The following is a 57,671-nucleotide window of genomic DNA, read 5'->3' as shown; positions in this document are numbered from 1 at the left end:
CCAGAAGGGTGTCGTTGCCGTCCAGCGAAGTCGACGACTTGCCGGCCAGGTCTGCCACCTGATCGAGGTGGTTGGTAACGAACGAATGCAGCGTCTTGTCATCGATGGTCGACACGTTGACGTGCAAGGTATCCGCCGCGAACGCCTTCAGCGCCGTAATGCCGCCCTGGTTGTTGAAGGTGATCAGATCACCGAACAGGATGTCATTGCCGTCGCCACCGTTGAGGGTGTCGCTGCCCGGTGCGATTGCTTTCTGGTCGCCCAGTACCGCTTTCGCCAGGTCGTCCGCGTTGACGTTGGTCTGCGCGTGGCCGTCGCTGTCGTAGTGATTCAGCGTGCTCGTCTTGACCGCCGAGTTCAGGCCGATCGCTTCGATGGTTGGCGACTGCTTCAGCAACAGCGCGTAACCGGTGTCCGCTTCAGCCAGCACGACGCTGCTGCCGTTGGTTTCAGGTGAATTGAGGCTGTATTCCTGACCGCCCTTGCCGTCGGCGTGGAGGGCGAGGGTGCCTACCGACTTGCCGGTCGTGCTATTGGCGTAACTGTAAACATGACCCTCGGCGTCGATGGCGACCTTGCCATTCACCGAGTACGTGCTGCCCAGATGCCAGCTATCAAGCGCAGTCGCGAGCAGGATCGCCGTACCGTTCACCGTCCCTAGCACCGTGCTGGTGTTCTGGTAAACGTTCGGCTCGCCGTCGGTGATGAAGTAGGTGCGGTTCTCGCCCGTCGGGTTGGTGCTGTTCAAACCGGCAAACCAGTTCGCTGTGGTTTTGAAGGCATCTTCGTAGTTGGTGGTACCGCCCGATGTCATGGTCGCCAGAGCAGCGGCCAATGTTTTCAGCGCAGCGGCCTTGTCAGACATGTCCACCGACACGGTCGAGCGCACGTTGGTGTCGAAATCCACCAGCAGCACGTTGATCTTGCCGGCGTTGGCCGTCTGAGCACCGTTCGCCAGTTTCTCGAAGACCGACTGCAGCTGCGTCTTCGCCGTGTCGAGGGTTTTGCCCATGCTGCCCGAGCTGTCGACGATGAAGGCGATGTTGTAGCTCTTGCCCTGCACGATGGTCGTGCCGCTGACGTCGCCAACGATAATGTCGCCACCAAGGGTGCCATTGACTGGCGTCGGGTCAGTGCCAGGCAGACCTTCGATTGAGGTATAAGTCTGAGCCTCGACGTTGACGGCGATCACCTTCGCATCGGTGGCGCTCTTGACTGAGGTATTCACGCCCTCCACGTCCGCTTCGGTTGCCGTGGCGGTGATGGTCAGGTTGAACTTGCCGCTGAAGCCAGGCGTGGTGATGCTCAGCGTCGACAAGTCGAATTTGCTGACATCGACCCCTTCGCTCACGTTCGTCACAGTTGCCGTATGGCCGGCAGCGTCGGTCAGGATCGAGCCCGCCGGCGCGCCGGTGGCCTTGATTACGTGCGTCTCGGAGCCGTCGAGGCTGTCACCGAACATCACTTTGACCGAGCTGAGCTTGATCGCGTTGCCTTCAGTGCCGTGGTTCAGCTCGTAGGCTGAGTAGTAACCCTCACCACTGCCGGCCGCGGTTTCTTGCAGCGACGAAATGTTCGGGTTGGCAGCCTTCAGGTCATCGACCGATGCGTAAAGTTTCGTGTTGGCGCTATCCAAAGCGACAGCGACAGCGCCTGATTTGGAGGAGTCGACCAGCGTGATGTTGTAATTGCCCGGCCCGGCCTGGTTGTAGTGGTAAACGTCCAGGGTGTAGTAGCCCGACGTCGTGGGTGTGAAGCCCGCCCCCGAAATCTTGCCGCCCGCGCCCCATGTCGCGCTTGCCGCCGTCTGGCCGCCCACGGTGATCAACAGACTGTCGTCCGCATTACCGGCGAATGTATAGGTGTGACCGGCTTCCATGAAGATCAGGCCGGACAGCTTGGTGCCGGTGCCAGCGGCAATCGACGAATCCTGGGCACTTGTAGCGACGCTGTGAGTGGTCGGCGCGACAGCAGTGCTGAAACCGGCCTTGAGGGCCGCCTCGCCCGCGCCTTGACCGTCGGTGCCCAAGTCCAGGGTACGAACATACACATCTTTCGTCATGCCGTGCTTCACGACTGCATCTTCGCCCAGCGTGACCAGCGGTTGGTCGGCGACAGGCGCCACGCTGATGGTGCCAGTGGCCTTGACCGAACTCGCCAGACCCTGATCATCCACTGCCTTATAGGTAAATGAGGTGCTGCCCGCCCAATCGGCGGCTGGCTTGAAGTACACCGTTGCAGCGTTGCCGACGGCGACGATGTTGCTCAGGCTGGTCAACGCGACCTTGCCCGCCGCATCGGCGTAGAACGTGCCGTGTGCAGCCATGTCGACCAGGTTGAAGTGGTCGATTTTGCTGTCCACGTCGGTCGCGCTCAGCGTCACGGCGATGGCCGGGCTGTCTTCGTTACCGCTGCCGGTCGTGGCATTGGCCACCGGAACATCGTTGACCGTCGTGATGTGAATCGTCGAGGTGGTGTTGATGTTGTTGGTGGCGCTGCCGTCGTTGACGCTGATGTTGATGATGCGGTCGTCTTTGACAGGGTCGTGAGACGTGCTGTCGAAGGTAATCGACGAAATCGCCGTTTGATACTGAGCCGCCGTGCCCGCACCGAACGTGATGACCTTGCCAGTCACAACGTTGTTGATGACGATGTCCGTCGTGGTGTAGCTCAGCCCCGCAGCGTTACCAACTGCCAGCAGGTCACCCGCTTTGAAGTTGGTCAGCGTGACGGTAGCGCTTTGCAGCGTCGGGCTGTCGGCGTCGCTGACGGTGAAGTCGCGAGCGATCAGGCCCGGGCCTTTGCCCGGAGCGGTGACATCGCCGCCGACCAGGGTTTCGTTCCAGGTATTGCCGAATTCCTTGCCATCACCGGCGTGGCCGATGACCGGCGCGTCGTTCACGGCGGTGACGGTGATCTTGCTGCCGGCAACCAGCGAATCCTGCGTACCGGTGCCGTCGCCTTTCGCGCCGGAGTCGGTCACTTGAACCGTCACGGCACGGTCACCCGCCTGAGGGTTATCGCCCGGGCTGTTGAAGGTGATCGACTGGATCAGCGCCTTGTACTGGTCAACGGTCGCGATGCCAGTGATCTTGAAGCCGTTCACCAGGCCTGCATCGTTGTGGGTTTCCACCACGCTGACGCCTTTCGGCGCAGTGCCGGTGAAGGTCAGCACGTCGCCGGCTTTCACATCGACCGAAACCACGGCCTTGCTCAGGGTGGTGTTGTCGACGTCGGCCAGGTTCAGGTTCTTGACGATCGAGACCGCTGCGTCGTTTTCGGTGAAGCCAACCGACGCAGTGCTCACGGTCGGTACATCGTTGACCGTGGTGATGTGGATCGTCGAGGTCGTGGACGCGATGTTGTTGACCGCGCTGCCGTCGTCGACGCTGATGTTGATGATACGGTTGTCTTTCGACGGGTCGTGGGACGTGCTGTCGAAGGTGATCGACTGAATCGCCGTCTGGTACTGGGCTGCTGTGCCTGGGCCGAAGGTGATGGTCTTGCCGGTCACTGCGCCGGAAGCGTCTTTCACATCACTGAGGGTGTAGGTCAGGGCGCCCGGTTTGCCGACATTCAGGACGTCGCCGTCCTTGAAGTTGGTCAGCGTGACGGTCGCGCTTTTCAGTGTGGTGCTGTCAGCGTCGTTCAGGGTGAAATCGCGAGCGATCTGCCCCGGGCCTTTGCCCGGCGCGGTGACATCGCCACCCACGGCGGTTTCGTTCCAGGTGTTGCCGAACTCTTTGCCCGTCCCGGTATGGCCGATGACCGGCGCGTCGTTGACCGCGATCACGTTGATCTGGCTGTTGTGGACGACAGTCAGGTTGTCGGTGCCGTTGGCATCCACGTCGGTGACAGCGATGGTCACGCCACGTGGCGCGGTGCTCGGGTTGTTGCTGTTGTCGGCGTAGGTGATCGACTTGATCAGGGTTTCGTAGCTGGCGATCGAAGCCTTGCCGGTCAGGTCGATGACGATGTTGCCGTTGGCGTCGTTGCTGAGCTTGTAGCTGATACCCAGATCGGTTGTGCCGATGGTGCCGTCGGTGCCGGCTTTGTAGTACTGGGAAGCGATCAGGTCTTCGCCTTTGATGCCGGTCAGCGTGATTTTCGCGCTGCTCAGCTCAGTGCTGTCGACATCGGTGATGCTGAAGTCTTTAACGAGGGCAATCGGTGCGCCATTCTCGGTGTAGGTAATGCTGCCGAAGTCGACCACAGGCGCGTCGTTGACTGCCGTGACCGTAATGGTGCCGGTGGCAGGGGTAGTGGACGTCAGGCCCTGGTTGTCGACGGCTGTGTAGGTGAACGGCGTGCTGCCATTCCAGTTCGCGTCCGGCTTGAAGTAGATCGTTGCGCCGTTGTTGGTGGCGGTGATGTTGGTCAAGTTGGTCAGCGGCTGAGTACCCGCGGCGTCGGAGTAGAACGTGCCATTGGCAGGCGTGTTGACCAGGTTGAAGTGGTCAATGGTGCCGTCGACGTCAGAGCCGGTCAGCTTGACGGCAATGGTGGTGTCTTCGTTGCCCTTGCCTGTGGTCGTGTCGACAACTGGTGCATCGTTGACTGACGAGACGTTGACGGTCAGCGACTTAATCGAGGTGGCCGAGTCGTTGTTGGCGCTTTCGGTTGACGTCGAGCTCACTTGCAGGTTGAACGAGCCGTTGAAGTCTTTCGGCGGCGTGATAGTCAGGGTGCTCAGGTTCCAGCCGGTGAGGTAAGCCTCGCCATCGCCGCCTTCAGAAACAGGGAGGGAGGTGTAGCTGTTGCCGTTGCCATCGCTCAACACCGCGCCCACTGGAATGCCGCCCACAATGACGGGGCCGAGGGACTCGGAACCGTCGGTGTCCACCAGGGCAGCGCTCAGGTCCAGCTTGATGGCGCTGTCTTCAGCGCCCTGAGCGTTGGTGACGGTAACGCTTGGTGCATCAGCCACGGGCGTGACGTTGATCGTGCCAGTTGCCGTGTTACCGGCTGGCAGGTTCTGGTTATCGACAGCTGTGTAGGTGAAGGTGGTGTCACCGGCCCAGTTGGCGTCCGGCTTGAAGTAGATCGTCGCGCCGTTGTTGCTGGCGGTGATGTTGGTCAAGTTGGTCAGCGGCTGGGTGCCGGCGGCGTCCGAGTAGAACGTGCCATGTGCAGGCGCACTGACCAGGTTGAAGTGGCCAATGGTGCCGTCGACGTCAGAGCCAGTCAGCTTGACGGCGATGGTGGTGTCTTCGTTGCCCTTGCCTGTGGCGTTGTCGACGATAGGCGCGTCGTTCACGGCGATGACGTTGACCTTACTGTCGTGAACAACGGTCTGGTTGTTGGTGCCGTTGGCATCCACGTCGGTCACGGTGATGGTCACGCCGCGTGGCGTGGTGCTCGGATTGCTACTGTCATCGGCGTAGGTGATCGACTTGATCAGGGTCTCGTAGTTGGCCACCGAAGCCTTACCGGTCAAATCGATAACGATGTTGCCGTTGGCGTCGTTGCTCAGCGTGTACTTGATGCCCAGACCGGTTTCGGCGCTGTTGCTGTCTTTGTAGTACGAGGAAACGATCAGGTCTTCAGCCTGAATACCGGTCAGCGTGATTTTCGCGCTGCTCAGCTGGGTGCTGTCGACGTCAGTGATGCTGAAGTTGTTGACCAGCGCAACCGCGGCGCCTTTTTCGGTGTAAGTGGTGCTGTCGAAATTCACCACCGGGGCGTCGTTGACAGGCGTAACCGTGAGGGTGCCGGCTGCCGGAGTCGACGCCAGGCCCTGATTGTCGACGGCGGTGTAGGTGAACGGCGTGCTGCCGTTCCAGTTCGCGTCCGGCTTGAAGTAGATCGTCGCGCCGTTGTTGGTGGCGGTGATGTTGGTCAAGTTGGTCAGCGGCTGAGTGCCCGCGGCGTCGGAGTAGAACGTGCCATTGGCAGGCGTGTTGACCAGGTTGAAGTGGTCAATGGTGCCGTCGACATCAGAGCCAGTCAGCTTGACGGCAATGGTGGTGTCTTCGTTGCCCTTGCCTGTGGTCGTGTCGACAACAGGCGCATCGTTGACTGGCGTGACGTTGACGGTCAGCAACTTGACCGTGGTGGCCGAGTCGTTGTTGGCGCTTTCGGTCGACGTCGAGCTCACTTGCAGGTTGATCAAGCCGTTGAAGTCTTTCGGCGGCGTGATAGTCAGGGTGCTCAGGTTCCAGCCGGTGAGGTAAGCCTCGCCATCGCCGCCTTCAGAAACAGGGATGGAGGTGTAGCTGTGGCCGTTGCCATCGCTGAGCACCGCGCCCACCGGAATGCCGCCCACAATGACCGGTCCGAGGGACTCGGAACCGTCGGTGTCCACCAGGGCAGCGCTCAGGTCCAGCTTGATGGCGCTGTCTTCAGCGCCCTGGGCGTTGGTGACGGTAACGGTTGGTGCATCGGCCACCGGCGTGACATTGATGATGCCGTTGGCCGGTGCGCCCGCTGCCAGATTCTGATTGTCGACAGCGGTGTAGGTGAAGCTGGTGTCACCGGCCCAGTTGGCGTCCGGCTTGAAGTAGATCGTCGCGCTGTTGTTGCTGGCGGCGATGTTGCTGAGGTTGGTCAGCTCCTGGGTCCCGGCGGCATCGGCGTAGAACTTGCCGTGCTCGGCCATGGTGATCAGGTTGAAGTGATCAATCTTGCCGTCGACGTCAGCGCCGGTCAGCTTGACCGCGATCGCCGTGTCTTCGTTACCCTGGCCCTGAGCCGCGCTCACGGTCGGCGCATCATTGACCGGCGTGACGTTAATGACACCGGTGGCGCTGCCCGACAAGTTGTTGGTGCCGTTGGCATCCACGTCGGTGACAGCGATGGTCACGCCGCGCGGTGTGGTGCTCGGGTTATCACTGCTGTTGGCGTAGGTGATCGAGTTGATCACCGTGGTGTAGTCGGCGACCGACGCGTTGCCGGTCAGATCAATCACGATGTTGCCGTTGGCGTCGTTGCTCAGCGTGTACTTGATGCCAAAGGCGGCATCGCCGCTGTTGGCGTCCTTGTAGTACTGGGAAACGATCAAGTCTTCAGCCTGAATACCGGTCAGCGTGATTTTTGCGCTGCTCAGCTGGGTGCTGTCGATGTCGCCGATCTGCAGGTTGCCGACCAATGGCTGAGGTGCGCCGTTCTCGACGTAGTCAGGGTTGGTAAAGGTGACGGTAGGCGCGTCGTTAACCGGCCCGACGGTCACGGTCAGAGACTGCGTCGTGGTGGCCGAATCCTTGTTGGCGCCCTCGGTCGACGTCGAGCTCACTTTCAGGATGATCTCGCCGTTGAAGTCTTTCGGCGGAGTGATCGTCAGGTTGTTCAGGTCCCAACCGTCGATGTAGACGGCGCCGTCACCGGTCGGAATCGAGGTGTAGCTGTGGCCATTGCCGTCACTCAGCACGGCGTTGACCGGAATGCCCGACACAACAAGCGGGCCCAGGGATTCGGAACCGTCGGTATCGACCAGCGCCGTGCTCAGGGTCAGCTTGATCGCGGTGTCTTCGGCGCCTTGGGCGTTGGCAACGGTGACAATCGGTGCATCGGCGACCGGCGTGACGTTGATGATGCCGTTGGCTGGCGCGCCGGCTGGCTGGCCCTGATTATCGACAGCGGTATAGGTGAAGCTGGTGTCGCCCGCCCAGTTGGCGTTCGGCTTGAAGTAGATCGTCGCGCCGTTGGCGGTAGCCGCGATGTTGCTGAGACTGGTCAGCGCCTGGGTGCCGGCAGCATCAGCGTAGAAGGTGCCGTTGGCTGCCAGGCTGACCAGGTTGAAGTGATCGATGGTGCCGTCGACGTCAGCGCCGGTCAGCTTGACCGCGATGGTGGTGTCTTCGTCGCCGTTGCCCGATGCGTCGATGACGGTAGGGGCGTCGTTGACCGGGGTGATGGCGACTTCGCCGGTGGCGCTGCCCGTCAGGTTGTTAGTGCCGTGGGTGTCCACGTCAGTCACTTCGATCGTCACGCCGCGCGGGGTGGTGATCGGAGCGTCACTGCTGTTGGCGTACGTGATCGAGTTGATCAGCGTGGTGTAGTCGGCGATCGACGCGTTGCCGCTCAACTGAATGACAACGTTCCCGTTGGCGTCGTTGCCCAGCGTGTAGCTGATGCCCGAAGCCGTAGTGCCGCTGTTGCCGCCCTGGAAGGACGGCGAAGCGATCAGGTCTTCGGCCTGAACGCCGGTCACGGTGATCTTCGCGCCGCTCAACTGGCCGCCGTCGACGTCACCGATCTGCAGGTTGCTGACCAGTGCCTGAGGCGCGCCGTTTTCGACGTAGTCGGTGCCAGTGAACGAGACGGTAGGGGCGTCATTGACGGCGACGACGTGCACGATGCTGGTCGCCGGTGCGGAATCATTCTGGCCGTCGTTGACGGTCACCGTGATGGTGCGGTCCGCGACACTCGGGTCTTCGCTGCTGTTCTGGAAGGTGATCGACTTGATCACGGCTTCGTACTCGGCAGCAGTGGCGGCGCCGGTCAGGGTCAGGACAATCTGGCCGTTGACGGTGGCGGTGCTGACCGCGATGTTCGCATTCGGGCTGCCCACCACCAGTGTGTCAGTGTCCTGAGGGTTGGTCAGGATGACGCGCGCGCTTTGCAGGTTCGGGCTGTCGGCATCGGTGATGGTCAACTGGCCGGCGATCGATACGCCAGCCTGGCCTTCGGTAAAGGTGGTTTCGCTGTTGGTGCCGTTACCGGCGCCGTTTGGATCGACAACCGGCAGCGCGTCGTTGTCGATGATGGTGGTGGTGACGCTGCCATTGGTCGGGCTGACAGCGACGTTCTCGAAGTTGCCGCCGCTGATGGCGCCAATCGCGACGGTGACGTTTTCAACGCCTTCCGGGATCGTGTCATTCAGTGTGTTCAGGTCGAAGGTGACGCTGCTGCTGTTGGCAGGGATCTTCACGCTGACCACTTGCGTGTAGTCGGTGCCGTCGGTCGCGGTGCCGCTGTAGGTCAGGTTGATCGTGACTTCGGTCTGCGCCGGATTGCTCAACGTAATGGTATACGTGGCGGCCTGGCCTTCAACAACCGACTGGGTGCCGGTGATGCTGGCAAAGGTGGTGTCGATGGTGTCGGTGATGGTTGTCACCGCCGGAGTCGGGTCGGTCGTCACGACCAGGCCGCCACCGCCGGTGGTGCCAGTGATGGTGGTGCTAATGACGGACGGGTCGATGTACGGCGTGTTGTTGTCAGCTACTTGAACAGTGGTGGAGCCCGAAGTGTCGCCGCCACGAATGACAATGGTGGACCCGTTGGACAGGGCGATCGTCAGGTCCGACGTCGGGGCCTGAGTGACGTTTGCCGTGTAAACCAGCGCGCCGCCGGCTTCGGTCAGCGTCTGGGTGGCGGTCAGTGTCAGGGTGCCCGTCGGCGTCGGCGCGACAGGGGTCCCGTTGCCATTACCGTTGTCGATGGCCAGGCCATTAACCAGCGTAGGTGGAGGCGTGGCAGTGGTGCCCAGACCGTTGGTCGGGAAGCCGATGGTCGGATTCACCACGCCTGCGGTCTCGGTGAGCATCACGACGCTGTGGCCGCCGCCCGCGTTGCCGCCATCACCTGGCGCGGCCTGCGGACCTGCCGCAGTGGCTTCGAGGTCTTTGGTCGGGTCGGCGCCGGCCGCGATGGCCTGCTGCAGTTCCGCAACCGAAGGTGCCGCTTGCGCGGTGGCTTCAGCAAGGTTGGTGGTGGAGGCCGGTGCGTCGGCGCTCCATTGGCTGTCACGACCGATGTCCAGTTGACGGCCATCAGCAAGCTGCAGCGTGACTGCGCCTCCCGGGCCTGTCAGAACCTGCTCGCCGGTGAACAGCCGGTCACCCTCGATCAGCACACGACGAATCCCTTCCGGGGAAACTGCGACTACCTGGCCAACAATGCTTTTGACGATGGCAACAACACTGCTCATGGGGGTGACTCTCCGAAATTACCGTTCAGTGGGTATCCATCATGCCGACCGGCTTAACAGAGCCGCTTCATATTGGAATACGTAAAGATTCGCGTTTGATTCGATGACAGATAACAACTTAGGGAACTAATTAAGTTGCACGTTATCTGGCGTCAATTTATTTACAGCAGGTCGGCACCGGAATTAACTTTCTGCCAAAGTATTGACCTATTCGGCGACATCCTAAACAATCGCATCCGTAATGTCACATTGATATTTGATGAGATCGCGTATTTCTGCAGTGTGATCGCAAGCGCCCTTCAGAACACTCTCGAAACGATCACTTCAATGGCCATTTTTACGATGCGGCAGTGTGTATTGCTGCATTTTGAACAAGTACGTTCTCGGGAAACCACCAAAATGCGTAAGCACCTTTTCACTGCTGTACCCCTTATCCTTTGTGCCGGCTTCGTTCAGGCCCAAACGCTACAGTCCGCCATGCAGAAAGCCATGGACGAGCATCCCGAGGTGCAGGCCGGCATTAATGCCCGTATCGCGCAGGACTACGCGCTTCGTGCTGCAAAAGGCGGCTACCTGCCGCGTGTCGACGTCACGGCGGGCTACGGCCGGGCCGGTTCCGATACGCCAAGCACCCGTGCCTCGACCGGCCGTCATGACTACCAGACGCTGGACCGCGGTGAAGCGCAAATCCGCCTTCAGCAGATGCTGTTCGATGGCTTCGCAACAAGTAACGAAGTTGCGCGTCAACAAGCCACCGCCAATTCCCGGGGCTATTCGCTGTTGAATACCACCGAACGTACGGCGTTGACTGTTGCACAGGTCTATTTGGATGTACTGACTCAACGTGAAATGGTTCGGCTGGCAGAAGAGAACCTGAAGAGTCACGAACGTATTTACGATCAAATCAAACTTCGCACTTCCCGCGGTGTCGGGCGTATGGCGGATATGGACCAGGCCGATGCCCGTCTGGCACAGGCTCGTAACAACCTGATCACCGAACAGACCAACTTGGCCGACGCTCAGACCAACTACCTGAGTGCCGTTGGTCTGGAAGCTGACCAGCTGGAAGCGCCGTCGCCGTTTGCCATGATGCCCGCCGATCTGAACGAAGCCCGCCGCCAGATGCTCGAGAACAGCCCGGTGCTGCGCTCGGCCGAAGCCGACATCGTTGCCGCTGAAAAGCAGTACAGCTCGGCGCAGTCCAATTATTACCCGCGTTTCGATGCAGAACTGGGCCGCAATGCCGATAACAACATTGGCGGCGACGAAGGCCACAACAATGGCTGGGAAGCCATGGTGCGCATGCGCTTCAACTTGTACGCCGGTGGCAGCAACAAGGCTGACCTGCAGTCCAAGTCGTACCTGTCGAGCCAGGCCCTGGACATCCGCAACAACGCGCTGCGTCAGTTGAACGAAGAACTGGGCCTGGCCTGGAACGCCTACAACAACGCCAACGCCCAGGTGCCGATTGCTCAGCAGTACGTCGAGCGTGCCAACAGCGTTCGTACCTCTTACCAGCAGCAATTCAGTCTGGGAGAGCGTACCCTGCTCGACCTTCTCGACAGCGAGAACGAGTTGTTCACCGCGCAACAGCGTCTGGTGCAACTGAAGAACCTGCAGACGTACACCCAATACCGCATCAAGGCGGACATGGGCACGCTGCTGAAAAGCCAGGGCGTTGTGGCGCCAATGGCATCGGTTGTGCAGAACGACGTCAAACCGACCGTTCAGCTGCCGGGCATGAACTGATTCTTGACGGAGTCAGCTTCTTTTAACCGTTAAGAAAGAGAGTGTCAGCGTGGACTTGGAATTACCTTCGGCTCAATTAGGTCATGATCCACGCAGCCAGCACGACGATCCGCTACTCGACGGGCTGCTGACACTCTGTGCCCTGCATCACAAACCCGCGAGCCGGGCCATGCTGACCACCGGTCTGCCATTGCCCGACCAGCGTTTGAGCCCGGATCTGCTGCCTCGCGCCGCTGCCCGGGCCGGTTTGCAAGGGCGTTTGCTGCAACGCAAGCTCACCCAGATTCCCGAGATCGCATTGCCCGCCTTGCTGCTGCTGAAAGAAGGGCGCTCTGCCGTTCTGCTCGGTTGGGAGGGCGAATCGGCCCGCCTGCTGATCAGCGAAAGCAACGGCGGCGAAGTGCTGATCGAAACCGAAGCGCTGGCGCAGGATTACAGCGGTCGGGTGTTTTTCGCACAACCCCAACATAAATTTGACGTAACCCAGGGCTCGCTCATCCCGCGCGCTCGTTCCTGGTTCAAGGACACCCTCAAGCTGTCTCGCTGGCTTTACGTCGACGCGATCGCTGCCAGCTTTGTGATCAACCTGATCGCTCTGGCTACCCCTCTTTTCGTGATGAACGTCTACGACCGAGTCGTGCCCAACCAGGCCACCGCAACCTTGTGGGTGCTGGCGACCGGTATCTGTGGTGCGTTCCTGTTTGACCTGTTGCTCAAGGGCCTGCGCAGTCTGTGTCTGGACTTGGCCGGCAAGAAAACCGACCTGATCATTTCCGCCACGCTGTTCGAGCGAATCGTCGGCATGGCGATGAAGTTTCGTCCGGCGCGGGTGGGCAGTTACGCCCAGAACATCCATGAGTTTCAGGGCATGCGTGACTTCCTCACGTCGCTGACCCTGACCAGCCTCATTGATCTGCCGTTCACGCTGATCATCCTGCTGGTGATTGCGCTGCTGGGCGGGCATCTGGTGTGGATTCCGATCATCGCCTTCCCGCTGGCGCTGGGCATCGGCCACTTCCTGCAAAAGCCGCTGACGTCCACCCTTGAGCGCACCATGGCATTGGGTGCCGAGCGTCAGTCGAGCCTGATCGAAACCCTCGCCGGCCTCGACGCTGTGAAGGTCAATAACGCCGAAAGCGAGCGTCAGTACCAGTGGGAACACACCATCGGTACCCTCAGCCGCCTGGAATTGCGCGTTAAAGTCCTTTCCGGCCTCGCCATGAACATCACCCTGCTGATTCAGCAACTGGCGGGCGTGGCGATGATCTGCTTCGGCGTTTACATGATCATGGACGGCGTTCTCAGCATGGGCGGCCTCGTGGCCTGCTACATGCTCAGCGGTCGCGCCCTCGGCCCGTTGGCGCAATTGTCCGGCCTGCTGACCCGTTATCAGCAAGCCAAAGTGACCATGGTGTCGGTTGATCAGATGATGGAGCTGCCTCAGGAGCGCAATTTCGACGAGCGTCCGCTCAGCCGTCAGGTCCTGCAAGGCGCCATGGAATTCCGCAACCTTGAGTTCACTTACCCGAACCAGCAGAACCTGGCGCTGCGCAACATCAATCTGGTGATCCGCCCGGGCGAGAAGGTAGGCATCATCGGCCGCAGCGGTTCGGGCAAAAGCTCCCTCGCCAAACTGCTGGTCGGTTTGTATCAGCCGGACGAAGGCTCGCTGCTGGTGGATGGCGTCGACATTCGCCAGATCGACGTCAGCGAAGTGCGCCACAACATCGGCTACGTCGCTCAGGACATTCAGCTGTTGTCGGGCACGCTGCGCGACAACCTGATTTCCGGTGCGCGCTACGTGGATGATGAGATGGTGCTGCAGGCCGCCGAACTGGCCGGCGTGCATGAATTCGCCAGTCTGCATCCCCAGGGCTACGAGCTGCAGGTGGGTGAGCGCGGGCAGAACCTGTCCGGTGGTCAGCGGCAGAACGTCGCCCTGGCGCGGGCCTTGTTGCTCGATCCGCCGATTCTGTTGCTCGACGAACCCACCAGCGCCATGGACAACACCGGCGAAGAACGTTTGAAGCAGCGCCTGCATGGCGTTATCGAGAAAAAGACCGTGATTCTTGTGACACACCGAGCTTCGTTGCTCAGCCTGGTTGATCGCCTGATAGTCATCGACCGCGGCCAGATCGTGGCCGACGGCCCGAAAGCCGCCGTTATGGAAGCGTTGAAGAAGGGGCAGATCAGTGTTGCTTAAGTCAGGTCAAAACTCCGGTGGCGGCATCTTCGGCTACTTCAAAGGCTCGCCGTCGCTGGAAGGCCAGGCACTCCCGGAAGTCAAAAAGGCACTGGTCGACGATGCTCCGCGCATTGTGCGGCTGACCATCTGGGCGGTGATCCTGTTCTTCGTCTTCTTGCTGGTCTGGGCCAACTACGCCGTGATCGATGAAGTGACGAAGGGCGAGGGCAAGGCCATTCCGTCGACCAAGATCCAGAAGATCCAGAACCTGGAAGGCGGCATCGTCGCGCAGATCTACGCCCACGACGGCCAGATCGTCGACGCCGGCGCCCCGCTGATTCGTCTCGATGACACGCGCTTTGCGTCCAACGTCGGCGAGACCGAAGCGGATCGTCTGGCGATGCAACTGCGCGTTGAGCGTCTGAGCGCCGAGGTCGATGACCGTCCCCTGAATATCAGCGCCGAAGCGCGCAAGCTGGTGCCGAATCAGGCGTCCAACGAAGAGTCGCTGTACAAGAGCCGTCGTCAGCAACTGGTCGACGAGATCGGTGGCTTGCAGCAGCAGTTGATTCAGCGTCAGCAGGAATTGCGTGAGTTCGCCTCCAAGCAGGAGCAGTACCGCAGCAGCCTGGGCCTGTTGCGCCAGGAGATCGGCATGTCCGAGCCGTTGGTGTCCCAGGGCGCGGTGTCGCCGGTGGACATCCTGCGGCTGAAGCGTTCCGAGGTGGAAACACGCGGGCAGCTGGACGGCACCACGCTGGCGATTCCTCGGGCACAAGCGGCGATTGCCGAAGTGCAGCGCAAGATCGACGAAACCCGTGGCAAATTCCGCAGCGATGCGCTGACCCAACTGAATGAAGCGCGCACCAACCTTTCCAAAGCGCAGTCGACAGCCAAGGGTCTTGAAGACCGCGTCAACCGTACGATGGTGACGTCGCCGGTGCGCGGCGTGGTCAAGCAGATGCTGGTCAATACCGTGGGCGGTGTTATTCAGCCGGGCAGCGACATTGCCGAAGTTGTGCCGCTGGATGACACTCTGTTGGTAGAAGCGCGCATTCGTCCGCAAGACATCGCCTTCCTGCACCCGGGTCAGGAAGCGATGATCAAATTCACGGCCTACGACTACACGATCTATGGCGGGCTGAAAGGCAAGCTGGAACAGATCGGCGCCGACACCATTCAGGACGAAGAGAAGAAGAACACCTTTTACGTGATCAAACTGCGCACCGACCGCAGCCACCTCGGCACCGATGAGCACCCACTGCTCATCATCCCCGGCATGGTCGCCTCGGTGGACATCATCACCGGCAAGAAAACCATCCTGAGCTACCTGCTCAAACCCGTGCTGAAAGCCCGCGCCGAGGCACTGCACGAGCGTTGATGGCTGATGGTTGATGGCCGGTAGACTGGCCTCTTTCTTTGTAGGACCGGCTTCAGCCGGGAAGGCGTCGGGTGTGGCACCGCAAATGTAGGGTGTCCACGCGGGCCTCTTCCCGGCTAAAGCCGGTCCCACAGACTGACCGCGTGCTTTTTGTGGGACCGGCTTTAGCCGGGAAAGCGTCAGGGCAGGCGCCATCACCTCCCGCGTTTGCTATCGATCCTCACCAAGCGCCCACCTTCGAACCTCAAATACTGGTACATCCCGTTGCTCGGGCCGTAGACCCATTCCTGGACCTGCACCTGATCCACCTGGCGGTAGTGATTGACGGTTTCCTTGTAGCCGATGATGTCCTGGCTGACCGGCTGGCCGCACTTCTGCTGCACTTCAAACATTCGGTCGCCCACGCTGATCAACTGGCTGCCACAGCGCAATGTATCCGCCTGAACAACGCCAACCAGCGCGGTCACACCGAGCACCAACGCCATCCTCGTTATTGCATTCTTCAAAATCATTACTCGCTGTCGAGGTGCAGGGGGCTGATAACGCGGCCGTCTTTTTCTGGCTGGCCAAGGGTGGTGTCGACGAAATACACCCGCTCGTCTGCCAGTTGGCCCTTGTCGACCAGATAGTCCTTGATGCTTCCGGCCCGCGCCTGGCCGAGCTGACGCAGCAGCAGCGCGCTCGAACTCCAGGATTTGAGCACCGCTTCGCGCAGCTTGTTCTGACGCTCTTCCTTGCCCAGATTCACCCACTCGGCTGGCGGCTGTTGCTTCAGACGTGTGCGATAAATGCCCTCGAGCATCGGCGCTTTCTCATCAGCAGGCACGGCCAGATCGCTCGGCTGCGCAGGCACTTTGTCACCGCGGCGCTGGAGAATCTTGTAGTACGTGCTCTGGTATTCGCGCTCCAGTCGTTGCTGGGCAATCAATGGACCGTCGCTGGCCTCAGCGCTGGTGCCTTCAATCTCCAGACGCAATGCCGGCCGCGCTTTCAATCCTGCCGCCAGCTTGTCCAGCGAAGCCATTGCCTCAGGGCTCAACTCATCAGCCCCCGGCGCGAAGGCCACCGTGCCCAAATCCTCCGACCCGCCACCGCCGCTGATCAACCCGCCGATGAATTTGAACGGCGCCGCCGCGGCCTTCACCACCAGATTGCGCAGGGTCTGCCAGACAATCGGCATCACGCTGAACTGCGGATTGTTGAGGTCGCCCGTTACGGGCAACTCGATGGAAATCTTGCCATCGGTATCCTTCAGCAGGGCAATCGCCAGTTTCAACGGAAGATTCACCGCATCCGGGCTGTCGACCTTTTCACCCAGTTGCAGCTGCTCGACGACCACTTTGTTCTCGGCCTTGAGCTGGCCCTTGGTGATCAGGTAGTGCAGATCCAGATTCAAGCGCCCCTTGCGAATACGGTAACCGGCGAACTTGCCGGAGTAGGGCGTCAACGTGGTCAGCTCCACGCGCTTGAAGCTGGTGGCGATGTCCAGGCTCGCCATCGGGTTGAACGGATTCAGCGCGCCCTTGATGGTCACCGGCGCATACCGATCAACCTTGCCATTGATGTTCACCGTTGCCGGTTTGTCCTGGCGGTTGTCCAGCGTGCCGATCTTGCCGTTGAGCTGCTGGACGGCGGTGGCGAAGTTGGGCGTCAGGCTGAAGTCGGCGAAATTGGCCGAGCCATTGGTGATGTTGACCTCGCCAATGCGAATGCCCATGGGCTTTTCGCTGCTGGCGGCAGCCTTGGCTTTCGGCGCGGCAGGCGCCTGATCAGCGGGCTGTGGAATCAGAAGGTCGTCGATATTGGTCGAGCGATCATCGGCGATCATGAAGCGCGCATACGGCTGATCAATGTTGACCGAGGCAATAGTCAGGCTGTCGCCCAACTGGAAATTCAGCCCCTCGACATTCAGCCGCTGCCACTTCACGAAGTCCCGCGACTTAAGCGTGTCGAGGGTGTGCAACTGGTCAACCTGCGCCTTGCCGGTAATGCCCAGCGCCAAGGGCTCGGTGCTTTTCAGGTCCACCGCCAGATCGCTGTTGAGCATGCCGCTGCGCACTTCCAGGCGAATGAAAGGTGTGACGTAGGACTGCGCGACACGCAAGTCGATATCGCGGGTGGTGACATTAAGATTGGCGCGAACCGGCGCCAGATTCACCTCGCCGTCTGCGGTCAGCTTGCCTTGCTTGCCCACGCCGGTGTCGAGCTTGAGTTTGAAGGGCGACTTGTTGAGGCTGTCGAAGCCGGTCAGGTCCAGATTCAACGGGCCGACGTCAATGGCGACAGGCTCTTTCGGCACTTTGTCGGCGAGATGAATGCGGTAGTCGCGCAGCTGCGTATCGCCCAGCAACACCTGCCAGGGTTTGCTCGGCGCCGCCGGCTTGGCGCTGGCGGTGGTTTCCGTACTGGTAGCAGTGGCGGGCTGCTGTTTTTCAGCCTCAACCTTTTTCGCCTGCGATTTAGAAGGCTGACTGGCAAACAACTTCTGCCAGTCCAGCTCACCGTCCGACTCCCTTGTCGCCCAGGTTTCGAGGCCTTCACTGCGAATTTTGCCGACGCTCACCAACTGCTTGGCCAGATCGATCGACGTCTCGCTCACGCTCAGTTTTTTCAGGCGGGCCAGCGGTCTGCCGTCCGGGGCATCAATGGCGAAGGGCGCGACACTCAGGGACGTCTTGTCCAGCAACAGCTCGGTTTCCTTGGCCAGACTGAGTTTGTAATGGGTATCGAAATTCAGCACGCCGTCTTTGAGCACCAGCGGCAGCGCGTCGCGCACGTAGGGCCACCAGACTTCCATCTTGCCGTCGGTGATTTTTAGCGTGCCTTCGGACGAGATGGGCACAAGGCTGATGCGCCCGACCCAATCGATCTGACCGCCGTTAGGTCCGGCGGCAACTAGGGTCATGTCGGCGTTGTCTTCCGGCAGCGTGCTGAGGTTTTTGAGTTCGAAATTCAGCGCGTCGTAGAGAAACTCGATGGGCTCGCTGGGGCGCATGTCCTGGAAATGCACGTAGCCGTCGGCCAGCTTGATCTCGCCGATGCGCAGCGGAAACGGTTTGCTTGGAGGCTCGTCGGGTTTTGCAGGTTCGCCGGCGGGCAGCTTGAACAGGCCGGCCAGGTTGAGCGTGCCGTCCTTGGCGAACAGCAGCTCGGTCTTGGGTTTATCGAGTTCGACGGCCTTGAGGTGCAGGGCCTTGGTCCACAGGCTGTCGATTTGCAGATTGGCGTAAAGCCGTGCGAAACCGATTTGCTCCTTGCCCGGCACTCCGATGTTCAGGCCCCAAAGGGTGACTTCCAGGCTGTAGGGATTGAGTTCGAGGCGGTCGAGCCTGGCCGGCACTGTGCTGTAATTGGCCAGCTGTTGATTGATGATTCGCACTGCGACGCCTGGCAGGATCAGAAACCCCAGCACGCTGTAGATGGCGAAGACGGCCAGCAGGGCGCCGATGGCGCGTTTCAATCCTTTGGGCATGTAAGTCGCCGACTCTCTCGATGGGAGGTCCTTGGAGTATGGCACGCCAATCTGGTTCCGAATCCAGTCGCTTCAATCCTTGTGGGAAATTTCCTTAGGCCCGTTTGAGCATCACAGCTGCAAGATCAATGTCTTGAGCGGGGGCTGTTGATCCTGTGACGGAAAGTCGGCGTCCGGGGTCAGCACCTGGCAGTCGCGCACGGGTCGGCCAATCTTGCTCGCGCAACGCAGCACTTGCTCGCGCCAATCGTCCAGGCTGACCTTCGCCAGGTTGTTGCAGCAGATCAGCACGCCATCTTCAGCGGTGGTCAGCAGCGCGGGTTTCAGCAGGCTTTGGTAATCGCGCAGCAGGTCAACCGTGCCGAAGGCGCTCTTGGCCCAGGCCGGCGGATCCAGCAGGACCAGATCATACTGGCGTTGCTCAAGGCGGACGTAGCTCGGCAGTTTGTGGCCGCGACGGGAAGCGATCGGCAGCCCGGCCAGTTGGCGAATGGCCGGGAAATAATCGGACTGGACGAACTGCATGGTCGGCAGCTGCGGATTGAGCAGGCCGTTCTCGCGCCCGACGGCCAGGTTGCCCTCGGCGAAATCCAGGTTGCACACCTCGCGCGCGCCACCCGCCGCCGCGCTCAGGCCGACGCCGCAGGTATAGGCGAACAGGTTGAGCACGCTCTTGCCGGCGGCATGTTGCTTGACCCAGCCCCGGGCGTTGCGCAGGTCGAGAAACAGCAGCGGATCCTGCCCGGCATGACGACCGCGCACTCGGTAATTCAGGCCCCATTCGTGGCCGACCAGATCGGCGAGCGCTGCGTCGTCGGCTTTGTAGATCGGGTCAGTTCGGTCGACGCGCGAGTTGCCCTGGGAGCGGTCGTTGTAGACCAGCAGCAGTTCCAGACCCAGCCGTGCATTGACGGCAGTATGCAGCGCCAGCAGCGAATCAAGGTCCAGGCTGTTGTGGAAACTCTGCACCAGCAGCTGCGGGCCATAGCGGTCGACCGTCAACCCGCTCGCGCCTTCCTGGCTGCCGTGGAACAGGCGATAACAGTCGGTGCCTTGGGCGTGCAGTTCCGCGAGCAGGGGTTGACGATTATCGAGGGCGACGCTGAGCGCCTGATTCAACGAAGACATGCTCGGCCTTGGGGCAGGAATGAGGGCGTGCGAGTTTATCAGCAAGGCATTGCCGGGTGTGACTGACGCTGCGGACACCTGCAGGGCGGGCTTGCCGGTGATGACGCTGCTACTCAACTGTAGGAGTGAGCTTGCTCGCGATTGCGGCGTTTCAGACGACATCTTCTTCGCGGACACATCGCAATCGCGAGCAAGCTCACTCCTACAAGGGGCGTCATCCCCCGGTTCCTGAACCTTCCCTGAAGACATCCGCAATAACCCTGACACCCCCCGTACTGGCGATTTACTCTCATAAAACCCGGGCGTATTCTTCGCCCGTTTTCAACCAATGCGGAGACCCACAGTGGGTACTTGTTCGAGTGACAGACGTCAGCCGGTGATAACGACCGGCCAATCCTCGGCCCGATAACGCGCAGTCTTTTCACTGCCGCTATCTCGCCGACAACGTGAGAAGCGGCAGTGCCAGCGGATTCTGATCAGAGCCCGCTTTCCTGTCCTTTCCCTGACGCCCAATCCTGCGTGATGACCGACGCGTCCGTCGTTCGTCTGCGCATCGGACGCGCGTGGCATTTTTGCTGCGCGGGCCAGCCTGCGGTGCCTGCTCATCAATGAGCGCGGCGCCTGAGGCTTGCCGTACCCGCTCCAGGTTCCTGTGCTTTCAGCTCCAGCAGCCTTCAGTCCAGGGGACATAACCATGAAGTACACCCTCCTGAAAGAATTCCTCGCCGACTTCGTCCGCACTCGCAAACTCGGCCGGCACTTTCGTCGGCTGGCGACGCTCGACAGCGTGACCGACGCCACCGTCAGCCGCGAAGTGCCGCCCACCCTGGCGCAAACCCTGACCCGGGGCGCCAGCAGTGATGTGCCTGAATTGCTCGCGCGCCTGCGCAGCGACGCCGACGGTCTCACCGAAACCGAAGCGCACGAGCTGCGCGAGCAACACGGCCTTAACGAAGTCGAGCACGAACAGCCGCTGCCATGGTGGGTGCACCTGTGGCACTGCTACAAAAACCCGTTCAACCTGCTGCTGACCCTGCTGGCGTTCATCTCGTGGCTGACCGAAGACATGAAAGCCGCCACGGTGATTTTCTCCATGGTCGTGCTCTCCACACTGCTGCGTTTCTGGCAGGAGGCGCGCTCCAATCAGGCTGCCGACGCGCTGAAGGCGATGGTCAGCAACACCGCGACCGTCATGCGCCGCGCCGACAGCACGTTCGACATTGCCGATAACGCAAAGCAAAAACGCGTTGAGCTGCCGATCAAGCAACTGGTACCGGGCGACCTGATTGTGCTGTCTGCCGGCGACATGATCCCTGCGGACTGCCGCGTGCTTATCGCGAAGGACCTGTTCGTCAGCCAGGCCGCGATGACCGGCGAATCCATGCCGGTGGAGAAATTCGCGCGGCGTCAGGACGCCGACACGGGCAACCCTCTGGACTTGGAAAACATTCTGTTCATGGGCACCAACGTAGTATCCGGCGCGGCGACGGGCGTCATTCTGGCCACCGGCAACAACACCTATTTTGGGGCGCTGGCGCAGCGGGTCAGTGCCACCGACCGCGCGCCGACCTCGTTTCAGGCCGGGGTCAATAAAGTGAGCTGGCTGCTGATCCGCTTCATGTTCGTGATGGCGCCGCTGGTGCTGTTTATCAACGGCTTCACCAAGGGCGACTGGATGGAAGCGCTGCTGTTCGCGCTGTCCATCGCTGTCGGCCTGACCCCGGAAATGCTGCCGATGATCGTCACTTCGACGCTGGCCAAGGGCGCGGTGTTTCTGTCGCGCAAGAAAGTCATCGTCAAGCGCCTCGACGCCATCCAGAACTTCGGCGCCATGGACGTGCTGTGCACCGACAAGACCGGCACGCTGACTCAGGACAAGATTTTTCTCGCACGCCATGTCGACGTCTGGGGCGACGAGTCCGACGACGTTCTGGAAATGGCCTACCTCAACAGCTACTACCAGACCGGCCTGAAAAATCTGCTGGACGTCGCGGTGCTGGAGCACGTCGAGATTCACCGCGAGCTGCAAGTCGGCACCGCGTTCAGCAAGGTCGATGAGGTCCCGTTCGACTTCAATCGCCGGCGCATGTCGGTGGTGGTGCAACAGCAGCGCGAGCCGCATCTGCTGATCTGCAAAGGCGCGCTGGAAGAAGTGCTGAGCGTGTGCAACCGCGTGCGTCATGGCGATGCCGAAGAAGCGCTGACGCCTGAACTGCTCGAGCGCATTCTGAACGTCACCGCTGCGTTCAACGAAGAAGGCCTGCGCGTTGTGGCGGTGGCGGCGCGCGCCATGGAAGCCGGTCGTGACACCTACGGCCTGGCTGACGAAAGCGACCTGACCCTGATCGGTTATGTGGCGTTTCTCGATCCACCGAAGGAAAGCACGGCGCCTGCACTCAAGGCACTGGCCGAGCATGGCGTGGCGGTGAAAGTGCTCACCGGCGACAACGAGCGCGTCACCGCGAAAATCTGTCGCGAAGTCGGTCTGGAACGTCAGGGCCTGCTACTGGGCGGTGATATCGAACGCATGAGCGACGCTGAACTGGCGGTCGCTGTAGAGACCACCAACGTGTTTGCCAAACTGACGCCTTCCCACAAGGAGCGCATCGTTCGGCTGCTCAAGGCCAACGGGCACGTGGTGGGTTTCATGGGCGACGGCATCAACGACGCGCCTGCACTGCGCACCGCCGACATCGGTATTTCCGTGGACACCGCGGTGGACATCGCCAAGGAAGCCGCCGACATCATTCTGCTGGAGAAGAGCCTGATGGTGCTGGAGGAGGGCGTGCTGGAAGGGCGCCGGACCTTCGCCAACATGCTCAAGTACATCAAGATGACGGCCAGTTCCAATTTCGGCAACGTGTTCTCGGTGCTGGTCGCCAGTGCGTTCATCCCGTTTCTGCCGATGCTGCCGATGCACCTGCTGGTGCAGAACCTGCTGTACGACATTTCTCAGATCGCCATTCCCTTCGATAACGTCGATGAGGAGTTGCTGAAAAAGCCTCAGCGCTGGCAGCCCGCGGACGTAGGACGCTTCATGCTGTTCTTCGGGCCGATCAGCTCGATCTTCGACATCACCACGTTCGCGGTCATGTGGTACGTGTTCGGCGCGAACACGCCGGAGCATCAAACCCTGTTTCAGTCGGGATGGTTTGTCGTCGGCCTGCTGACGCAGGCGCTGATCGTACACATGATCCGCACGCCGAAAATCCCCTTCTTGCAAAGCCGCGCGGCGATGCCGTTGATGGTGATGACCGGAGTGATCATGGCCGTCGGCATCTTCCTGCCGATGGGCCCGCTGGCGCACTACTTCAAGCTCCAGGCGCTGCCCCCGCTGTACTTCGCCATCCTGCCGCTGATCCTGATCGCCTACGTGGCGCTGACCCAGGCGGTGAAGGGCTTCTATGTGGGCAAGTTTGGGTGGCAGTGATTGCATGTGACGCAGGTCCCACTGACTGACCACGTGCTTTTAGTGGGACTGGTCCTACACCTGCGTCTCGGTCAGGCTCTTATGACCGGGCCAACGCCAGCGCTACGCCTTGTCCGCCACCAATGCACAGCGTCGCCAATCCTTTCTTCGCGTCGCGTTTGATCATTTCGTGGAGCAGGGTCACCAGCACGCGGCAGCCCGACGCGCCGATCGGGTGGCCGATGGCGATAGCGCCGCCGTTCACGTTGACCTTGTTCATGTCCCAGCCCAGCTCTTTGCCAACCGACAAGGACTGCGCGGCGAAGGCTTCGTTGGCTTCGATCAGATCCAGCGCCTCCAGCGACCAACCCGCCTTGTCCAGGCAGCGGCGGGTGGCGCTCACCGGGCCGATGCCCATGATTGCCGGGTCTACGCCGGCATTCGCGTAAGCGGCAATCCGCGCCAGCACTGGCAAGCCCAGTTCTTCTGCTTTCCGGGCACTCATCAGAATGACCGCGGCCGCACCGTCGTTCAGCGATGACGCATTACCTGCCGTGACCGAGCCGTCCTTTTTGAACGCTGGCTTGAGCTTGCCCAGGGATTCAGCGGTGGTGCCCGCACGCGGCTGCTCGTCGGTGGCGAAAGACAGCGGGTCGCCCTTGCGCTGGGGAATCAGGATCGGGGTGATTTCATCCACGAAGCGCCCGGCCTCGATGGCAGCAGCGGCTTTCTGTTGCGACGCCGCCGCAAATGCATCCTGTGCCTCACGGCTGATGGCGTATTTATCGGCCAGGTTCTCAGCCGTGATGCCCATGTGGTAATCGTTGAACGCGTCCCACAGGCCATCGCTGATCATCGTGTCGACCATCGTCGCATGGCCCATGCGCAAGCCGGTTCGCGCGCCCGGCATCACATAGTTGGACAGGCTCATGCTTTCCTGGCCGCCAGCAATGATCACCTCAGCATCGCCGCAACGAATCGCCTGCGTGCCCAGATGGAGCGCCTTGAGGCCCGAGCCGCAGACCTTGTTCAGCGTCATGGCCGGCACTGTGAACGGCAAACCCGCCTTGATCGCCGCCTGGCGTGCAGGGTTCTGGCCTGCGCCTGCGGTGAGCACCTGACCCATGATCACCTCATCGACCAGCGCACCGTCCAGACGCGTCTGTGCCAGCAGTTGACGGATGACGGCAGCGCCGAGATCCACTGCAGGAATATTCGCCAAAGAACCCTGGAAACTGCCCACCGCTGTGCGGGTAGCGGCAACGATTACAACGTCTTGCATGGTGCGAATCCTCAGTGGTGTAGGACATGGCGCCGGACCGGATGTAAAGAGGCTAAACAGAGAGGGCAGGCCGCCGCATCAAGGGAAGCATGGTTGCATGAATGACGATGATAATTTAAGCCCTTTGTCGCCTAAACCCCATCATAACGGTGCGCAGGCCACCGTCATCCCGCGACCGACTGCGGATCCTTCCTACAGAAACATATGACAGGGTGTGTCTCTAGTTCCCACGCAAATCCGGGAAGGGGCTGATTTTCGTTGAAGGTGAAGGCAGTGACAATCGCCGGCCATTTCAGCGTCCACGTCCCAGGAGACCCTCTTTTGCCTAACAACAATCATGGCGATCAAAGCGGCGACAACAGCCTGAACGTAGGCGTCGGCGATTTCCGTGGCGCCAACGTAAACATCAGTCACAACGAGCGTTCCACGTTCACCCCTGAGCAATTGCACATTAAGCGCCATTCGGCATTTGGCGGCCGCAGCGTTGACAGCAGCAACGTCTCTGTCTTTGGGGGCATCACGGGTGTCGCCAGTCTGATCGGGCTGTACTTCACTCTGTTCCAGCCGCCATTGGGCGGACAAAGCTCGTGGTCAACGTTCTTCATGTTTTCATTCATCGTTGCCGTCATGGCCGTTGCCATGTCAGCCGTGCTGCGTCGACGCAAATTCGAGCATTTCTTCGGCTCGCGGCACTATATCGAAATCAGCCAGGCTGGACGGCTGCGGGTGAATCGCCTCACCGCGCAATGTCCTTGGTGTGGCTCATTGATGCATCTGCGTCGCGTCGGCCCCAAGGAAGGGGCACGTGACGATCAATTCATCTGCGTGCGCAATCCGGCACAGCACACCATTCAGCTTGATCCGACGGTGCTTCCCGACATAGAAGACTGAGCAGCCTGAACGCACGAAACCCGCTGCCTCGTGGGAGAGGGCAGCGGGTTTCGCGTGTGTTACAGGAAGGCAGATCAGCCGCGGTGACGACCGCGGAAATAGTTGATCAGGCCCTGGGTCGAAGCGTCTTCAGCAATCGTTTCGTCGGTGCCGACGAGGCGGCTGTAAACGCCTTTGCCCAGTTCTTTACCCAGCTCAACACCCCATTGGTCGAAGGCGTTCGTGCCCCAGACCACGCTTTGCACGAACACCTTGTGCTCGTACATCGCGACCAGTGCGCCCAGGCGGCGAGGGCTGATGCGCTCCACGACAATGGTGTTGCTCGGACGATTGCCCGGAATGACCTTGTGCGGCGCGACACGCTGCACTTCCTCTTCCGGTACGCCCTTGGCCCGCAGTTCGGCTTCCGCTTCGGGGCGGGTTTTACCCTGCATCAACGCCTGGCTCTGGGACAGGCAGTTGGCGTACAGCCACTGGTGGTGGTCGGACACCGGGTTGAAGCTGACGATCGGCACGATGAAGTCGGCCGGGATCATTTGCGTGCCTTGGTGCAGCAACTGGTGGTAAGCATGCTGACCGTTCGCGCCAACGCCACCCCAGATGACCGGGCCCGTGTCGGTTTTGACTGGCACGCCGTCCTGGCGAACGCTCTTGCCGTTGGATTCCATGTCCAGCTGCTGCAAGTGCTTGGTGATGTTGCGCAGGTAGTGGTCGTACGGCAGGATCGCGTGGCTTTGCGCGCCCCAGAAGTTGCCATACCAGATACCCAGCAAGCCCAGCAGCACCGGCATGTTCTCTTCGAACTCGGCGTTCTGGAAGTGCTGATCCATGGTGTAGGCGCCGGACAACAGCTCCTTGAAGTTCGACATGCCGATCGCCAGCGCAATCGGCAGGCCGATGGCCGACCACAGCGAATAGCGGCCACCGACCCAGTCCCACATCGGGAAGATGTTTTCTTCACGAATCCCGAAAGCAACCGCTGCGGCGTTGTTGCTCGACACAGCGATGAAGTGGCGATACAGCTCGGCTTCGGACCCGCCCTGGGCGAGGTACCAGGCGCGGGCAGCAGTGGCGTTCTTCAGGGTTTCAAGAGTGGTGAACGTCTTCGACGAAACGATGAACAACGTGGTTTCGGCGCGCAGCTTCTGAGTCAGCTCGTGTAGCTCGGTGCCGTCGATGTTCGCCAGGTAATGGCAACGAACGCCTTTCTGTGCGTAGGACAGCAGCGCCTCGGACACCAGCTCAGGACCGAGGAACGAGCCGCCGATCCCGATATTGACCACGTCAGTGATCGGCTTTTCGGTGTAGCCACGCCACAGACCGTCGTGGATGCGACCGACCAGATCAGTGATCTGGTTCAGCACCTTGTGCACTTCCGGCATCACGTTGACGCCGTTGACCAACAGCTTGTCGCCCACCGGACGACGCAGTGCGGTGTGCAGCGCAGGGCGCCCTTCCGAAGCGTTGACCAGTTCGCCGTCGTACTGCGCCTTGATGGCTTCTTTCAAACCGACTTCATTGGCCAGGTTGACCAGCAACTGACGGGTCTCGGCGGTAATGAGGTTCTTCGAGTAGTCGAGAAACAGACCGGCACTGCTGAGCGTGAATTCGTCGAAACGCTTCGGGTCTGCGTTGAACGCGTCGCGCATGCTGAAATTCTGCATCGCTTCGCGGTGATCGTTGAGCGCCTGCCAGGCGGGCAGGGTAGTGACGTCATGAGGAGTGCGGTAGTACGCCATCGCTGCGGGTTTCCTTGTACTTGAACTGCCTTTTGGACACTGAAAAGCAGGATTGGACATGAATTCGTGGGCGGATCAGAGACTAGTCCCCGGCAACGCCGATGTCTGCGCCCTGCTTTACCTTTGCTCGGTACTTTTTCTCACAGAGTAGAGCTGCCGGTCTGACACGAACTGTATCGGTATGGCATTGCGGGTGTGGCTAAGTTCATCGCCAGCACCCTGCGAAGGCCAAGGCCTGCGCTGCACAATCGGTTTCGCGCCCTGAGCATAGGCGCAGATGGTCATCCGATCACGTGACTTTTGCTTTACACGAGCCCCGGCGCATCCATCAGCCGGGTGGGCAGGTTATTCCTTGACCAGATGCAGGTTGTCGATCAGGCGCGTCTTGCCCATGAACGCCGCGCCCAGCACCACCAGATCACGATCATCCGGGGTCGCAGGGCGCAGGCTCACTGCATGGCGAATTTCCAGGTAATCAGGCCGGAAGCCCGCTGCTTCGAGGTCTTTCACGCCATCGCTGATCAGCTGCTGATGATCCTGCTCGCCATTCTGCAATGCCGTGCCGATCTGTTTGATCACGCGGTACAACGCAGGTGCTGCCGTGCGCTGGTCTTCAGTCAGGTAGCCATTGCGCGACGACAGGGCCAGGCCATCGGCGGCACGCACGGTGGGTTCGCCGATGATTTGAATGGGCATGTTCAGGTCACGCACCAGTGCGTTGACGACGGCCAGTTGCTGGAAATCCTTCTGACCAAAAATCGCGATGTCCGGCTGCACCATGTTGAACAGTTTGCTGATCACCGTCGATACGCCGTCGAAATGGCCAGGACGGCTGCCGCCACACAGACCTTCGGACACCACCGGGACGCGCACGATGGTCTGGTCAGCCATGCCATGGGGATACATTTCTTCGACCGTCGGCGTAAACAGCAAATGGCAACCGGCCTGAAGCAATTGCTCCTGATCGGCAGCCAGAGTACGGGGGTACGACGCCAGGTCTTCGTTGGGACCAAACTGCAGCGGGTTGACGAAGATGCTGGCGATTACAAAATCAGCGCGTTGAACGGCTTTGGTCACCAAAGCGATATGGCCGCTGTGCAGGTTGCCCATGGTGGGTACCAGAGCGATGCGTTTGCCTTCGCTGCGAGCGCGAGCGACGACGGCCCGCAGTTCGCGAACGGTTTTAACTGTGTTCATGCCGAGAATCCGTGTTCTGGGGCGGGGAAGCTGACGTCCTTGACCGCGCTGACGTAGGCGGCGATCGCCGACTGAATGTCCGGCTGACCGGCCATGAAGTTCTTCACGAACTTGGGCACGCGGCCGGTAATCGATAGCCCGAGCATGTCATGAAGCACCAGCACCTGACCGTCGGTGGCGCTGCCGGCGCCGATCCCGATCACCGGAATCTTTACCGCGTGGGTGATTTCCTGGGCCAGCTCGCTCGGCACGCACTCCAGCAGGATCATCGCGGCGCCGGCCTGCTCAAGGGTAATCGCGTCGGCCCGCATCTGCCGCGCCTGCGACTCCTGACGACCCTGCACTTTATAGCCGCCCAATACGTTGACCGCCTGAGGCGTCAAACCCATGTGTGCACAGACGGGCACGCCGCGTTCGGCGAGCAGCCGGATCGAGTCGGCGAGCCACGCTGCGCCTTCGATCTTGACCATGTGTGCGCCTGCCTGCATCAGCGTGGCGCTGTTGGCGAAGGTCTGCTCGGGCGTGGCATAGGACATGAACGGCAAATCCACCAGAATCAGCGCGCCCTGGTTACCGCGTTTGACGCCGGCCACGTGGTACGCCATTTCAGCGGTGGTGACAGGCAGCGTGCTGTCGTGGCCTTGAAGGACCATGCCCAGCGAGTCGCCGACCAGCAGCACTTCCACACCGGCCTGGCTGGCGGTGTGGGCAAAAGTAGCATCGTAGCAGGTCAGCATGGTGATTTTTTCACCTTTCTGCTTCAGGGCCAGCAGGGACGTAACGGTGATATCGGGCATGGAAAGTCCTCATTCAGGCGCTGTGAATACTGCGGCGAGCAACGCGTGATTCATCTTGGGAGGCAGGCACATCGTCGTTTCGCGATGTTTGCAACGGCCTGATCCGCGCCTTGTGGCCGGTCGTCCGGCTTTGGGACGCTTATCTTCGTGAGGAGGGGGCGGGAAGTCAATTCCGGGTGTTGCCGGTTTCAACGTGCCCGCAGAACGGCGTCAGTTCGGCAATCGCTCCAGGCCTTCGAACGGGCACTGGGCAAGCAAATCATTCAGCGCGCGGCCATCGGCGAAGGTGATGCCCGGCGCCAGCTCGGCCAGTGGATACAGCACAAACGCGCGCACCTGCATCTGGTAGTGCGGCACCTTCAGGCGCGGCTCATCGATGAGGCGATCGCCGAACAGCAAGATATCGAGGTCCAGCGTGCGCGGCCCCCAGCGTTCAAGGCGCTCGCGGCCCTGATCGTTTTCGATGCCTTGCAAGGCGTCGAGCAGTGCCATCGGGGGGAGCGAGGTATCGATCGCAGCGACTGCATTGGTGTAACGCGGCTGACCCGGCAACAGCGAGTCGCTGACATAAAAAGCGGAAACGCCTGACAGGCTGCTCTGCGGCAACAGGCACATAGCCTTGATCGCTTCGCGCAACTGTTCGGCGGGGTCGGCCAGGTTACTACCCAGGCCGACGTAAACGCGCTCGATCATCGGCTGTTATTCCGCCCCGTCGACGCCGGCGCGTTTGCGCTTGCCGCTGCTGCTGCGACGACGTTTGCGCGGGCCCTGGCCCGTGGCGTCGGGCTTGCTGCCCAGGTCACGAATCATGTCACGGCGTCCGGAATCGTTGGCGTCCTGATAGTCCGTCCACCATTCACCCAGCCCGTCGGTTTCTTCGCCAGCCAATTCGCGCAGCAGCAGGAAGTCGTAGCCGGCACGGAAGCGCGGGTTTTCCAGCAGCAGGTCCGCACGCTTGCCCGAGCGGCGCGGCAGACGTTCCTGCATGTCCCAGATTTCGCGGATCGGCATGGTGAAGCGTTTCGGGATTGCGATCCGCTGGCACTGTTCGGTGATCAGTTCGTGAGCCGCTTCCTGCATGGCCGGAATCGGCGGCATGCCGCGCTCTTGCAGACGCAGCACACGGGCGGGCAGGGCAGGCCACAACAATGCGGCAAACAGGAACGCTGGCGTGACCGGTTTGTTCTGCTTGATGCGCAGATCGGTGTTGGCCAACGCCTCGCTGATCAGCGTGTGGGTGTAGGTCGGGTTGTATTCCAGTGCTTTGGAACTGGCCGGGAACAGCGGCTCGAACAGTTCGAGATCGACGAGCATTTCGAACGTCGCCTCGGCGTAACCCGAGAGGAACAGCTTCAGCACTTCTTCAAACAGGCGCGCCGACGGGATGTCGCGCAGCATCGGCGCTAAAGGGCGAATTGGCGTGGCGCTGTGCTTCTCGATACCGAAATCCAGCTTGGCGGCGAAACGCACGGCCCGCAGCATGCGCACCGGGTCTTCCTTGTAACGCTGCTGTGGATCACCGATCAGACGAATCAGGCGATTGCGGATGTCGTGTACGCCGTTGGCATAATCGAGAACGCGCTCGGTGACCGGATCGTAATACAGAGCATTGATTGTGAAGTCGCGACGCTGTGCATCGTCTTCAAGGGTGCCGTAAACGTTGTCACGCAGAATGCGCCCGCTCTCGTTGCGCGAAGACTGGTTGCTGTCTTCGTCTTCGTCGTCGATCGGGTGATTGGCGCGGAAGGTCGCGACTTCAATGATTTCACGGCCGAAATGGATGTGAACCAGCTTGAAGCGGCGGCCGATGATACGGGCGTTGCGAAACTCGGCGCGGATCTGCTCGGGCGTGGCGCTGGTGGCGACGTCGAAATCCTTTGGCGTGATGCCGAGCATCATGTCTCGGACGCAACCGCCGACCAGATAAGCTTGGTAGCCAGCGGTCTGCAGGCGCTCGACGATGTTCACCGCATAGCGGCTGAATTGATTGCGTTGCAACGAGTGCTGGCTGCTACTGAGCACCTCAGGCGTTGTGCGCACGTGTTGCTGCGGCTTGCGCAGTGGGGAACGGAATGACTGGAACAGCTTCTTCAGCATGGGAGGCACTGTTTGAAGGAATATTCGGCCAATTTCGAAGAGTGACCGCACGATGGGCGGGGATTCTAGCATTTAGTCGGGGGATGGTGTAGGAGGCAGCGCGATGGGTGCGTGGGGGTACTGAATGCGCGGCGTGGCGCGGGGTGTCGAGCAGGAGAGGGGTTTAGTGCGGATGCTACTGGGGGAGCCGAAGCTCCCCCAAAGTGCGTGCTCTTATTTTTATTGTCTGATGGGCTTTTTATTTTTGTTGACCGCCCAATTCACGGCTTTCGCCTGTGAAACCTCCCAATCGGGAGTCAAGAGCAAACGGATTGCTTTGGTCGCTGTGCGGCAGTGATCTGTCGATCCAACCAGTTCAGGCTCTACCTAAGGGTAGTTTTTGTTGTTCTCGGCCTGGTTGCGGGACAAGTCCCAAATGCAACGCCTCTCCAAAAGAATCAGTTAGCTGCGCCTCCGCCGTGTTGTTCTTGTTATGCGTGAGTCGATTCGTCTTGTTTTTATTATGTTGGTGTTTCGGGTGACTGATTTTTGTTGTTCTTGTACGAATACCTATAGCAGTACCTGTGCCAACTTTTGCAAAAATCGCTACAGGCCACTGAATCCAAGGGTGTGGCAAATTGACGCTATTCAGTGCGGACGAAAAAAACCGGGGGTTCGTTACCGTACGCCCCGGTTTTGTTACGTCACCTTTCAGGAGGTAACAGTTGTTTCACATTGCCCGTAACCCGCGTGCCAGAGCCTGCGCGACGGCTTGCTCAGGTTTCGCTTGCCACTCCGGTCTTGCGTCGGGGGATGCCGAGGCGCTGCCGACGCTCCCACAGGCACTTGCGGCTGACGCCGAGCTTGCGAGCGAGTTCTGTCTCGGTCATGTGGTCCTGATGCTCCAGAACGAAATGCTGGAAATAGTCTTCCAGCGACAAGTCTTCCGTCGGCTCGCCAGCCGTGGAACTCGACGAGCTTGACGTCTGTGGCGCAAGGCCGATGAACTCGTTGACGTCGAGGTCGCTCAACTCGATATCGATGCCTAGCAGCTCTGCGGAGATGTCCGGGCTTTCGCACAGGATTACCGCGCGCTCGACCGCGTTCTCCAGTTCCCTCACGTTGCCTGGCCACGAATAGTGTCGGATCGCGTGCTCCGCATCTGGCGCAAACCGCAGGTCGTTACGCCCGGCCTTGAGGCTTTGCCGCGCCAGAAACGCATTGGCGATTTCGTTAACGTCCGCGCCGCGTTCACGCAATGCGGGCAGCTTCAACGCGATCACGTGAAGGCGGTAGTACAAGTCCTCGCGGAATTGGCCGACTTTGGCCAGGCTCTTGAGGTCGCGGTGAGTCGCTGCAATCAGGCGCACGTCGACTTTCTGCGATTGCACCGAGCCCACGCGGCGAATTTCGCCTTCTTGCAAGACGCGCAGAAGCCTCGCCTGAGCTTCCAAGGGTAGCTCGCCGATCTCGTCGAGGAAGAGGGTGCCACCGTCCGCTGCCTCAACCAGACCGGCACGCCCCGCGCTGGCGCCAGTGAACGCGCCCTTTTCGTGGCCGAACAGCTCGGACTCGATGAGGGATTCCGGGATCGCTGCGCAGTTGACCGAAATCATCGGCGCCTTGGCGCGACGGGACAGATTGTGCAGCGCGCGCGCCACCAATTCCTTGCCCGTACCGGACTCGCCCTGAATCAGCACGTTGGAGTCAGTCGGCGCGACTTTGCGGATCTTGCTGTACATGTCCTGCATTGGCGGGCAGGAGCCGATGATGCCGATCTCGCCGTTACTGTTGTCCGGACCAGATTTGTCACCGGTCACGGTTTTTGCGGTAGCGGCGCGTTCGGCCTGCATGCTTTGCAGCGTCTGGCGATCACGCAGGATACGCGAGACGGCCTGAAGCATTTCGTCGTGGTCGAAGGGTTTGGCGATGTAATCCACCGCGCCCATTTTCATCGAATCCACGGCCGAGCGCAGGCTGGCGTAACTGGTCATGATCAGCACCGGCTTGCCCTGGCCGAGCTTGATCAGCTCTGTGCCAGGCGCGCCGGGCAGGCGTAAGTCGCTGACGATCAGGTCAAACGAGGGGATGCTGAAACGTTCCTGAGCTTCCTGCACGGACCCGGCTTCGCTGACTTGGTACTGATTGCGTTCCAGCAGTCGACGCAGGGCGGAGCGGATGATGGTTTCGTCTTCCACGATCAAAATGTGAGGCATTGATTCGGTTCTCTCGACGGTCTCAGTTCACGGCGGACGTCGCTTCGACATGTCGCGGTAAGGTCACCCGAATCCGGGTTCCGCGTTGGTGCTCGGGGTCAGCCGGGCTGTCGATGGTGATTTGTCCATAATGCTCTTCAACGATGGAATAGACCAGCGCGAGGCCCAGCCCTGTCCCTTCGCCCGGATCTTTGGTGGTGAAGAAAGGTTCGAACAAGCGGTCCATGATGGCTTTCGGAATGCCGCTGCCTTCGTCTTCGACGATCAGGTCGACCGTGTGTTCGGAGGCCTCGCTTTTCACCCGTACTGCACTGCCGGCGGGCGATGCGTCGCGGGCGTTGGACAGCAGATTGATCAACACCTGCGCCAGCCGTTGGGGATCGCCATCGACCCAGTGGTTAGGGTTGCACAGGTTATAGAACTGCACTTCGAAATTACGGCGGTTCAGCGCCAGCAGACCAATGGCATCCTGCGCCACCTCTGCCAGGCATACGGGTTCGTCGGCATGCTGATGCCCACCGGCGTGGGCGAAGCTCATCAGCGACTGCACGATGCGCGAGACACGTTTGGTCTGTTCGATGATCTGGCTGCTGATTTCCGTCAGCTCGGCGTCTTCTTCCCGTTCTTCGCGAAGGTTCTGCGCCAGGCAGGCAATGCCGGTGATTGGGTTGCCGATTTCGTGGGCAACGCCGGCGGCCAGTCGGCCGATGCTCGCAAGCCGTTCGGAGTGCACCAGTTTGTCTTCGAGCATCTGCGTGTCGGTCAGGTCTTCAACCAGAATCACCAGCCCGCTGTTGCCCGGCGCGAGCGGCTCGTCGATGGCTGCTTTGTGCAGGTTGAGCCAGCGAGTCTGGCCGTCCAGGCCCAGGCGCTGTTTGTGCAAGTGCTCGTCAGGTACGTTGATGAACCCCAGCAGCAGTTGCTTCCAGGGATCGACGATGGTCTCGAGCCGTGATCCGACGACGCGCTGAGCGCCGATGCCGGTCAACTCCTCCATGGCCTTGTTCCACATCAGGATCTCTTGATCCTTGGCCAGGGAGCACACGCCCATCGGCAGCTCTTGAAGGGTCTGGCGGTGATAACGGCGCAGGGCGTCGAGCTCGGCAGCCAGGCCGGTGAGCCGGGAGTGGTAATCCTCGAGCCGGCTTTCAATGAAGTGAATGTCCTCGGTGACATAGTTCTCGCTGCCGGACTTGTACGGCAGGAACGTCTCGACCATGTCCTGGGCAACACTTGGTCCCATCAGCCCGGAGAGGTTGGCTTCGATACGGTCGCGTAAACGCCGCAGCGCATATGGCCGGCGCTCGTCGAACGGCAGGTAAAGATCCCGCAGCGCCTGTTCGACTTCCTTCTGCGCGGCCTTCGCGCCCAAGGGTTTGGCCAGTTGGGTCGCAAACTCCTGAGGAGAGGCTGCGTGCAGTTCGCGGCGCTGGGGGCGGCGAACGTTGTCCACCGCGCAGGCCTCGGCCGCACTCGCCTCTTCGGGACTGGGATTGCTGAACAGCGAAATCAGGGTGAAAACCAGCACGTTGGCCGCTAGAGAGGCAATTGCCGCCATATGCCAGCTGGTGTCATCCAGCACGTAAATCATGTTCAGCAGCGGGATGTAGAACCCCTGGAAGTCGCCGATCAGCGGCAGCAACATGCTGAAAGTCCAGACCGCGATGCCGGCGATCAGCCCCGCCATGAAACCGCGACGGTTGGCAGCCGGCCAGTACAGAACGGACAGCACACCGGGCAGAAATTGCAACGTCGCTACGAACGCAACGATGCCCAGATTCGCGAGATTCTGCTTGGCGCCAAGCAGCAGATAAAAGCCAAACCCGGCCATGATGATCGCGACGATCAGGCCGCGCCGGGTCCACTTCAGCCAGCGATAGATATTGCCTTCGGCTGGCGGCTGATAAAGCGGCAGCACCAGGTGGTTCAGCGCCATGCCGGACAGCGCCAGCGTGGTGACGATGATCAGCCCGCTTGCCGCGGAAAGCCCGCCGATATAGCCAAGCAAGGCCAGGGTCTTGCTGTGGGCGGCGATGCCAATACCCAGCGTGAAGTACTCGGGGCTGGTCGTGGCGCCCAGTTTCAGCCCGGCCCACAGCACCAGGGGTACTGCCAGACTCATCAGCAGCAGAAACAGTGGCAGCCCCCAACTGGCGCTGACCAGCGAGCGCGGGTTGAGGTTCTCGGTGAAGGTCATGTGATACATGTGCGGCATCACGATGGCCGAGGCAAAGAACACCAGCAGCAGCGTCCGCCAAGGGCCTTCCTGCAGTGGCGTGTGCAATGCCGCCAGTGCGCTTTGGTTCTGCAGCAGCCATTGTTCAAGGCTCTGCGGCCCGTCGAACACGCCATACAGCGCATAGAGACCGATGCCGCCGATGGCGACCAGTTTGATGACCGACTCGAAGGCAATGGCGAACACCAGCCCTTCGTGTTTTTCCCGCGTAGCGATATGGCGCGAGCCGAAGAAGATGGTGAACAGTGTGATCAGCACGCAGAACGCGAAGGCCACGTAGTTGCGCACAGGCTCCCGGGTAAGAATGCCGATGGAGTCGGCGACGGCCTGAATCTGCAGCGCCAGCAATGGCAACACACCGATCAGCATGAAGATCGTCGTCAATGCCCCCGCCCAGGTGCTGCGAAAGCGGAACGCGAACAGATCGGCCAGGGACGAGAGCTGGTAGGTGCGAGTGATTTTGAGAATGGGGTAAAGCAGAACGGGGGCGAGCAGGAAAGCGCCGGACACACCCAGGTAACTCGACAGAAAGCCGTAGCCGTATTCGTAGGCCAGGCCGACCGTGCCGTAAAACGCCCACGCACTGGCGTAGACGCCAAGTGACAGTATGTAGGTCAGCGGGTGACGAATGATCCAGCGCGGGATCAGGCCACGTTCGCTGATCCAGGCAACGCCGAACAGCACCGTCAGGTAGGCGGCACTGACCAGAATCATCTGGGTCAGGCTAAAGCTCATCGGCATCTCGTTGGCTCTGCAGAATGAAGGTCACTACGATCAGGATCAGCCACAGCATGTACGGCCTGTACCAGGCGCCCGTCGCGTCGATCCACCAGTCCATGATGGCCGGGGAGAACAGATAGATGCCCACCACCAGTAGCAGGACCAATCGATAAATGTACATTTGGCCTCCCAGGTTGACTGACAAGAGATGACGGAGCGGCATGGTAACGGATGGCGATGGGGCTGCAAGCGACGTTTCCGCCAGCTTTGTGCTGCCCCATATGAATCGGCCGCGGGAGCTCAGTCTATTCGAGCTTCCTCGATAGCGCCGAGGCGAGGTATCGAATCGGCATTCCAGTGCGCAATGGCCCAGTCCAGCACCGCGCGGGGTGTCGCGTCGTTCAGTTCACCCGGCGTCTTTTGCCCCAGGGCACGTAAACCCCGGAGCAGCAGCGGCGTGGCCTGATCAGGCGGCAGCGGCGGCGAACGGTAGGATTTCCCCAGCTTATGACCGTCGGGTTGTGTGATCAGCGGCACGTGAAGGTAACGTGGTTGCGGCAGGCCCAGCAGTTCTTGCAGGTACAGCTGACGTGGCGTGGAGTCGAGCAGATCGGCGCCGCGTACGATGTCGGTCACGCCCTGCCAGCCGTCGTCCAGGACAACCGCCAGTTGGTAGGCGTAGAAGCCGTCCCGTCGCCGAATGATGAAATCCCCCGCGTCGCGCCCCAAATGTTGACGAAACTCGCCCTGAACCCGGTCTTCGAAGCGGTATTCCAGCTCAGGCACCCGAATCCGGATGGCCGCGTCTTCGGGTGAGTGCCCGGCGTTGCGGCAAAAACCCGGGTAGATCCCGTTGTAGTCTTCCAGTTGCTTGCGCGAACAGGTGCACGCGTAAGCAAGCCCGTGGTTGAACCACCGATTGATGATCTCCTGATAAGCCTCATGCCGGTCGCTTTGCCTCACCAGTTCGCCGTCCCATTCGAATCCGTAGGCTTCGAGTGTCTGGAGTATTCCTGCCTGGGCACCCTGGACTTCGCGGGGAGGGTCGAGATCCTCCATGCGCATCAGCCATTTCCCGCCGACCGAGCGGGCGTCGAGGTAGGAGGCCAGCGCTGCGACCAGAGAGCCGAAGTGCAGATAACCGCTGGGGGTTGGCGCAAAGCGCCCTGTATAGGAAGGGTTTTTCATGGGCGCTGATGGTACTGGAAATAAAACGTACGAAATACCGGACGACTGGCCGTGCTGTGTGGGAAAACGCAACGCATCCGTGTAGCGCCTTCCTGCCGGCACCGTTGTCCGCTCGGTAGATCGATATAGGCAAAACAAAAAAAGGACGCCGAGGCGTCCTTTTCTACTGGAGCAACAGGGTCATTTACCGACCTGTTTTTCCTTGATTTCAGCGAGGCTTTTGCAGTCAACGCACATGTCAGCCGTTGGACGGGCCTCGAGGCGCTTGATACCGATCTCGACGCCGCACGATTCGCACCAGCCGTATTCCTTGTCTTGAATCAGCTGCAGCGTCTTGTCGATCTTCTTGATCAACTTGCGCTCACGATCGCGGGCGCGCAGTTCCAGTGCGAACTCTTCTTCCTGGCTTGCACGGTCGGCAGGGTCAGGGAAGTTAGCCGCCTCGTCCTTCATGTGAACAACCGTGCGGTCAACTTCTACCATCAGATCCTGCTTCCACTGGGACAGGATTTTGGTGAAGTGCTTGCGCATGGGTTCGCCCATGTATTCCTCGCCCTTCGTCGCAACGTAGGGTTCGAAACCACTGATTGCCGGGGTGCTCTTTTGCTTTTCTTCGGTGGGCATGAACGGACCGCCTCTCACTCTTCTAAGCCATTACACAGGTTAAGATCCATCGCCGACACCTGCCGGCCCTGCGGCTGCAAGCGGGCGAACTTACCAGATCGAATCGGAGCGCGCTACTCCCGGTTGTCGAGGATGGCCTGCAGCACGCACCCGAACTATGACCACAGCCTGAGCGCCCGGTTTTATCTATTTTTGCAGTGCGCCGAGTTTAGTGCGTGTGGCGCAAGTCCCCGGTTTGCCGGCCTGTCGATTGCAAGTTGCTGCTGCCCAGGCGGATAAACGCTGTAGCCCTCTCGGGCGGATGGGTAGAATCGGCGACTTCTCTCGCCACCCCTCACCAAAGGAAGGCCTATGCCACAGCCCTACAGTGCGCGCAGCCGCGCCATAGAACCCTTTCATGTGATGGCGCTGCTGGCGCGGGCGAATGAACTGCAAGCGGCGGGGCATGACGTCATCCACCTTGAGATAGGCGAGCCGGATTTCACTACGGCCGAGCCGATCATCAAGGCCGGTCAGGCGGCGTTGGCCGCTGGCAAGACCCGATACACGGCGGCCCGTGGTCTGCCGGAATTGCGCGAGGCGATCTCGGGCTTTTACGCTCAGCGTTATGGCGTGAACGTCGATCCGGGCCGGATTCTGATCACGCCGGGCGGTTCCGGTGCGTTGCTGCTGGCGGCGAGTCTGCTGGTCGATCCCGGTAAACACTGGCTACTGGCCGATCCGGGTTACCCCTGCAACCGGCATTTTCTGCGTCTGGTGGAGGGCGCCGCTCAACTGGTGCCCGTGGGTCCGGACGTGCGCTATCAGCTGACGGCCGATCTGGTCGCTCAACACTGGAACGAGGACAGCGTCGGTGCGCTTGTGGCGTCACCGGCTAATCCGACCGGGACGCTGCTGCACCGCGACGAGTTGGCCGCGCTTTCGGCGTCGCTCAAGGCGAGGGATGGGCACCTTGTGGTTGACGAGATTTACCATGGTTTGACCTACGGCACCGACGCGAGCAGCGTGCTGGAAGTCGACAATGACGCCTTCGTGCTGAATAGTTTTTCCAAGTATTTCGGCATGACCGGTTGGCGACTCGGTTGGCTGGTTGCCCCCGAGGCGGCGGTCGGCGATCTGGAAAAACTGGCGCAGAATCTCTACATCAGCGCGCCGAGCATGGCGCAAAGTGCGGCGCTTGCCTGCTTCGAGCCGCAAACCCTGGAGATCCTTGAACAACGTCGAGCCGAGTTTGCCCGCCGTCGTGATTTCCTGCTTCCGGCGCTGCGCGAACTGGGTTTCACCATTGCCGTGGAACCGGAAGGCGCCTTCTATCTATACGCAGACATCAGCGCATTCGGCGGTGATGCGTTTGCGTTCTGCCATCACTTTCTGGAAACCGAGCACGTCGCGTTCACACCCGGGCTGGATTTCGGTCGCTACCGCGCCGGCCATCACGTGCGCTTCGCCTACACCCAGAGCTTGCCTCGGCTTCAGGAAGCGGTCGAGCGAATAGGTCGTGGCCTGCGGAGCTGGCAAGGCTGATGCGTTTTACTCCCTCGCTTGAAGAAGGCCGGCTGATCCAGCGCTACAAGCGCTTCCTCGCCGACATCGAGACCGCCAGCGGCGAGCTGCTGACGATTCACTGCCCCAATACGGGCTCCATGTTCAATTGCATGATGCCGGGTGGCCGCGTCTGGTTCAGCAGGTCCAATGACCCCAAGCGCAAGCTTCCGGGCACCTGGGAAATCACCGAAACGCCACAGGGTCGGCTCGCCTGCGTCAACACCGCGCGCGCCAACAAGCTGGTAGAAGAAGCGCTTCTGGACGGCGTGATTACGGAGTTGGCGGGGTTTACGGCGCTTAAGCGAGAAGTCGCCTACGGTCAGGAAAACAGCCGCGTTGACTTCCGTCTGGATTACCCCGATGGCCCGTTGTACTTGGAAGTCAAAAGCGTGACCCTGGGTTTTGATGACAGCCGGGTCGCTGCGTTTCCCGATGCTGTCACTCAGCGCGGCGCGAAGCACCTGCGTGAATTGGCAGCGTTGGCCAGGGAGGGCGTGCGCGCAGTGTTGCTGTATTGCGTGAACCTGACAGGGATCGATGCCGTGCGGCCCGCCGCCGAAATCGACGCGGCCTACGCCTCAGCCTTGCTTGAGGCGGCTGCGGCAGGGGTTGAAGTCCTGGCGTATGGCGTGGAGCTGACCCCTGACGAAGTGCGCATTGATCGGCGGCTTGAGATTCATCTCTCGGAAACGCGCCCGCTCAGTCCGGTGCCACTGGATTAATCCAGATGCCCTGAGCGTCTTCGCTGCAGTCGATGGCCCTCAGGGATTTGCCCTCGCAAGGGCCGGCGACGCACTCGCCGCTTTCGATCAGGAACAGCGCACCGTGGGTGGCGCATTGGATCAGACTGGCGCTGGCATCGAGAAACTCATCGGGCTGCCATTCCAGCGCCACCCCTCGATGGGGACACCTATTGGCGTACACATAAACCTGACCGCCTCGCCGGACGGCCAGAATCTTGAACTCATTGACATCGAATCCGAGGCTTTTGCCTTCAATCAGCGCAGCGCTGTCGCACAGGTATTTCAGCGGGGTCTCCTTGGCGCTTGACGCTCAAATGCAAATAATTATCAAATGCCTGGCCGTAGCAGGCTGCGCATTCTGCCAGCAGTCAAACCCGCCAGTCGATGAACGAAATCCGATCGGTCGCACCTTGAGGTGATCGACTGAGCCTTCCTTTATAGAGGACCCACCGCTTATGCGCTTCACCTCCCGATTGATCGCGATCGTCACGGGGCTTTTTATCGCCCACCTGGCAGCCGCCGCTTCACCCGAGCCGCAGCGGTGGGTCAGTGCCGGCGGCGCCTTGACGGAATGGATAGTCGCTCTGGGCGGAGAGTCGCGTCTGGTGGGCGTGGACAGCACGAGCCAGCACCCGCGGTCGGTCAAATCGCTGCCGGGCATCGGTTACCAGCGACAGCTGTCGGCGGAAGGCATCCTCACGTTGCGTCCGAACGTTCTGATAGGCACCGAAGAAATGGGCCCGCCGCCAGTTATCCAGCAACTGCGTACGGCCGGCGTGCAGGTCGAGGTGTTGTCGGCCAGTGCAGAGCTGCCCGCGCTCCAGGCCAGTCTTGAAAGACTCGGCGCATTACTGGGCAGGGAGGGCGAGGCGCGGCAGTTGAGCGACCAATACATCCATCGGCTTGCGACGGAGCATCAGCGAGTGACGCAACTGAAGCGTGCCGCGCCGGGTGTTCTGTTGCTGGTGAGCCACGCGGGGAGCGCGCCGATGGTGGCTGGCGCAGGCACTGTCGGCGACTGGCTGATCACTCAGGCTGGCGGCCGCAATCTGGCTGCCCATAGCGGCTACAATGTGTTTTCCACTGAGGCGATGAGCGGACTGAATCCAGACGTGCTCGTGGTCAGCGACCGGGCGCAAAACAGCGTTCAGCCACGGGAGGCATTGCTGCGTGAAAATCCGCTGCTCGCGGCAACCAGGGCCGTCCGGGATAACCGCGTGATCGAGATTGATCCGACGTTACTGGTGGGCGGTCTTGGGCCCCGATTGCCGGACGCAGTCAAGTCACTGGCAGACGCGTTCTATCCTGATGCCGCACTGCTCAACGCCAGGGTCTCGAGCGCTCAATGAAGCTTGATCTCGCCCCCAAGACGCTGTTCATCGCGCTGGGATTTGCCTGCTTGCTGGCGATATGGCTGTCCCTCGCCCTCGGCCCGGTCAGTCTTCCGATGCTGGACACCCTGCGCGCGCTGCTTCATCTGATGGGCGTGCCGGTGGCGGAGGACAACCTTCAGCAGGCGGAACTGATCGTGGGCCAGATTCGCCTGCCCCGTACGTTGCTTGGGCTGGCTGTCGGTGCTGTGCTGGCCGTGTCCGGTGTGGCGATGCAGGGTTTGTTTCGTAACCCTCTCGCGGATCCCGGTCTGGTCGGGGTTTCCAGTGGCGCGGCACTGGGCGCGGCGGTGGCCATTGTCGCCGGAGCATCCATAGGCGGTTTGCCTGAGACATTCCAGCCTTATCTGCTTTCAATCTGCGCCTTCGCCGGAGGGCTTGGGATCACGTCAATCGTCTATCGGCTCGGACGCCGTGATGGCCGGACCAGCGTCAGTACCATGCTGCTGGCCGGCGTGGCGATGACTGCGCTGGCCGGGTCGATCATCGGCCTGTTCACGTATCTCGCCGATGACGCCAGCCTGCGCACGCTGACGTTCTGGAATCTGGGCACGCTCAACGGTGCCAGTTATGCACGGCTCTGGCCTCTTTTACTGGTTTGCGTGGCGGTGATCCTGTGGCTCCCGCGTCGAGCCAAAGCGCTTAACGCGCTGCTGCTTGGAGAATCGGAGGCGCGTCATCTGGGCATCGAGGTCGAACGCCTCAAGCGCGAGCTGATTCTGTGCATCGCACTTGGTGTGGGGGCAGCCGTCGCGGCGGCGGGGCTCATCGGTTTCATCGGCCTGATCGTGCCGCACCTGGTGCGACTGCTGACCGGGCCGGACCACCGCGTTGTTCTTCCCGCCTCGGCGCTGGCCGGCGCGACGCTGCTGCTCTTCGCAGACATCTTCGCCCGGCTGGTGATGGCGCCCGCGGAGCTGCCGATCGGGATTGTCACCGTATTCATCGGCGCGCCTTTTTTCCTTTTCCTGCTGGTTCGAGGGCGTAACTGATGATGATCGCCAAGGACCTCGGCATCATCCGTGATGGCAAACAGGTGTTGGCCTATATCGACTTGGCCGTGGCGCCCGGTCAGATGCTCGGCGTGCTGGGCCCCAATGGTGCTGGCAAAAGTACGCTGTTGGCGGCTTTGTGCGGCGAGCTTGCCCCGTCCCACGGCGAGGTGTCGCTGGACGACATTCCACTGAAGCAGTGGCGTGGCTCTGAGCGGGCGCGGCGATTGGCTGTGCTGCCGCAGGCCTCGACATTGAATTTCGCGTTCAAGGTCGAGGAAGTGATCGCTATGGGCCGCTTGCCCCATGAAAGCGGTCAGCAACGTGACGGTGAAATCATCCAGCATGCCCTCGAGGCCGCCGATGCAATGCACCTGCTCGGCCGCAGCTATCTGACGCTGTCGGGGGGCGAGCGTCAGCGGGTCCATCTAGCGCGGGCGCTGGCTCAGGTTTGGCCTGGGGAGGAGGGGCAGGTTCTGTTGCTGGACGAGCCCACCTCGGCGCTCGACCCATTGCACCAACACACCACGCTGTTGGCCGTTCGCGCGTTCGCCGACCGTGGCGGCGCGGTGATGGTGATCCTGCATGATTTGAACCTGGCGGCCCGTTATTGCGATCGCTTGTTGTTGCTGAGTCAAGGTCTCGCGTATTTATCTGGCACGCCACAGCAAGTGCTGACGCCTGAAGCGCTGATGTCGGTATTTGGCCTGGATGTTCTGGTGCAACCCCATCCCGAGCGTGGGCACCCTCTGGTGATCACTCGCTGAAGTGGCTTGGTTATCGACCGCCATCAGTTCCTTTTTTCGATGCAGCAGCCCCATTTCCAATGCTCGTGCAGGCAACGTCCTTCGGACAATTCTTGTAATGACGTAGTCTGGCTCTTTTGCGTCTTTGTGGACGTTCAGGCAGCGGCATTCTCGATTATCGTCGCCTCAAGCAAAGGCATTGAGGGTATGTAATGAACGACATAAATGCGGCGATTGACGTGTATGAGGTCGATGCGTCATTGGCGCAACTGGCTATTGGTCTGATGGAGTTGGCTTCACTGAATGCTGACGACACGCCGGAAAAAATTGTTGCCTTGTGTCATAGAGCACTGACACCGGTCGGGCAGGTTGCCGCCGTCTGCGTCATGCCCAGGTTCGCAGGACTGGCGCGGCGCACACTCGACAGCCTTCATGCGCGCGAGATCAAGGTCGTGGCAGCGGTTAACTTTCCGAGCGGTTCGGCTTCTGTCAGTTCAGCCGAGCTGGAAACCCAGGCGGCGATTCTCGCGGGGGCCGACGAAATTGATCTGGTTTACCCTTTTTATGCGTTGCTTGGCGGGGACAGGCAGATTGGCGCTGAGATCATCAATGCCTGCAAGACCAGGTGCGGTCGGGCAGCGTTGACCGTCACGCTGGAAACCGGTGTGCTGCGTGATCCGCAGGTTATTCACGGCGCAAGCTGTGTGGCGATTGAGGAGGGCGCCAACTTTCTCAAAACCAGCACCGGCAAACACATCCTGAATGCAACGCCCCAGGCCAGCCGCATTTTGATCGCGGCCATCGCCGACTCAGGCGCGCATGTGGGGATCAATGTTTCCGGCAATGTACGAACGCTCGATGAAGCGCGGGTGCATATGGATTTGGTCAAAGCGCGGTTTGGGCCGCGCTGGCGTGAGCAGGGGAGATTGCGGCTCGGGGCCACCAGCCTGTTGGATGATCTGCTGATCCGCTTGGGTGTAGGCGTGTAAATCACGGGCAAAAAAAGACCCGGCAAAGAGCCGGGTCAAAAACCGTGATTAGCCTGATGAGGAGATAATCTGAGAGTCCGAACCAAGGAGCCTTTCAGTTTATCGGCCAGTCTCGCGACCGGATGTGATAATCATAGTGATTCTCATTTGTAAGTCAACAGTGTTCTGCAGACTATTTGCTATGAGCGTTCAGCGTTCCCCGATTGCCCCAGGGCATGCGTTCCTCAATTCGGTGTCCAGGGAGTCTTTGTATTCCTGAGACAGCTCGCTCCAAGGGCGATTCGACAACGCGCCTTCGAGTGAATACAGCAGCGCTTTGGATGCTCGGAAGCCCCTGACCTGGACGGCGCGGTAGGCCTGAATTGCGCCCAGACGGCGCAGGTCGGCGATAGTGTGAATGCCCGCAGCGTGAAGCCATTGAACCGAGGTCTTCCCCAAGTTCTTCATCCCCAATAATTCATCGTCCATGATTGCAGCCCTTTCCAGTCATTCCATGTAATAACTTCTCCGTAGGCCCGAAACAAACTGAAAAGGCGAGCCATGCCCTTGAGCGTAGACGCCCTCGAATCGCTCCGCTGAAAATCTCAGTGGAATACGGCACGCGCCGCCGAACGGTAGGGTCAACTGAGGAGGAAAGGCGAGCACGGGCCCGGCACGGCGGCGCATGCGGGGCGAGAAGTCAGGGCGGGGGTTAGTGGGGTGATGACGTCAGCGGGTGCGATAACGCAGGCGCGTACCGAAATTGACTGACATGAGAATTTCGTCAGCACTCAGCTCTGGCGGGAAGTACGCCCCGGAGATCTGCGCGTGGGCGATGCTTGCACCCTCGAGCCGGGTTGTCCGGAAATCGACGCCACGCAGGTCTGCGGACCTGAAGTAGGCGTCACTGAAATCAATCCCTTCAGCATTGATTTCACGCAGGTCAAGGCCGCGGAAATCCCCAGCCGAAAGATCAACAGGGCCCTGCTTGGGCCGTTCGAGGTTGAAGGCGGTCACGTCGTCTTTTCGCAGTAGCGCGAACAGGGGCGAGTCAAGCTGCTTGGGCTGGTTCATCTGACGTTTCCTTTGTTGGAATTCTGACGCCACTATAATGCCACTAGTGTCGAGCCGTGAAGCGATATCCAGCACGACTCGACCACTGGTGGAGGTGAGGTATCAGAGTCCGGGCAGGTGCTGACGGATGTCGGCGACCAGCTTGTCCAGATCGCCGCTGACGTTGGTCTCGACGTGACGGCTGCGCAGTATTTCGTCAGCGGTCAGCGCTTCGCGGCTGGCGAGCTGCGCTTCGATGACTTCCATGGTTGCGTCGGAAGGGTCCTGATTTTGCGCGCGACGCTGGGCGAGCCAACCTTCGATCACTGCTTTTGGGGCGGCGCAATCAATGATCAGGAATGGGGCCGCTTCCTTCTCGGCGATCTTCGCAGTCGCCTGACGCTGTGGGAGCTTCAAATAAGTTGCGTCGATAACGACTGGCAATCCTGCACGGAGCACGACACCCGCCAGCTCATTCAGGCGCTGATAAGTAGCAGCGCTGACATCGGCGGAGTACAGATCTTCATGGTCGGCGAATGCACGCTTGCGCTCGACATCCGACCGAAGACGGATGGCGCCCAGCGCTTCCACCAGTCGCATCGCGACCTGACTTTTGCCGACCGCCGAAACGCCATGGGTGATGGCCAGGAAGTTGGACGGAATAGCGCTGTAGCTTTCGGCCAGGTTGGCGTAGTTGCGGTACTGGCGAAGTGTCGCGGCGCGCTGCACCTGATCGGCGTTGGCATTCAGGCTGAACAGCGCCACTTTGGCACGGACCATCGCGCGGTAGGCTTTGTAGAAATTGAGCAGTTGCAAGCCTTCGTAGTCGCCGGTCAGTTCCAGGTACTGGCTGACGAGTCGGCGCGACAGGCTTTTCAGGCCGCGATCCTCAAGGTCCATGGCCAGGAAGCCGATGTCCGCATAGACATCCGTCATGCGGAAAGGCTCGTTGAACTCGATGCAGTCGAAAATCACGACCTTGCCATCGATCAGCGTTGCATTGCCCAAGTGGATGTCGCCATGGCATTCCCGCACAAAGCCGTCGAGCTTGCGCTGGTTCATCAGAGGCTTGAGGCGCTCGAAACTGGTGTTGGCCCAGGCTTCCAGCGCTTCCAGCTGGATGAGGTCAGATTTTTCGCTGAGGAAAGGCAGAATCTGTTCAAAGTTCTGCGTGACCGGCGCCATGGCACTGTCAGCGCTGCCGAGCGGATTTTCCATCGGCACCTTGGGCGACTTGAGATGAAAATCGGCGATCTGCCGGGCCATGTCGTCGATATGCGCCGTGGTCAACTCGCCTTTGGCTTGCAAGGTGCTGAGCAATCCGTCCTGCGGGAACTGGCGCATTTTCAGCACGTACTCGATTGCTTCGCCTTCACCATTCAACTGCGGGGCTTCGATGCTGCCGGTGATGGGCAGTACTTCCAGGTACAGATTGTCTGTCAGGCGCTGGTTCAGCATCAGCTCCTGCTCACAGAAATGCTGGCGCGCCGGCAGGCTGGTGAAGTCCAGAAAGCCGAAATTGACCGGCTTCTTCATCTTGTAAACGTATGGGCCGGTGAGCAGTACCCAGGAAATATGCGTCTCGATGACCTGAAATTCTTCGACCGGGTGAGGAAACAGGGCGGGGTTTTGCAACGCGGCTATCAGTGTCTGGCTCACGGACGATCCTTGAAAGGTGATAAGTCGATAGAGAAGTAGCGAAAGGCGGCCATTATGGCCGCTGGAGACAATGCTGCAAACCGCTTAAAGGGCGGTCTGTCGGGGGCTTTGAAAGTGCGTATAATCCGCCGCCATGACCCGATCCCGCTCCCCGAAAAAATCCCCCAAACCCACCAACAGCCGCCTGCGCAGCCTGTTGGGCTGGGCCCTGAAACTCAGTCTTGTCGGGCTGGTGATCCTTGGCTGCTTCGCCGTTTACCTGGATTCCATCGTCCAGGAGAAATTCTCCGGCAAGCGCTGGACCATTCCGGCCAAGGTTTATGCACGGCCACTGGAGCTGTTCGTCGGGCAGAAGCTTTCACGCGATGACTTCCTGCTGGAGCTCGATGCGCTGGGCTATCGCCGCGAAGGCGTGGCCAATGGGCCGGGCGCTGCTGCGGTCAACGGCAACACTGTCGACCTCAACACCCGTGGTTTCCAGTTTTATGAAGGCGCTGATCCTGCGCAGCAGATTCATGTGCGCTTCTCCGGCGATTACGTCGCTGAACTGACCGCCGCCAACGGTGCCAAGCTGGCTGTCGCACGGCTTGAGCCCTTGATGATTGGCGGCTTGTATCCGAAGAATCTCGAAGACCGGATTCTGATCAAACTCGATCAGGCGCCGCCTTATTTGCTCGACACGCTCGTCACCGTCGAAGACCGCGATTTCTACCATCACTTCGGCGTATCCCCGAAGGGGATCGTGCGCGCTTTCTGGATCAACGCATCCGCTGGCCAGATGCGTCAGGGCGGATCGACGCTGACTCAGCAACTGGTCAAGAACTTCTACCTGACCAACGAGCGCAGCATCACCCGCAAGCTGACCGAAGCGATGATGGCTGTTTTGCTGGAGATCCATTACAGCAAGCAGGAGATTCTCGAGGCCTACCTCAACGAAGTGTTCGTGGGCCAGGACGGTCAGCGTGCGGTCCACGGCTTTGGTCTGGCGAGTCAGTATTTCTTCAGCCAGCCGCTGTCGGAGCTGAAGCTGCATCAGGTTGCCTTGCTGGTCGGTCTGGTCAAGGGGCCCTCGTATTACAACCCGCGCCGCAATCCTGAGCGTGCGCTGGAGCGGCGCAATCTGGTCCTCGATCTGCTCGAGCAGCAGGGTATCGCCACGCCGGAAGTGGTTGCGGCGGCGAAGAAAATGCCGCTGGGCGTGACCAAAACTGGTTCACTGGCCGACAGTTCTTTTCCGGACTTCCTTGACCTGGTCAAACGCCAATTGCGTCAGGACTACCGCGACGAAGACTTGACCGAAGAGGGCCTGCGGATCTTCACCAGCTTTGATCCGATTCTTCAGATGAAATCCGAAGCCGCCGTGCGCGAAAGCTTCGCCAAGATCTCGGGCCGCAAAGGCGCTGACGAAATGGAAACGGCTATGGTCGTGACCAATCCGGAAACCGGCGAAGTCCAGGCGCTGATTGGTAGCCGACAAGCGGGCTTCGCGGGGTTCAACCGAGCGCTGGATGCTGTACGGCCGATTGGGTCGTTGGTCAAGCCGGCCATCTACCTCACCGCTCTCGAACGCCCGCAACAATACACCCTGACCAGTTGGATTCCGGACGAGCCCTTCCAGGTGAAAGGCGCCGACGGCCAGATCTGGAAACCGCAGAACTACGATCACAAAGCCCACGGCAATATTTTTCTGTATCAGGGGTTGGCGCATTCCTACAACCTGTCCAGCGCCAAGCTGGGTCTGGACCTGGGCATACCCAACGTCTTCAAAACCCTGACCAAACTGGGCGTGACCCGCGAATGGCCTGCGTTCCCGTCGATGCTTTTGGGTGCTGGCGCTCTGACGCCGATCGAAGTGGCGACGATGTACCAGACCATCGCCAGTGGCGGCTTCAACACGCCGTTGCGCGGGATTCGCAGCGTACTGACCGCCGAAGGGGAGCCGCTCAAGCGCTACCCGTTCCAGATTCAGCAACGTTTTGACCCGGGCTCGATCTATCTCTTGCAGAACGCCATGCAGCGGGTGATGCGCGAAGGCACGGGTAAGTCGGTGTACAACGTGCTGCCAGGCACGCTGAATCTGGCGGGTAAATCGGGCACCACCAACGATTCGCGCGACAGCTGGTTTGCTGGTTTCAGTCAGGACTTGCTGGCAATCGTCTGGATGGGCCGCGACGACAACGGCAAGACGCCGTTTACTGGCGCCACCGGCGCATTGCAGATCTGGACCAGTTTCATGAAGAAGGCCGATCCGCTGCCACTGGACATGGCGATGCCCGACAACGTCGTGCAGGGCTGGGTCAATGCCAGTACTGGCGAAGGCACCGACGCCAGCTGCCCGAACGCCGTCCAGATGCCGTATATTCGCGGCAGTGAGCCGCAACCCGGCCCGACCTGCGGGGGGGCTGCAGCGCCTGCCGATTCGGTAATGGACTGGGTCAAGGGCTGGTTGAATTAAGCCTGGTTGAATTAAGCAAAGAGGATGTGACGTGAACAAGTGGTGGATTCCGGCTGTAACGGCTCTGGCTTTGCTCAACGGTTGCGCGTCCCAGACGCGCAGTGCAATTCCGGTGGTGGATTCAGGGTCACGCGTTTCGAATGGCGAACGTGCTTCGTCGACACGCAGCAACACCTACCGCGCGCCGGTGCAGGCGCCAGCGCAGTCGCAGACGATTCAGGAAGATTCCGGTGTCACGGTCATGGTGCCCGGCGGCGCCAATGCCAGTGGTGCACCTATTTCCACATTCGTGCCACCCACCACGGCGCCGATCAGCACGGCACCGATCAATACGGCGCCGGTTAATCAGGCCCCGGTAAACAACCCGTACACACCGCCGCCGGCCACCAGCAATACCTACAACATGCCAGCGTCGGCGCCGACTGGCATTCCCTCTGCGTCCAGCGGCGGATTGTCAGAAGACGAGCAACTGGATGGGCCCGTGCTGGCGCTGCTGACAACCGCTCAGCAACAGCAGTCCGGCGGTGATCTTAACGGCGCATCATCGAGCCTTGAGCGTGCGCAACGTGTTGCCCCCCGTGAGCCGCAGGTCCTTTACCGTCTGGCGCAAGTACGCCTGGCTCAGGGCGATGCGCCTCAGGCTGAGCAGTTAGCCCGTCGCGCTCTGACCTACGCCAACGGTCGCGCCAGCCTTCAAGCAAGTCTTTGGGGATTGATTGCCCAATCGCGTGAGAAGCAGGGCGACGCCGCCGGTGCAGCGCTGGCACGGCAGAAAGCCAATGGATAAACGCTTTCCGAAAATTGCCGACCAGTTGCTGTTGATCGAGCGCGAATTGCGCGTGCTGGGATGGTGGAAGGACGTGCCGCCCAGCGATGAGTCGCTGTCCAGCCGTGAACCCTTCTGTGTCGACACGCTGGACTTTGACCAGTGGCTGCAATGGATCTTCCTGCCGCGCATGAAGATCATCCTCGAGCAGGACATGCCGTTGCCTACGGCATCTGGCATCCTGGAAATGGCGGAGATGGTCTACGCCAGCCGTATCCGTGAAGCGCGCAACCTCCTGGCGCTGCTGAAGGACTTCGATCGGTTGATCACCGAGGCTGTTTGACCCTTAGTTGCATTGATCGTCGAGGTATTTCTTGACCTCGGCGATGCGTGCCTGCCGCTCTTCTTCCGTGAACCGCCTTAGCTCGCCATCCACCTCCTGTCGTACCCGCGGATTGTTCTGCAGTTGCGCGAGGCTGGTTCGCTGTTCGTCGCACGCCTCTTTGCGCTTGGCTTCCTGGGCGGCAACCTGCTTCCTGACTTTGGCATCGACTGCTTCCTGCTCCCGAGCTCCAGCTTGATTCTGCGGCGGCGGGGCAGGGGGCGCGGCGACAGGGCTCCCTGTATTGATTTCCTGTGCGGTCTGCCCGGCAGGCGGCTGGGCGTCGAAATGCGTTACGCCCTGAGCGTCGACCCATTTGTATATCTGTGCGGCCTGTCCGACCGCCGGGGCGACGGCAAGTGTCAGCGTCGCCGCAAGAATCATCCAGCGCATTCCCGGTTCCTTACTTCTGTGGCAATGGCCGGAAACCTATCACAAGCGGGACGCCACGACCTCATTCGGTGCCTTTTGGCGGGCGGCGGACGAAGAAAGCGCATCGATGACTTGACTTGAGAGGGGCGAATCCCAACAATCCAAAGCTCGCTGTAGAAGGACTGCCAGAAGCAGACCGTCTCGGTAGATCATGAGGCGCACACCCGCGCCGACCCGTAACACCCGCAACGCGTTACCTCGCGCTGGGTGGGAAGACCCCGAAACACTTAAAGGGGCGATCCCAATACTTGCTCAGTCAGTGCTGACGTAGTCGGCGACCACCGTCGCTCATGCTCTGCTTTGCAGTAAACCTATTAAGACCCGTCTCCTCGCTTGTGTGGACGGTATTCTGGCGTTTTAGAGGTGAACAACGTGGAGCTTTTATCTGGCGCTGAAATGGTCGTCCGCTTTTTGCGTGACGAAGGCGTAGAGCACATCTACGGGTACCCTGGCGGTGCCCTCCTGCATATATACGACGCGCTGTTCAAAGAACCGGCTGTGAGCCACATCCTCGTTCGTCACGAACAGGCGGCGACTCACATGGCTGACGGCTACGCCCGCGCCACCGGCAAGGCAGGCGTTGTACTGGTGACTTCGGGTCCCGGCGCAACCAACGCCATTACTGGTATCGCGACCGCCTACATGGACTCGATTCCAATGGTGGTGCTGTCCGGCCAGGTTCCTAGCAACATGGTCGGTACCGACGCGTTCCAGGAAACCGACATGATCGGTATCTCCCGGCCGATCGTGAAGCACAGCTTCATGATCAAGCACCCGTCGGAAATCCCGGAAGTCTTGAAAAAAGCGTTCTACCTCGCTCAATCCGGTCGTCCTGGTCCTGTCGTCGTCGATATCCCGAAAGACATGACCAACCCGGCGGAAAAGTTCGAATACATCTTCCCCAAGAAAGCCAAGCTGCGCTCCTACAGCCCGGCGGTCCGTGGCCACTCTGGGCAGATCCGCAAGGCCGTCGAAATGCTGGTCGCGGCCAAACGCCCGGTCATCTACGCCGGTGGCGGCGTGATCATGGGCAACGGTTCGGCGCCATTGACCGAACTGGCGCAGCAATTGAACGCCCCGGTCACCAACACGCTGATGGGGTTGGGTGCCTATCCGGGCACTGATCGCCAGTTCGTCGGCATGTTGGGCATGCATGGCAGCTACACCGCCAACCTGGCGATGCACCACGCCGACGTGATTCTTGCGGTCGGCGCGCGTTTCGACGATCGCGTAATCAATGGCCCGGCGAAGTTCTGCCCGAACGCCAAAATCATTCACGTCGACATTGACCCGGCATCCATCTCCAAGACCATCAAGGCGGACGTGCCCATTGTCGGGCCGGTTGAGAGCGTGCTGACCGAAATGGTTGCGACCCTCAAAGAGCTCGCCGAATCCCCTGACAAGGAGTCGGTCGCGACGTGGTGGAAGCAGATCGAAGAGTGGCGTGCTGGCGGTGACCTGTTTCCGTACAACCGTGGCGACGGAACCGTCATCAAGCCGCAGACCGTGATCGAGACGTTGTGTGAAGTGACCAAAGGCGATGCCTACGTCACCTCTGACGTGGGTCAGCACCAGATGTTCGCGGCTCAGTACTATCGCTTCAACAAACCCAATCGCTGGATCAACTCCGGCGGTCTCGGCACGATGGGCTTTGGCCTGCCTGCCGCGATGGGCGTTGCGCTGAGTTTCCCGAATGACAATGTCGCCTGCGTCACCGGCGAAGGCAGCATTCAGATGAACATTCAGGAACTGTCGACCTGCCTGCAATACAACCTGCCGGTGAAGATCATCCTGCTCAACAACGGCGTGCTCGGCATGGTCCGTCAGTGGCAGGACATGAGTTACAGCGGCCGTCACTCGCATTCCTACATGGAGTCGCTGCCTGACTTCGTCAAATTGGTCGAGGCATACGGTCATGTCGGCATGCGCATCACTGACCTGAAAGACCTGAAGCCGATGATGGAAGAAGCGTTCGCCATGAAGGATCGCCTGGTATTCCTTGATATCAAGGTCGATGTCGGCGAGCACGTCTATCCGATGCAGATCAGAGACGGGTCCATGCGTGACATGTGGCTGAGCAAGACGGAGCGGACATAACCATGCGCCACATTATTTCGCTATTGCTGGAAAACGAACCGGGTGCCCTGTCTCGTGTGGTTGGCCTGTTTTCCCAGCGCAACTACAACATCGAAAGCCTGACAGTGGCGCCAACCGAGGATCCGACTCTGTCGCGTCTGACGTTGACCACTGTTGGTCATGATGAAGTGATCGAGCAAATCACCAAGAACCTCAACAAGCTGGTGGAGGTGGTCAAGCTGGTCGACCTGTCGGAAAGCGCCCACATCGAGCGCGAACTGATGCTGATCAAGGTGAAGGCCACCGGCGCACAGCGTGCCGAGATCAAGCGCACCACCGACATCTTCCGCGGCCAGATCGTCGATGTCTCCAGCAGCGTCTATACCGTGCAGTTGACCGGGACAAGCGACAAGCTGGACAGCTTCATCCAGGCGATTGGCACCACGGCCATTCTGGAAACCGTTCGCAGCGGCGTTACCGGCATAGCCCGCGGCGACAAAGTGCTGAGCATCTAACCTAATTTTGCAAAGGGCCTTGCGGCCACGTTATCAGGGGAATTTCATGAAAGTTTATTACGACAAAGACTGCGACCTTTCGATCATCCAGGGCAAAAAAGTTGCCATCATCGGTTACGGTTCCCAGGGCCACGCTCAAGCGTGCAACCTGAAAGACTCCGGCGTTGATGTCACTGTTGGCCTGCGCAAGGGTTCGGCTACTGTCGCCAAAGCTGAAGCTCACGGCCTGAAAGTGACCGACGTGGCTTCCGCTGTCGCCGCTGCAGATCTGGTCATGATCCTGACCCCGGACGAATTCCAGTCCCAGCTGTACAAAAACGAAATCGAGCCGAACATCAAGAAGGGCGCAACACTGGCCTTCTCCCACGGCTTCGCGATTCACTACAACCAGGTTGTCCCGCGTGCCGACCTCGACGTGATCATGATCGCGCCAAAAGCACCGGGCCACACCGTGCGTACCGAGTTCGTCAAAGGCGGTGGCATCCCTGACCTGATCGCTGTTTACCAGGACGCTTCGGGCAATGCCAAGAACGTCGCCCTGTCATATGCTTCGGGTGTAGGCGGCGGCCGTACCGGCATCATCGAAACCACCTTCAAGGACGAGACTGAAACCGACCTGTTCGGCGAACAAGCCGTTCTGTGTGGCGGTACCGTTGAGCTGGTCAAGGCCGGTTTCGAGACTTTGGTTGAAGCCGGTTATGCGCCGGAAATGGCCTACTTCGAATGCCTGCACGAACTGAAGCTGATCGTTGACCTCATGTACGAAGGCGGTATCGCCAACATGAACTACTCGATCTCCAACAACGCCGAATACGGCGAGTACGTGACCGGCCCGGAAGTCATCAACGCCGAATCCCGTCAGGCCATGCGCAACGCTCTGAAGCGCATCCAGGACGGCGAGTACGCGAAGATGTTCATCGCCGAGGGTGCCAGCGGCTACCCGTCGATGACCGCCAAGCGTCGTAACAACAAGGCGCATGGCCTGGAAATTATCGGTGAGCAACTGCGCTCGATGATGCCTTGGATCGCGAAGAACAAGATCGTCGACCAAGCCAAGAACTAAGATCACAGATCAGCTTCTTGCATGAAAAAACGCGGCCCTGGGTCGCGTTTTTTCGTTATGGGGGCTCATCTGGTATAAAGCTGCATCGTTTGTCGGCCCCGAGGCCACAAGCATTTGTCGAAATTATTCAGCTGCAAGGTATTGTCAATGAGCGAACGTCCCGAAGAGCCGAACAAGGCTTCTGACGCCGAAAGCCTGCTACCGATCGATGAACACATTGAAGAGGGCCATGACGACGAGGGGCGCAAGGTGCGCCATCGCGGCATTTACCTGCTACCCAATCTGTTCACCACCGCTAACCTGTTCGCCGGCTTCTACGCAATCATCAGTGCGATGAGTGCGCAAAGTGCGTTGAGTGCGGGTGACCAGGCGAGCGCGAGCAAGTACTTCGCGTTCTCTGCCATCGCCATCTTCGTTGCCATGGTCCTGGATGGTCTGGATGGCCGGGTCGCGCGGATGACCAACACTCAGAGCGCCTTCGGTGCAGAGTACGACTCGCTGTCCGACATGGTTGCTTTCGGCGTGGCGCCAGCACTGTTGGCGTTTGGCTGGGCGCTGGGTGACATGGGCAAGGTCGGCTGGATGGTCGCCTTCATCTATGTGGCGGGTGCGGCGTTGCGTCTGGCCCGCTTCAATACCCAAGTGGGCAAGGCCGACAAGCGCTACTTCATCGGCCTGGCAAGTCCCGCCGCCGCGGGCGTTGTAGCAGGCACCGTCTGGGCATTCAGCGATTACGGCATTCAGGGCTCGAAACTGTCGTTTCTGGTTGCGCTATTGGTCGCAGCGGCGGGCATGCTGATGGTCAGCAACATCAAATACAACAGCTTCAAGGAGTTGGATCTCAAGGGGCGCGTGCCGTTTGTTGCCATCCTGGCGGTGGTTCTGGTATTTGCCGTGGTGTTCAGTGATCCGCCGCGTATTCTGCTGCTGATATTCCTCGGCTATGCAGCATCTGGCCCCATCCAATACCTGCTGCGTCTACGTCGCCAGAGGTAGTTAGTCGGCCTGCATTTCCCGCATACTCCGCAGCTATAGATGCTTCAGTTCTCCATAGCTGCGGAGTCATCATGCTGATCAAGATCCCTTCTACATCCGATTGCAAAGAGTCGGATGTCACCCCCGAATCCATTTATCTCTCCCGTCGCGCATTGCTCGGCAGCTCACTTGCAGGGCTCGCCGTAAGCGCGATGCCTGGTTGGGCCCAAGCCGATGAAGCCTCGCGCTACGCCGACGTCGAAGCCGGCGCTGCCCCTGCCTGGTTTAAAGACAAGCTATCTAGCACGAAGTGGCAAGCCGTCACCGTCAAGGACGAGGCAATCACTCCGTTCAAAGATGCGACCCACTACAACAACTTTTACGAGTTCGGCACTGACAAGGGCGACCCGGCGCAAAACGCAGGGTCTTTGAAAACCGAGCCTTGGAGCGTTGTCATCGACGGTGAAGTGGCAAAGCCTGGTCGCTACGCACTCGAAGACTTCATAAAGCCCTATCAGCTTGAAGAGCGTATCTATCGCCTACGCTGCGTAGAGGCGTGGTCGATGGTGATTCCATGGTTGGGTTTCCCGATCTCCGAGTTGCTCAAGCAGGTCGAGCCGACGGCGAATGCCAAATACATCCGCTTCGAAACGCTGCAGGACCCGAAGACCATGCCTGGCCAGCGCTCGGGCTTCGCGTTGATTGACTGGCCTTATGTAGAGGGGCTACGCCTGGATGAGGCGATGAACCCGCTCGCGATTCTGGCGGTGGGGATGTATGGGAGGGAGCTGCCCAATCAGAACGGCGCGCCTCTGCGTTTGGTGGTGCCATGGAAATACGGCTTTAAAAGCGTGAAGTCCATCGTGCGCATCAGTCTGACCAGCGAGCAGCCGAAGACGACCTGGCAAAGCATCGCGGCGAGCGAGTACGGTTTCTATGCCAACGTAAACCCTACTGTAGATCATCCACGCTGGACTCAGGCACACGAACGGCGTCTGCCCAGCGGGCTGTTCAGCCCGAATATTCGCCAGACCGAGATGTTCAACGGGTATGGGGAGCAGGTTGCTTCTCTATACACAGGCTTGGATCTACGGAAAAACTATTGATGCGCTTCATCTACTGGCGAGTGTCGGTGTTCATCGCTGCAGCGTTAGTCCCCATTTATTGGCTCTACCAGGCGTGGATCTTTGCCTTGGGGCCTGATCCGGGGAAGGTGCTGGTCGATCGCCTCGGGCTGGGAACTTTAGTGCTGCTTTTGATCACCTTGGCGATGACCCCATTGCAGCGCACGACGGGCTGGCCCGGATGGATCGCGGTGCGTCGGCAACTGGGGCTGTGGTGTTTTACCTATGTGTCGCTGCACATGCTGGGCTATGGCTTCTTTATTCTGGGTTTCGACTGGGCGCAACTGGGCGTGGAGTTGGTCAAGCGGCCCTACATCATTGTCGGCGCGCTAGGTTTTCTGGGCCTCTTGTCGCTGGCCGTGACGTCCAATCGCTATAGTCAGCGCCGTTTAGGCGTGCGTTGGAAGAAACTGCATCGGCTCAGTTACCTGATTCTCGGGCTAGGGCTGCTGCATATGCTGTGGATTGTCCGGGCTGATCTAAAGGAGTGGGCTATATATGCAACGATCGGCGCACTTCTTCTTTTGCTTAGGATCCCCGTAATTGCTGGGCGTATCCAGCGTCGTCGGGTCAAGAGCGGCAATGTTGCCACCAAAGTTTAAATAAGTGCTTGACGCCCCTCTGGATC

At 60.2% G+C, this 57,671-nt stretch carries 40 protein-coding genes (1 of these 40 running past the window's edge); 20 read left to right on the top strand and 20 right to left on the bottom strand.

Going from position 1 to position 57,671, the window contains the following annotated elements:
• A protein-coding gene (locus tag FX982_RS04320; protein WP_172609782.1) for a retention module-containing protein crosses the window boundary here: on the bottom strand, positions 1-9,868 show its 5' portion. The gene continues 431 nt to the left of window position 1, outside the view; only the first 9,868 of its 10,299 coding nucleotides appear in the window; it begins with the start codon at positions 9,866-9,868; its stop codon lies beyond the left edge, outside the window.
• 399 nt (positions 9,869-10,267) lie between these two features.
• Here FX982_RS04320 and FX982_RS04315 point away from each other — a divergent pair, with 399 nt between their 5' ends.
• The 3 genes from FX982_RS04315 to FX982_RS04305 are packed head-to-tail and all read left to right on the top strand — an operon-like array spanning position 10,268 to position 15,183.
• On the top strand, positions 10,268-11,617 hold the full coding sequence (locus tag FX982_RS04315; protein WP_122536993.1) for a TolC family outer membrane protein: 1,350 nt from the start codon (positions 10,268-10,270) through the stop codon (positions 11,615-11,617).
• 49 nt (positions 11,618-11,666) lie between these two features.
• Complete coding sequence (locus FX982_RS04310; protein WP_122536950.1) at positions 11,667-13,820, top strand: type I secretion system permease/ATPase; 2,154 nt, start codon at positions 11,667-11,669, stop codon at positions 13,818-13,820.
• On the top strand, positions 13,810-15,183 hold the full coding sequence (locus FX982_RS04305) for an HlyD family type I secretion periplasmic adaptor subunit (protein ID WP_122624061.1): 1,374 nt from the start codon (positions 13,810-13,812) through the stop codon (positions 15,181-15,183). Before FX982_RS04310 ends, FX982_RS04305 begins: the two co-directional genes overlap by 11 nt.
• Before the next feature lie 194 nt (positions 15,184-15,377).
• Here FX982_RS04305 and FX982_RS04300 read toward each other — a convergent pair whose 3' ends face one another.
• The 3 genes from FX982_RS04300 to FX982_RS04290 form a co-directional block, all read right to left on the bottom strand.
• Positions 15,378-15,695, bottom strand: a complete 318-nt coding sequence (locus tag FX982_RS04300; RefSeq protein WP_172609781.1) for a DUF2845 domain-containing protein — start codon at positions 15,693-15,695, stop codon at positions 15,378-15,380.
• The gene (locus tag FX982_RS04295; RefSeq protein ID WP_172609780.1) at positions 15,695-18,655 is read right to left on the bottom strand and encodes a DUF748 domain-containing protein; all 2,961 of its coding nucleotides are present in this window, start codon (positions 18,653-18,655) and stop codon (positions 15,695-15,697) included. The genes FX982_RS04300 and FX982_RS04295 overlap by 1 nt, the downstream gene beginning before the upstream one ends.
• 111 nt (positions 18,656-18,766) lie before the next feature.
• Positions 18,767-19,783 (bottom strand): class I SAM-dependent rRNA methyltransferase, encoded by a 1,017-nt coding sequence (locus tag FX982_RS04290; protein WP_172609779.1) that lies wholly within the window; start codon positions 19,781-19,783, stop codon positions 18,767-18,769.
• Between the two features lie 694 nt (positions 19,784-20,477).
• Here FX982_RS04290 and mgtA point away from each other — a divergent pair.
• Positions 20,478-23,213 (top strand): magnesium-translocating P-type ATPase, encoded by a 2,736-nt coding sequence (gene mgtA / locus FX982_RS04285; protein WP_172609778.1) that lies wholly within the window; start codon positions 20,478-20,480, stop codon positions 23,211-23,213.
• Between the two features lie 79 nt (positions 23,214-23,292).
• Here the strand turns inward: mgtA and FX982_RS04280 are convergent, their stop codons facing one another.
• Entirely contained in the window at positions 23,293-24,474 is a 1,182-nt protein-coding gene (locus FX982_RS04280; RefSeq protein ID WP_172609777.1) for an acetyl-CoA C-acetyltransferase, read from the bottom strand.
• Between the two features lie 321 nt (positions 24,475-24,795).
• Between FX982_RS04280 and FX982_RS04275 the strand changes: the two genes are divergently transcribed.
• A complete protein-coding gene (locus FX982_RS04275; protein WP_172609776.1) occupies positions 24,796-25,365 on the top strand; it encodes a hypothetical protein in 570 nt (189 codons plus the stop codon).
• Positions 25,366-25,439: 74 nt separating this feature from the next.
• On the opposite strand, the gene pgi is transcribed toward FX982_RS04275, so the two are convergent.
• The 10 genes from pgi to dksA form a co-directional block, all read right to left on the bottom strand.
• On the bottom strand, positions 25,440-27,104 hold the full coding sequence (gene pgi, locus FX982_RS04270) for a glucose-6-phosphate isomerase (protein ID WP_122623114.1): 1,665 nt from the start codon (positions 27,102-27,104) through the stop codon (positions 25,440-25,442).
• Between the two features lie 345 nt (positions 27,105-27,449).
• Positions 27,450-28,301 (bottom strand): pantoate--beta-alanine ligase, encoded by an 852-nt coding sequence (panC, locus tag FX982_RS04265; RefSeq protein WP_172609775.1) that lies wholly within the window; start codon positions 28,299-28,301, stop codon positions 27,450-27,452.
• On the bottom strand, positions 28,298-29,098 hold the full coding sequence (gene panB, locus FX982_RS04260; RefSeq protein ID WP_122536960.1) for a 3-methyl-2-oxobutanoate hydroxymethyltransferase: 801 nt from the start codon (positions 29,096-29,098) through the stop codon (positions 28,298-28,300). Before panB ends, panC begins: the two co-directional genes overlap by 4 nt.
• 210 nt (positions 29,099-29,308) lie before the next feature.
• The gene (folK, locus tag FX982_RS04255) at positions 29,309-29,791 is read right to left on the bottom strand and encodes a 2-amino-4-hydroxy-6-hydroxymethyldihydropteridine diphosphokinase (RefSeq protein ID WP_172609774.1); all 483 of its coding nucleotides are present in this window, start codon (positions 29,789-29,791) and stop codon (positions 29,309-29,311) included.
• 6 nt (positions 29,792-29,797) lie between these two features.
• The gene (locus FX982_RS04250; RefSeq protein ID WP_172609773.1) at positions 29,798-31,195 is read right to left on the bottom strand and encodes a polynucleotide adenylyltransferase PcnB; all 1,398 of its coding nucleotides are present in this window, start codon (positions 31,193-31,195) and stop codon (positions 29,798-29,800) included.
• A 755-nt stretch (positions 31,196-31,950) separates the two neighbouring features.
• Complete coding sequence (locus FX982_RS04245; RefSeq protein ID WP_172609772.1) at positions 31,951-33,390, bottom strand: sigma-54-dependent transcriptional regulator; 1,440 nt, start codon at positions 33,388-33,390, stop codon at positions 31,951-31,953.
• A 22-nt stretch (positions 33,391-33,412) separates the two neighbouring features.
• Positions 33,413-36,367 (bottom strand): sensor histidine kinase, encoded by a 2,955-nt coding sequence (locus FX982_RS04240; RefSeq protein WP_172609771.1) that lies wholly within the window; start codon positions 36,365-36,367, stop codon positions 33,413-33,415.
• Positions 36,351-36,527, bottom strand: coding sequence for a hypothetical protein (locus FX982_RS04235; RefSeq protein ID WP_002552060.1), 177 nt, complete (start codon positions 36,525-36,527; stop codon positions 36,351-36,353). Before FX982_RS04235 ends, FX982_RS04240 begins: the two co-directional genes overlap by 17 nt.
• A gap of 119 nt (positions 36,528-36,646) precedes the next feature.
• Complete coding sequence (gluQRS, locus tag FX982_RS04230; protein ID WP_172609770.1) at positions 36,647-37,534, bottom strand: tRNA glutamyl-Q(34) synthetase GluQRS; 888 nt, start codon at positions 37,532-37,534, stop codon at positions 36,647-36,649.
• A 180-nt stretch (positions 37,535-37,714) separates the two neighbouring features.
• Positions 37,715-38,158 (bottom strand): RNA polymerase-binding protein DksA, encoded by a 444-nt coding sequence (gene dksA, locus FX982_RS04225; protein WP_122536967.1) that lies wholly within the window; start codon positions 38,156-38,158, stop codon positions 37,715-37,717.
• Between the two features lie 351 nt (positions 38,159-38,509).
• Here dksA and FX982_RS04220 point away from each other — a divergent pair, with 351 nt between their 5' ends.
• The gene (locus FX982_RS04220; protein WP_172609769.1) at positions 38,510-39,682 is read left to right on the top strand and encodes a pyridoxal phosphate-dependent aminotransferase; all 1,173 of its coding nucleotides are present in this window, start codon (positions 38,510-38,512) and stop codon (positions 39,680-39,682) included.
• Positions 39,682-40,425 carry a DNA/RNA nuclease SfsA gene (sfsA, locus tag FX982_RS04215; RefSeq protein ID WP_172609768.1) on the top strand — a complete coding sequence of 248 codons (744 nt, stop codon included), beginning with the start codon at positions 39,682-39,684 and terminating at the stop codon, positions 40,423-40,425. Before FX982_RS04220 ends, sfsA begins: the two co-directional genes overlap by 1 nt.
• On the opposite strand, the gene FX982_RS04210 is transcribed toward sfsA, so the two are convergent.
• The gene (locus FX982_RS04210; RefSeq protein WP_172612975.1) at positions 40,403-40,732 is read right to left on the bottom strand and encodes a Rieske (2Fe-2S) protein; all 330 of its coding nucleotides are present in this window, start codon (positions 40,730-40,732) and stop codon (positions 40,403-40,405) included. The two genes, sfsA and FX982_RS04210, sit on opposite strands and share 23 nt — an antisense overlap.
• Before the next feature lie 169 nt (positions 40,733-40,901).
• On the opposite strand from FX982_RS04210, the gene FX982_RS04205 reads away from it, so the two are divergent.
• The 4 genes from FX982_RS04205 (at position 40,902) to deoC (ending at position 44,564) form a co-directional block, all read left to right on the top strand.
• Complete coding sequence (locus FX982_RS04205; RefSeq protein ID WP_172609767.1) at positions 40,902-41,795, top strand: heme/hemin ABC transporter substrate-binding protein; 894 nt, start codon at positions 40,902-40,904, stop codon at positions 41,793-41,795.
• A gap of 50 nt (positions 41,796-41,845) precedes the next feature.
• Positions 41,846-42,829, top strand: coding sequence for a FecCD family ABC transporter permease (locus FX982_RS04200; RefSeq protein WP_172612974.1), 984 nt, complete (start codon positions 41,846-41,848; stop codon positions 42,827-42,829).
• Complete coding sequence (locus FX982_RS04195; protein ID WP_172609766.1) at positions 42,829-43,596, top strand: heme ABC transporter ATP-binding protein; 768 nt, start codon at positions 42,829-42,831, stop codon at positions 43,594-43,596. Before FX982_RS04200 ends, FX982_RS04195 begins: the two co-directional genes overlap by 1 nt.
• 191 nt (positions 43,597-43,787) lie before the next feature.
• Positions 43,788-44,564: a deoxyribose-phosphate aldolase gene (deoC, locus tag FX982_RS04190; protein ID WP_172609765.1), complete on the top strand. Its 777-nt coding sequence runs from the start codon at positions 43,788-43,790 to the stop codon at positions 44,562-44,564.
• A gap of 189 nt (positions 44,565-44,753) precedes the next feature.
• Here deoC and FX982_RS04185 read toward each other — a convergent pair whose 3' ends face one another.
• From FX982_RS04185 to FX982_RS04175, 3 genes are all read right to left on the bottom strand, one after another.
• Positions 44,754-45,032 (bottom strand): TfoX/Sxy family protein, encoded by a 279-nt coding sequence (locus FX982_RS04185; RefSeq protein ID WP_122536975.1) that lies wholly within the window; start codon positions 45,030-45,032, stop codon positions 44,754-44,756.
• 240 nt (positions 45,033-45,272) lie between these two features.
• Positions 45,273-45,617 (bottom strand): pentapeptide repeat-containing protein, encoded by a 345-nt coding sequence (locus FX982_RS04180; RefSeq protein ID WP_172609763.1) that lies wholly within the window; start codon positions 45,615-45,617, stop codon positions 45,273-45,275.
• A 102-nt stretch (positions 45,618-45,719) separates the two neighbouring features.
• Positions 45,720-47,255 (bottom strand): AAA family ATPase, encoded by a 1,536-nt coding sequence (locus FX982_RS04175; RefSeq protein ID WP_172609762.1) that lies wholly within the window; start codon positions 47,253-47,255, stop codon positions 45,720-45,722.
• 133 nt (positions 47,256-47,388) lie between these two features.
• Here FX982_RS04175 and mrcB point away from each other — a divergent pair, with 133 nt between their 5' ends.
• The 3 genes from mrcB to FX982_RS04160 are packed head-to-tail and all read left to right on the top strand — an operon-like array spanning position 47,389 to position 50,819.
• Positions 47,389-49,710, top strand: coding sequence for a penicillin-binding protein 1B (mrcB, locus tag FX982_RS04170; protein WP_172609760.1), 2,322 nt, complete (start codon positions 47,389-47,391; stop codon positions 49,708-49,710).
• Between the two features lie 31 nt (positions 49,711-49,741).
• Positions 49,742-50,497, top strand: a complete 756-nt coding sequence (locus tag FX982_RS04165) for a tetratricopeptide repeat protein (RefSeq protein WP_172609759.1) — start codon at positions 49,742-49,744, stop codon at positions 50,495-50,497.
• Positions 50,490-50,819 (top strand): YqcC family protein, encoded by a 330-nt coding sequence (locus tag FX982_RS04160; RefSeq protein ID WP_122536980.1) that lies wholly within the window; start codon positions 50,490-50,492, stop codon positions 50,817-50,819. Before FX982_RS04165 ends, FX982_RS04160 begins: the two co-directional genes overlap by 8 nt.
• 3 nt (positions 50,820-50,822) lie before the next feature.
• Here the strand turns inward: FX982_RS04160 and FX982_RS04155 are convergent, their stop codons facing one another.
• The gene (locus tag FX982_RS04155) at positions 50,823-51,251 is read right to left on the bottom strand and encodes a DUF4124 domain-containing protein (protein ID WP_172609757.1); all 429 of its coding nucleotides are present in this window, start codon (positions 51,249-51,251) and stop codon (positions 50,823-50,825) included.
• Between the two features lie 411 nt (positions 51,252-51,662).
• Between FX982_RS04155 and FX982_RS04150 the strand changes: the two genes are divergently transcribed.
• From FX982_RS04150 to msrQ, 6 genes are all read left to right on the top strand, one after another.
• Positions 51,663-53,387, top strand: coding sequence for an acetolactate synthase 3 large subunit (locus FX982_RS04150; protein WP_172609755.1), 1,725 nt, complete (start codon positions 51,663-51,665; stop codon positions 53,385-53,387).
• 2 nt (positions 53,388-53,389) lie between these two features.
• On the top strand, positions 53,390-53,881 hold the full coding sequence (gene ilvN / locus FX982_RS04145; protein WP_093469284.1) for an acetolactate synthase small subunit: 492 nt from the start codon (positions 53,390-53,392) through the stop codon (positions 53,879-53,881).
• Between the two features lie 46 nt (positions 53,882-53,927).
• Positions 53,928-54,944 carry a ketol-acid reductoisomerase gene (ilvC, locus tag FX982_RS04140; protein WP_037018564.1) on the top strand — a complete coding sequence of 339 codons (1,017 nt, stop codon included), beginning with the start codon at positions 53,928-53,930 and terminating at the stop codon, positions 54,942-54,944.
• Between the two features lie 147 nt (positions 54,945-55,091).
• On the top strand, positions 55,092-55,940 hold the full coding sequence (gene pssA / locus FX982_RS04135) for a CDP-diacylglycerol--serine O-phosphatidyltransferase (protein WP_122536982.1): 849 nt from the start codon (positions 55,092-55,094) through the stop codon (positions 55,938-55,940).
• A gap of 71 nt (positions 55,941-56,011) precedes the next feature.
• Positions 56,012-57,025: a protein-methionine-sulfoxide reductase catalytic subunit MsrP gene (gene msrP, locus FX982_RS04130; protein WP_172609754.1), complete on the top strand. Its 1,014-nt coding sequence runs from the start codon at positions 56,012-56,014 to the stop codon at positions 57,023-57,025.
• Entirely contained in the window at positions 57,025-57,645 is a 621-nt protein-coding gene (msrQ, locus tag FX982_RS04125; protein WP_172609753.1) for a protein-methionine-sulfoxide reductase heme-binding subunit MsrQ, read from the top strand. Before msrP ends, msrQ begins: the two co-directional genes overlap by 1 nt.
• Positions 57,646-57,671 lie beyond the last annotated feature (26 nt).

The organism is Pseudomonas graminis (assembly GCF_013201545.1).
Lineage (GTDB): Bacteria > Pseudomonadota > Gammaproteobacteria > Pseudomonadales > Pseudomonadaceae > Aquipseudomonas.
The sequence above is the reverse complement of the archived record's forward strand: the minus strand, read 5'-3'. Positions and strand labels throughout refer to the sequence as shown.

Coding starts and splice junctions, on each gene's coding strand:
- pgi (WP_122623114.1), bottom strand. CDS start 27,104: ATGGCGTACTACCGCACTCCTCATGACGTCACTACCCTGCCCGCCTGG.
- FX982_RS04295 (WP_172609780.1), bottom strand. CDS start 18,655: ATGCCCAAAGGATTGAAACGCGCCATCGGCGCCCTGCTGGCCGTCTTC.
- FX982_RS04155 (WP_172609757.1), bottom strand. CDS start 51,251: ATGCGCTGGATGATTCTTGCGGCGACGCTGACACTTGCCGTCGCCCCG.
- FX982_RS04180 (WP_172609763.1), bottom strand. CDS start 45,617: ATGAACCAGCCCAAGCAGCTTGACTCGCCCCTGTTCGCGCTACTGCGA.
- panB (WP_122536960.1), bottom strand. CDS start 29,098: ATGCCCGATATCACCGTTACGTCCCTGCTGGCCCTGAAGCAGAAAGGT.
- msrP (WP_172609754.1), top strand. CDS start 56,012: ATGCTGATCAAGATCCCTTCTACATCCGATTGCAAAGAGTCGGATGTC.
- panC (WP_172609775.1), bottom strand. CDS start 28,301: ATGAACACAGTTAAAACCGTTCGCGAACTGCGGGCCGTCGTCGCTCGC.
- gluQRS (WP_172609770.1), bottom strand. CDS start 37,534: ATGAAAAACCCTTCCTATACAGGGCGCTTTGCGCCAACCCCCAGCGGT.
- ilvN (WP_093469284.1), top strand. CDS start 53,390: ATGCGCCACATTATTTCGCTATTGCTGGAAAACGAACCGGGTGCCCTG.
- FX982_RS04300 (WP_172609781.1), bottom strand. CDS start 15,695: ATGATTTTGAAGAATGCAATAACGAGGATGGCGTTGGTGCTCGGTGTG.
- deoC (WP_172609765.1), top strand. CDS start 43,788: ATGAACGACATAAATGCGGCGATTGACGTGTATGAGGTCGATGCGTCA.
- FX982_RS04235 (WP_002552060.1), bottom strand. CDS start 36,527: ATGTACATTTATCGATTGGTCCTGCTACTGGTGGTGGGCATCTATCTG.
- FX982_RS04315 (WP_122536993.1), top strand. CDS start 10,268: ATGCGTAAGCACCTTTTCACTGCTGTACCCCTTATCCTTTGTGCCGGC.
- folK (WP_172609774.1), bottom strand. CDS start 29,791: ATGATCGAGCGCGTTTACGTCGGCCTGGGTAGTAACCTGGCCGACCCC.
- FX982_RS04195 (WP_172609766.1), top strand. CDS start 42,829: ATGATGATCGCCAAGGACCTCGGCATCATCCGTGATGGCAAACAGGTG.
- sfsA (WP_172609768.1), top strand. CDS start 39,682: ATGCGTTTTACTCCCTCGCTTGAAGAAGGCCGGCTGATCCAGCGCTAC.
- mrcB (WP_172609760.1), top strand. CDS start 47,389: ATGACCCGATCCCGCTCCCCGAAAAAATCCCCCAAACCCACCAACAGC.
- FX982_RS04160 (WP_122536980.1), top strand. CDS start 50,490: ATGGATAAACGCTTTCCGAAAATTGCCGACCAGTTGCTGTTGATCGAG.
- pssA (WP_122536982.1), top strand. CDS start 55,092: ATGAGCGAACGTCCCGAAGAGCCGAACAAGGCTTCTGACGCCGAAAGC.
- FX982_RS04290 (WP_172609779.1), bottom strand. CDS start 19,783: ATGTCTTCGTTGAATCAGGCGCTCAGCGTCGCCCTCGATAATCGTCAA.
- FX982_RS04245 (WP_172609772.1), bottom strand. CDS start 33,390: ATGCCTCACATTTTGATCGTGGAAGACGAAACCATCATCCGCTCCGCC.
- FX982_RS04280 (WP_172609777.1), bottom strand. CDS start 24,474: ATGCAAGACGTTGTAATCGTTGCCGCTACCCGCACAGCGGTGGGCAGT.
- FX982_RS04250 (WP_172609773.1), bottom strand. CDS start 31,195: ATGCTGAAGAAGCTGTTCCAGTCATTCCGTTCCCCACTGCGCAAGCCG.
- FX982_RS04185 (WP_122536975.1), bottom strand. CDS start 45,032: ATGGACGATGAATTATTGGGGATGAAGAACTTGGGGAAGACCTCGGTT.
- mgtA (WP_172609778.1), top strand. CDS start 20,478: ATGAAGTACACCCTCCTGAAAGAATTCCTCGCCGACTTCGTCCGCACT.
- FX982_RS04240 (WP_172609771.1), bottom strand. CDS start 36,367: ATGCCGATGAGCTTTAGCCTGACCCAGATGATTCTGGTCAGTGCCGCC.
- dksA (WP_122536967.1), bottom strand. CDS start 38,158: ATGCCCACCGAAGAAAAGCAAAAGAGCACCCCGGCAATCAGTGGTTTC.
- ilvC (WP_037018564.1), top strand. CDS start 53,928: ATGAAAGTTTATTACGACAAAGACTGCGACCTTTCGATCATCCAGGGC.
- FX982_RS04220 (WP_172609769.1), top strand. CDS start 38,510: ATGCCACAGCCCTACAGTGCGCGCAGCCGCGCCATAGAACCCTTTCAT.
- FX982_RS04205 (WP_172609767.1), top strand. CDS start 40,902: ATGCGCTTCACCTCCCGATTGATCGCGATCGTCACGGGGCTTTTTATC.
- msrQ (WP_172609753.1), top strand. CDS start 57,025: ATGCGCTTCATCTACTGGCGAGTGTCGGTGTTCATCGCTGCAGCGTTA.